Annotated in this window: 45 protein-coding genes and 1 pseudogene (2 of these 46 cut by a window edge); 21 read left to right on the top strand and 25 right to left on the bottom strand. The window is 38.9% G+C overall.

All coding sequences use genetic code 11. The features are described 5' to 3' along the window. A protein-coding gene (locus tag BN6556_RS02740; protein ID WP_066186879.1) for a helix-turn-helix domain-containing protein crosses the window boundary here: on the bottom strand, nt 1-1,654 show its 5' portion. It extends 572 nt beyond the left edge of the window; the window shows 1,654 of its 2,226 coding nt (coding positions 1-1,654); it begins with the start codon at nt 1,652-1,654; its stop codon lies off the left edge, out of view. 27 nt (nt 1,655-1,681) lie between these two features. After that, the gene (locus tag BN6556_RS02735; RefSeq protein WP_066186877.1) at nt 1,682-2,326 is read right to left on the bottom strand and encodes a YesL family protein; all 645 of its coding nucleotides are present in this window, start codon (nt 2,324-2,326) and stop codon (nt 1,682-1,684) included. A gap of 291 nt (nt 2,327-2,617) precedes the next feature. On the opposite strand from BN6556_RS02735, the gene BN6556_RS02730 reads away from it, so the two are divergent. The 4 genes from BN6556_RS02730 (at nt 2,618) to BN6556_RS02715 (ending at nt 6,476) form a co-directional block, all read left to right on the top strand. Then, nucleotides 2,618-3,640, top strand: a complete 1,023-nt coding sequence (locus BN6556_RS02730) for an ABC transporter permease (protein ID WP_066186875.1) — start codon at nt 2,618-2,620, stop codon at nt 3,638-3,640. 1 nt (nt 3,641) lies between these two features. Further along, nucleotides 3,642-4,316, top strand: coding sequence for an ABC transporter ATP-binding protein (locus BN6556_RS02725; RefSeq protein WP_066186870.1), 675 nt, complete (start codon nt 3,642-3,644; stop codon nt 4,314-4,316). An 85-nt stretch (nt 4,317-4,401) separates the two neighbouring features. Continuing rightward, the gene (locus tag BN6556_RS02720) at nt 4,402-5,082 is read left to right on the top strand and encodes a response regulator transcription factor (RefSeq protein WP_066186865.1); all 681 of its coding nucleotides are present in this window, start codon (nt 4,402-4,404) and stop codon (nt 5,080-5,082) included. Continuing rightward, nucleotides 5,079-6,476, top strand: coding sequence for a HAMP domain-containing sensor histidine kinase (locus BN6556_RS02715; RefSeq protein WP_066186862.1), 1,398 nt, complete (start codon nt 5,079-5,081; stop codon nt 6,474-6,476). The genes BN6556_RS02720 and BN6556_RS02715 overlap by 4 nt, the downstream gene beginning before the upstream one ends. Nucleotides 6,477-6,746: 270 nt before the next feature. Here the strand turns inward: BN6556_RS02715 and BN6556_RS02710 are convergent, their stop codons facing one another. The 4 genes from BN6556_RS02710 to BN6556_RS02695 form a co-directional block, all read right to left on the bottom strand. Continuing rightward, nucleotides 6,747-8,486, bottom strand: coding sequence for a glycoside hydrolase family 35 protein (locus tag BN6556_RS02710; RefSeq protein WP_066186856.1), 1,740 nt, complete (start codon nt 8,484-8,486; stop codon nt 6,747-6,749). 250 nt (nt 8,487-8,736) lie between these two features. Beyond that, a complete protein-coding gene (locus BN6556_RS02705) occupies nt 8,737-9,510 on the bottom strand; it encodes an acetoin reductase (protein ID WP_066186852.1) in 774 nt (257 codons plus the stop codon). Between the two features lie 131 nt (nt 9,511-9,641). Continuing rightward, nucleotides 9,642-10,418 carry an SDR family NAD(P)-dependent oxidoreductase gene (locus BN6556_RS02700; protein WP_066186849.1) on the bottom strand — a complete coding sequence of 259 codons (777 nt, stop codon included), beginning with the start codon at nt 10,416-10,418 and terminating at the stop codon, nt 9,642-9,644. Nucleotides 10,419-10,671: 253 nt separating this feature from the next. Beyond that, nucleotides 10,672-11,271 carry a TetR/AcrR family transcriptional regulator gene (locus BN6556_RS02695; RefSeq protein ID WP_066186846.1) on the bottom strand — a complete coding sequence of 200 codons (600 nt, stop codon included), beginning with the start codon at nt 11,269-11,271 and terminating at the stop codon, nt 10,672-10,674. 186 nt (nt 11,272-11,457) lie between these two features. On the opposite strand from BN6556_RS02695, the gene BN6556_RS02690 reads away from it, so the two are divergent. The 9 genes from BN6556_RS02690 (at nt 11,458) to BN6556_RS02650 (ending at nt 20,202) form a co-directional block, all read left to right on the top strand. Next, a complete protein-coding gene (locus BN6556_RS02690; protein ID WP_066186843.1) occupies nt 11,458-12,669 on the top strand; it encodes an MFS transporter in 1,212 nt (403 codons plus the stop codon). Between the two features lie 290 nt (nt 12,670-12,959). Continuing rightward, nucleotides 12,960-14,615 carry a collagen-like protein gene (locus BN6556_RS02685; protein ID WP_066186840.1) on the top strand — a complete coding sequence of 552 codons (1,656 nt, stop codon included), beginning with the start codon at nt 12,960-12,962 and terminating at the stop codon, nt 14,613-14,615. 189 nt (nt 14,616-14,804) lie between these two features. Beyond that, the gene (locus BN6556_RS02680; protein ID WP_066186838.1) at nt 14,805-15,104 is read left to right on the top strand and encodes a hypothetical protein; all 300 of its coding nucleotides are present in this window, start codon (nt 14,805-14,807) and stop codon (nt 15,102-15,104) included. A 144-nt stretch (nt 15,105-15,248) separates the two neighbouring features. Beyond that, nucleotides 15,249-15,650: a hypothetical protein gene (locus BN6556_RS02675; protein ID WP_235817440.1), complete on the top strand. Its 402-nt coding sequence runs from the start codon at nt 15,249-15,251 to the stop codon at nt 15,648-15,650. 25 nt (nt 15,651-15,675) lie between these two features. Further along, the gene (locus tag BN6556_RS02670) at nt 15,676-16,188 is read left to right on the top strand and encodes a hypothetical protein (RefSeq protein ID WP_066186836.1); all 513 of its coding nucleotides are present in this window, start codon (nt 15,676-15,678) and stop codon (nt 16,186-16,188) included. Further along, nucleotides 16,166-17,185, top strand: coding sequence for a glycosyltransferase family 2 protein (locus tag BN6556_RS02665; RefSeq protein ID WP_066186834.1), 1,020 nt, complete (start codon nt 16,166-16,168; stop codon nt 17,183-17,185). Before BN6556_RS02670 ends, BN6556_RS02665 begins: the two co-directional genes overlap by 23 nt. A gap of 17 nt (nt 17,186-17,202) precedes the next feature. Then, nucleotides 17,203-18,264, top strand: a complete 1,062-nt coding sequence (locus tag BN6556_RS02660) for a polysaccharide pyruvyl transferase family protein (RefSeq protein ID WP_066186831.1) — start codon at nt 17,203-17,205, stop codon at nt 18,262-18,264. An 18-nt stretch (nt 18,265-18,282) separates the two neighbouring features. Next, nucleotides 18,283-19,230, top strand: coding sequence for a glycosyltransferase (locus BN6556_RS02655; protein WP_066186828.1), 948 nt, complete (start codon nt 18,283-18,285; stop codon nt 19,228-19,230). A gap of 84 nt (nt 19,231-19,314) precedes the next feature. Further along, nucleotides 19,315-20,202 (top strand): CgeB family protein, encoded by an 888-nt coding sequence (locus BN6556_RS02650; protein ID WP_066186825.1) that lies wholly within the window; start codon nt 19,315-19,317, stop codon nt 20,200-20,202. Between the two features lie 99 nt (nt 20,203-20,301). Here the strand turns inward: BN6556_RS02650 and uppS are convergent. The 3 genes and pseudogenes from uppS to BN6556_RS02635 all read right to left on the bottom strand — a co-directional run. Beyond that, nucleotides 20,302-20,925, bottom strand: a pseudogene (uppS, locus tag BN6556_RS02645) (polyprenyl diphosphate synthase); the annotation flags it as partial. 235 nt (nt 20,926-21,160) lie between these two features. Continuing rightward, the gene (locus tag BN6556_RS02640) at nt 21,161-21,811 is read right to left on the bottom strand and encodes a hypothetical protein (RefSeq protein WP_066187385.1); all 651 of its coding nucleotides are present in this window, start codon (nt 21,809-21,811) and stop codon (nt 21,161-21,163) included. Nucleotides 21,812-21,849: 38 nt separating this feature from the next. After that, nucleotides 21,850-22,608 (bottom strand): NUDIX hydrolase, encoded by a 759-nt coding sequence (locus BN6556_RS02635; RefSeq protein ID WP_078059899.1) that lies wholly within the window; start codon nt 22,606-22,608, stop codon nt 21,850-21,852. A gap of 193 nt (nt 22,609-22,801) precedes the next feature. Here BN6556_RS02635 and BN6556_RS02630 point away from each other — a divergent pair, with 193 nt between their 5' ends. Continuing rightward, a complete protein-coding gene (locus tag BN6556_RS02630; RefSeq protein WP_066186822.1) occupies nt 22,802-24,652 on the top strand; it encodes a choice-of-anchor I family protein in 1,851 nt (616 codons plus the stop codon). Nucleotides 24,653-24,693: 41 nt separating this feature from the next. Here the strand turns inward: BN6556_RS02630 and BN6556_RS02625 are convergent, their stop codons facing one another. The 10 genes from BN6556_RS02625 to BN6556_RS02580 form a co-directional block, all read right to left on the bottom strand. Then, complete coding sequence (locus BN6556_RS02625) at nt 24,694-25,743, bottom strand: polysaccharide pyruvyl transferase family protein (RefSeq protein WP_066186817.1); 1,050 nt, start codon at nt 25,741-25,743, stop codon at nt 24,694-24,696. Nucleotides 25,744-25,819: 76 nt separating this feature from the next. After that, on the bottom strand, nt 25,820-26,911 hold the full coding sequence (locus BN6556_RS02620) for a glycosyltransferase (RefSeq protein ID WP_066186815.1): 1,092 nt from the start codon (nt 26,909-26,911) through the stop codon (nt 25,820-25,822). Between the two features lie 326 nt (nt 26,912-27,237). Beyond that, entirely contained in the window at nt 27,238-28,677 is a 1,440-nt protein-coding gene (locus tag BN6556_RS02615) for a sulfatase family protein (RefSeq protein ID WP_066186812.1), read from the bottom strand. A gap of 119 nt (nt 28,678-28,796) precedes the next feature. After that, on the bottom strand, nt 28,797-29,744 hold the full coding sequence (locus tag BN6556_RS02610; RefSeq protein WP_066187378.1) for a glycoside hydrolase family 43 protein: 948 nt from the start codon (nt 29,742-29,744) through the stop codon (nt 28,797-28,799). Nucleotides 29,745-29,805: 61 nt separating this feature from the next. Then, entirely contained in the window at nt 29,806-30,699 is an 894-nt protein-coding gene (locus tag BN6556_RS02605; protein ID WP_066186809.1) for a carbohydrate ABC transporter permease, read from the bottom strand. 39 nt (nt 30,700-30,738) lie between these two features. Beyond that, nucleotides 30,739-31,683 carry an ABC transporter permease gene (locus tag BN6556_RS02600; RefSeq protein WP_066187375.1) on the bottom strand — a complete coding sequence of 315 codons (945 nt, stop codon included), beginning with the start codon at nt 31,681-31,683 and terminating at the stop codon, nt 30,739-30,741. Nucleotides 31,684-31,780: 97 nt separating this feature from the next. After that, a complete protein-coding gene (locus BN6556_RS02595; RefSeq protein ID WP_066186807.1) occupies nt 31,781-33,355 on the bottom strand; it encodes an extracellular solute-binding protein in 1,575 nt (524 codons plus the stop codon). A 183-nt stretch (nt 33,356-33,538) separates the two neighbouring features. Then, on the bottom strand, nt 33,539-35,545 hold the full coding sequence (locus tag BN6556_RS02590) for a glutaminase family protein (RefSeq protein WP_066186804.1): 2,007 nt from the start codon (nt 35,543-35,545) through the stop codon (nt 33,539-33,541). Between the two features lie 503 nt (nt 35,546-36,048). Beyond that, complete coding sequence (locus BN6556_RS02585; protein WP_066186802.1) at nt 36,049-36,699, bottom strand: YesL family protein; 651 nt, start codon at nt 36,697-36,699, stop codon at nt 36,049-36,051. Between the two features lie 70 nt (nt 36,700-36,769). Further along, complete coding sequence (locus tag BN6556_RS02580; protein ID WP_066186799.1) at nt 36,770-38,284, bottom strand: sulfatase family protein; 1,515 nt, start codon at nt 38,282-38,284, stop codon at nt 36,770-36,772. 417 nt (nt 38,285-38,701) lie between these two features. Between BN6556_RS02580 and BN6556_RS02575 the strand changes: the two genes are divergently transcribed. Next, nucleotides 38,702-39,559 carry an AraC family transcriptional regulator gene (locus BN6556_RS02575; protein ID WP_078059895.1) on the top strand — a complete coding sequence of 286 codons (858 nt, stop codon included), beginning with the start codon at nt 38,702-38,704 and terminating at the stop codon, nt 39,557-39,559. Between the two features lie 244 nt (nt 39,560-39,803). Here BN6556_RS02575 and BN6556_RS02570 read toward each other — a convergent pair whose 3' ends face one another. From BN6556_RS02570 to BN6556_RS02555, 4 genes are all read right to left on the bottom strand, one after another. Beyond that, the gene (locus tag BN6556_RS02570; protein ID WP_078059894.1) at nt 39,804-43,928 is read right to left on the bottom strand and encodes a carbohydrate-binding protein; all 4,125 of its coding nucleotides are present in this window, start codon (nt 43,926-43,928) and stop codon (nt 39,804-39,806) included. A 93-nt stretch (nt 43,929-44,021) separates the two neighbouring features. Further along, the gene (locus BN6556_RS02565; protein ID WP_066186796.1) at nt 44,022-45,557 is read right to left on the bottom strand and encodes an arylsulfatase; all 1,536 of its coding nucleotides are present in this window, start codon (nt 45,555-45,557) and stop codon (nt 44,022-44,024) included. A 502-nt stretch (nt 45,558-46,059) separates the two neighbouring features. Then, nucleotides 46,060-47,169 (bottom strand): GGDEF domain-containing protein, encoded by a 1,110-nt coding sequence (locus tag BN6556_RS02560; protein WP_066186794.1) that lies wholly within the window; start codon nt 47,167-47,169, stop codon nt 46,060-46,062. Nucleotides 47,170-47,381: 212 nt separating this feature from the next. After that, nucleotides 47,382-47,867, bottom strand: a complete 486-nt coding sequence (locus tag BN6556_RS02555; protein ID WP_066186792.1) for a DinB family protein — start codon at nt 47,865-47,867, stop codon at nt 47,382-47,384. A gap of 141 nt (nt 47,868-48,008) precedes the next feature. Here BN6556_RS02555 and BN6556_RS02550 point away from each other — a divergent pair, with 141 nt between their 5' ends. The 6 genes from BN6556_RS02550 to BN6556_RS02525 all read left to right on the top strand — a co-directional run bounded on the left by BN6556_RS02550 (nt 48,009) and on the right by BN6556_RS02525 (nt 55,928). Continuing rightward, a complete protein-coding gene (locus BN6556_RS02550) occupies nt 48,009-49,136 on the top strand; it encodes a CdaR family transcriptional regulator (RefSeq protein ID WP_066186788.1) in 1,128 nt (375 codons plus the stop codon). 80 nt (nt 49,137-49,216) lie between these two features. Further along, complete coding sequence (gene glcD / locus BN6556_RS02545) at nt 49,217-50,629, top strand: glycolate oxidase subunit GlcD (RefSeq protein ID WP_066186786.1); 1,413 nt, start codon at nt 49,217-49,219, stop codon at nt 50,627-50,629. Then, nucleotides 50,626-51,966 carry a (Fe-S)-binding protein gene (locus BN6556_RS02540; RefSeq protein WP_066186784.1) on the top strand — a complete coding sequence of 447 codons (1,341 nt, stop codon included), beginning with the start codon at nt 50,626-50,628 and terminating at the stop codon, nt 51,964-51,966. Before glcD ends, BN6556_RS02540 begins: the two co-directional genes overlap by 4 nt. Before the next feature lie 707 nt (nt 51,967-52,673). Next, nucleotides 52,674-53,636 carry an ABC transporter ATP-binding protein gene (locus tag BN6556_RS02535; protein ID WP_066186779.1) on the top strand — a complete coding sequence of 321 codons (963 nt, stop codon included), beginning with the start codon at nt 52,674-52,676 and terminating at the stop codon, nt 53,634-53,636. Beyond that, on the top strand, nt 53,629-55,146 hold the full coding sequence (locus BN6556_RS02530; RefSeq protein ID WP_066186776.1) for an ABC transporter permease/substrate-binding protein: 1,518 nt from the start codon (nt 53,629-53,631) through the stop codon (nt 55,144-55,146). Before BN6556_RS02535 ends, BN6556_RS02530 begins: the two co-directional genes overlap by 8 nt. Nucleotides 55,147-55,487: 341 nt before the next feature. Then, nucleotides 55,488-55,928, top strand: coding sequence for a hypothetical protein (locus BN6556_RS02525; protein WP_066186774.1), 441 nt, complete (start codon nt 55,488-55,490; stop codon nt 55,926-55,928). Between the two features lie 95 nt (nt 55,929-56,023). Here the strand turns inward: BN6556_RS02525 and BN6556_RS02520 are convergent, their stop codons facing one another. Next, nucleotides 56,024-56,770 carry an alpha/beta hydrolase gene (locus BN6556_RS02520; RefSeq protein ID WP_066186772.1) on the bottom strand — a complete coding sequence of 249 codons (747 nt, stop codon included), beginning with the start codon at nt 56,768-56,770 and terminating at the stop codon, nt 56,024-56,026. Nucleotides 56,771-57,232: 462 nt separating this feature from the next. After that, on the bottom strand, nt 57,233-57,671 hold the 3' portion of the coding sequence (locus BN6556_RS02515) for a pullulanase (RefSeq protein ID WP_078059893.1). It continues 1,712 nt past the right edge of the window; only the last 439 of its 2,151 coding nucleotides appear in the window; its start codon lies beyond the right edge, outside the window; it ends in the stop codon at nt 57,233-57,235.

Here is a 57,671-nt window from a genome sequence, read left to right as displayed (position 1 = left end):
GTGCAACCTCTTTATCACCTTGTTTAATACTTTGAATAATTTTCAATAAATCTTCCCTTGGATACCCTACAGCAAATTCATGCTCTTTCATCTCTTCAAAATAAAGGTTACTTCCCTCACTGTATAAATATTTATAATCCAAGGCGGCTAGTGCTTCAATATACGATCGGTTAATCATTGTTTTACGATCGTAAATCTTTCCCACTCCCACCATCGGTTTGAATCCTAAAACATCTTTGACCTCATCATTCATTTTTTGTACAAATTCTTTACGTTTTTTTTCAGCAGTTTGCAAATTACCTTTAAATTTGACAATTAGTGCAACAGCATCCATATTCAATAAGTCAATACCGTAAGCTGTTATATCCTTGGTGGAGACATTGGTAAATAATTCATAAATGGTTTCACGTTCTATAATTTCCTCGTTAGATAGTTTTTCTTCTAACGATACAATTAAAGAACAATAATAATCCCCATCAATATCCAGATATAGTGTTTCGTTATAGTTATCAATCTCTTCTTCTGTAGAAAAATCACCTTTAATGATCTTCGTTAAAAACTGGTCCTTGGCAAAGGTTTGATGTTTATAGATCGTTTCACTCAACATTTCATGATCTTCAAATACGGATGTCACCGTTCGTTTAATGGTTTCTAATTCATTAATGCCTTTTGAGTCTGTTTTTCGATTCTTATTAATAGAGTTAAAGAGCGATCGAATCGGCTGATATTGCCTTCTAGCCAAGAATAAAGTTAATACACTTCCGATGATAAACAGACTCACACATAATAATACCATGACAATAACCGTATTGGATAATCGCTCAAAAAACTGGGAACTCTTCATCATGATAACAAATTTCCAGCCTGTCTCTTCTGATTCTACAACAGCCATCGAGTAACTCTCTCCATCTAGCTTTATGCTGTTAACTTCACCAAAGGTCCGTTCTTCCAAACTTATATTTGATATGTCAATCTCTTCCTCATTAGCCGTTTCCGCAATAACTTGATCATGCTCTGACAGAATATAGGCATTACCTCGCATATCATTCATCGTATTGGCAATAAGCTCATTCATTGTTCTTTCACGAATAACATAAGCAACTGTGCCATAACTATTATTATTATCTAATGTTATCGGTACAAAATAATTAATATACTGAAATTTTCCACTCTGTCCCTCTTCCTCATCCACAATGGAGGTGACAGGTACATTTGCCTCTATCGCCTCATCAATCATCTCCGCATCCCAATTATATTGTTCAAAAGCAGGCTGCAAGGAAGAAGAACCCTTTGATGAATAAATAGCATCCGTTCCATGATAGTAAATCATCAGCTCATCAATAATAGAACTGTTTGCCTTATATTTTCTTAATTCATTGATTGCCTCAGAACTATAGTATTGATGTCGGACCATATAAGGAGTTAGTCTCGGGTCATAGGCAATTCGATTAGCGATCATATCCAACTCTTGCATTCGTTCATCTGTAATTGTGGCCACTTGTTCTAATTTACCAATATTCGATTGCTCGATCTCCTCTTTCAAATCCGAAACAGAGTTCAAATAAATAATTGAACACATGACAACAAAAGGTATAAAAAACATAATAAAATAGGAAAATATATATTGTTTAAATAATTTTGACTTTATCACCATGTCCCCTCCTGCACATGCACCTGTTGTTTAATTTTCTTCCGGTTCTGGGTCTGACTCTTGCATTGCTGCACTCTTCTCTTCAACAGCAACACAAGCTCGATAAGAGAACCATAACAGAGGATAAAGGGTTAATGGTACACCCATAAATATCACTAGAACAGGTAAGAAATTGTATAAGTAATATAATGGAAACAAAGCAATTAACATCGCTAATGACTCAAATGGACGAATAAGCCCAATCAGAACGGTCTGCTTAAAATAACGGAAAAAGGTGAGCTCATATCGATTATAGACAACGAAGAAATGAAATACAGTGATCGTATATAACACCATAATAACAACAATAAATATATGAAAATAAAAAGATTGAATCATATCTCTGGAAATTACATAATCAGCATAAAAAAATATACCGATAACAAACCAGATCAGACCTAATCCATTCCCTTTCAAAAACGCTTTCTTATATGTTTGCCAAAACACTTTATAAACCGAGATATCGCTACCTTCTTTAAACCATTTATGTATGACGGCAGCCGTAGCCAGTGTGGCGGGCACTATTCCGAATATTCCTAAACCAATCGCTGTAAAACCATACCACAATACTTGTAAATACATCATATTAAACAACCAATTACCAAACTGATAAAAAAAACGCATGAAGCCGTTCATTTGCGATCCCCCTACTATCTAAAACTCTCTCATTACGATGGAATGTATGACGTAGATTGCCATTTTAATATGTTGCACCTATTTTTCCAATTTACGACAAAAAACGCCCTTGCCAACTTATTCTTCTATTTTAACACTATTTATCAACCATTACACTAACAAAAATAATTTAGACCATGCCTCCAACCCGGCTTTTATACATAATAGCTTTATTCTTGATTGTAACGTTTTGTTCATCTTTCATTCATAAAGCGATCGTATACTTGAAAGGAAGGTATTGGAGGTATGAAAATGAAAATAGGATGGAAAGAAATCAAAAAGAATAAAATACGTTTTTTAATATTGGGATCCATCGTCTTTTTGGTTAGTTTATTAACATTTATGATATCAGGTCTGGCAAATGGGCTTTCCCAAGACAATGCCGCCTTAATTAAAAATTTACCAGATGGCACCATCTATATGTCAGCAGACGCCGAGGATAATTATAACCTATCAAGTATCGATAACCAACAAATAACCACTGATAATCAGGCAACAGCTTTTTCGATTCAAATGGGGTTCTTACATGATCAAACAGATAAACAACACAGCGTAGCATTTGTTACGTCAACCAATTCGGATGATTTTGTTCAAGTAGACGATGGAGATGTAATCTTGGATCAAACCTTGCACGAAGAAGGTATACAAATAGGTGATACACTTACGAGCCAGCAAACTGATCAAAACTTTACCGTGACTGGATTTGTTGATGAAAGTAAATTCAGTCATGCACCGGTAGCTTACCTGCATGTAGAAGACTACCAGCAAATGTATCAGACCGATCAGATGCAATTAATCTTCTCACCAGATAATCAAGCGGCGATTGATGACGAAAATTTGCAAGCGTACTCCCTGTCAGAATTTCTCAACACCATTCCCAGTTACCAGGCAGAACAGTTGTCACTCACGATGATTATTTGGTTTTTGATTGTTATAAGCGGGTTGTTATTCGGAATTTTCTTTTATATGATGAATGTCCAAAAGATGGGACTATATGGGATTCTAAAAGCGATTGGTGTAAAGACAACGACCTTGTTTGCTATGATCTGGGGCCAAATGCTATTCATTACGATCATCGCACTGATTTTTTCTACCATTTTCAGCCAATTGTTTAATCTGTTTGCTCCAAAGGGTATGCCATTTCATTTAACCGGTGCTACCACTTTGCAGCTTTCAATCATCTTTTTGATCATAGGTTTCTTAGGGGCTACCATTTCTGGTCTTCAAATTCGAAAAGCCGCCCCCTTACAAGCTATTCAACAAGGAGAGAATTAACATGTCGATTTTAACATTATCAAATATCCATAAGACATTTAAAACAGGAGAGATAGAAGAAGAAATCATCAAAGGAATTGACCTTGCTCTGCCACGAGGAGGTATCACAGCACTTACCGGGGCTTCCGGATCTGGAAAAAGCACACTGCTTACCATTGCTGCAGGTCTGCAGCCAGCTACTAGCGGTCATATTTATTTTGACTCTATAGATTTGACCAGCTTAAACCCTGATCAAGTGCGGAAAATTCGGGCTGAACAATTTGGATTTGTGTTTCAATTTGCCCACCTTGTCCCTTTCTTAACAGTAGCAGAGCAGCTGACTTTTATGTTAGAGGTAGCGATTACGAAACAAAACAAAAAACAACAAGCTCAAGCAGTCGAACAGCTACTTGAACGTGTAGACATGCAACATCGTTCTTCCGCTTATCCCTCCTCCCTATCCGGCGGAGAAAAACAGCGGGTAGCGATTGCCCGTGCCGTTATTCATCAACCACAGGTATTATTCGCTGATGAACCAACGGCAAGCCTTGATTCCAAACGATCTACCGAAGCTATGAACTTAATTCGTGATATAACGAAACAATTGGACATCACCACCTTGATGGTTACCCATGATTCCGATACGTTATCTTATGCAGATCACGTCATGGAGATGCAAGACGGGAAATTATGTTAATATGATAAGAACAGATGTGATAATGTATCAGCTTAAAATCCCTAGATCGCTGACCTAAAATAAACAAACATAGGAGTTATGAAACATGACCAATATTCTAATTGTAGATGATGACCAACATATGTTGAAGTTTGTCGAGCATCATTTAACTACGCAAGGTTATATCGTCCATCAGGCACAAGATGGTGTACAAGCGCTATCTGTATTAAAAAAACAAGCATGTCAACTAGCGGTAGTGGATATCATGATGCCATTTATGAATGGTTATGAATTAACCAGAGAAATTCGCAGTCATTATGATATTCCCATTATACTACTGACGGCAAAGAATCAGATTGAGGATAAGGAGCAAGGCTTTTTTGCTGGAACGGATGATTATTTGGTCAAACCATTTGAACCAAAAGAATTAGTGTATCGCATCAAGGCACTGCTCAGGCGTTACACTCCTACCAATGAAACGTCCTGTATTCAAATGGGACAAATCAAAATCGACAAAAAAAGTTATGAAGTGTTCACGCTTAATCGTACGCTGCTTTTACCACTAAAAGAATTTGAATTGTTATATTTACTAATGTCCCACCCTTCGCAAGTTTTCTCCAGAGAACAACTAATCGAGCAGATTTGGGGAATCGATTTTCAAGGAGATGATCGAACGGTGGATGTGCATATCAAACGATTACGAGAAAGGTTTCGTGATGTAACCGATGACTTCCAGATAAAAACAGTGCGAGGAATCGGATACTCATTGGTGGAAAAGCAATCATGAAATCTTTTTATATCAAATATGTCGCAATGACGGTTTGTATTATGATTATCAGCAGCGTAATTGCTTTCCTTGTATGTAACATTTATTATCACCATGCCTTAAAACCGGACAACGATCAAAAAAATACAGAAATCGCTCAATCGATTACTGCCTATATTGATAACCATCCAGATGTTCATCTCGAGGATTATTTAGAAAACATCGCCCAAGTCGGCTATCAATTATATCTCGTTGATGCCCAGGGAGAGGATACATTTTTCGGTTCCTCCTTTCGTGAAACTGCACTGCCTGGTCAAACCAAAAAACGCGTACTATCTGGTTCTACCTATCACGGTATCGCCGAATTCCCTAACCAAACCTTTGTCACTGGTTTTTTTGCGAATGAATTGCAGAATACGATCGGCGTTCCTATCACTCACCAAGGAGAAAGCTATGCCTTGTTTATCCGACCTGATATCAAGCTGTTATTCAATGAAATGCACTGGCTGTTTGCTTGGCTATTATTATTAACGATTACCTTAAGTGTTTTGCTGGTGTTGTTCAGCACGAAGTACTTAGTTAAACCGATCAGTAAACTAACCAAGGCAACAAAAAAAATAGCCGATGGTACATTTGATGTGTCACTTCATAGCAAACGAAAAGATGAGTTAGGAGAGCTCACTAATAGTTTTGCTTCGATGGCGAATAAACTAGGACAAATGGAAGATGTACGAAAAGAATTTATTTCCAATATCTCACATGACATTCAATCACCATTAGCCAACATCAAGGGTTATACCAATATATTGGAAGATCATTCGTTAGATGAACGAGATCGAAAGGAATATATCGACATCATTAATGGAGAAATTACAAGATTATCCTCCCTAACAAAACAATTACTACTGCTAGCGTCCTTGGATCGTGATCAGGATATCCTCAAAAAGAAATCGTTCCAACTTGATCAACAATTAAAGGAATTAATTCGTCATTATCAGTGGCTGATCAATGAAAAAGGCATGATGCTCAGTTATTCCCTTCCAGATATCGTTTTTTATGGAGACCCATCCTTGCTCCATACAGTCTGGGACAACCTGCTATCGAATGCTATTAAATATAACAAAGAGAATGGCAGTATTATGATGGAAGCGAGAGAAACGGAAGAAGCAGTGACGATTATATTTGAAGATAGTGGCATTGGCATATCATCAGAGGAAATAAAGAGAATTTTTGATCGTTTTTATCGAGTCGACGCTTCCCGCACAAGAGCGATAGAGGGTTCTGGTTTGGGGTTGTCGATTGCTGCCAACGTGGTCCAGTTACATGAAGGAGAAATCACTGTTAAGAGTACAGTCGAGACAGGAACTGTATTTACGGTGCAACTTCCGAAGAAACGGCATGTTAGTGAAACTTAGAATAATATCAAGAGCAATTCCAGAACGATGTGACAGTTCTTTACTTCACAATGATTGCTTAGTTTCTTTCGCTCGTATACTGAACCGTGTACCATTCATTGCTACGATCAATATGCTTGCGGACGGTTCTGTACGTATTCCGGACGTTTTGGGATTCTTTCCGGACAGTTCCACTCGGATTCCAGACGGTTTCGTATTATGTCAACTAGACTCCCACTTAACAAGCTTCGTTTCTACTGAACGAAGCTTGTTAGTGGGAACGATCACTATTTAGCCTAGGGCTGGAGTGTCTCTCAAGCTAATTTTATCCGATTCCCTGCGATGTAACTCAAAGATAATGATTTCATTTTCTCCTTCTCTCAGCAGTGGTCCAGGCAGATACAATGTTTGTTGCGGCCCCTTATGCCAATATCTCCCCAGGTTGAATCCATTAATAAAGACAACACCTTTTGTCCAACCTTCAAGAGAAACAAAGGTATCGGCTGCTTCTTTTACATGAAAATTGCCCCTGTAAAAAGCTGGACTTTGCTCATCTGCGCCAGTATCATAAGCCAGTCCCGTTAAATCAGTTAGCGATAATGGATAGATCGTCCAGTCGTAAAGAAATTGATTACCAATCCGTATACCCTCGGTAATGCCTTTCTCATCCCATAAGTGTGGGCCATAATTAACCCTGCCCATATTCTCTACCAAAATAGCGAGCTCCAACCCCTGTTCTGGAATCGTTAACGGTACGCCTCTGGGATCCCAGCGTTCGACCACGTCTAGCAGCACGCCATCAGCAAAAACTAATGCCCGATCATGTACCTCCTGTAAAGTCAAATCACCGGACTCCCTAGGACCCGGGATAAACGTTTGATACAGAATAAAGCCATAATCCTGACCGATTTGTTCCATCGTATTTGGATGCTTAGATAGAATGGCTTTACTGATATTTTTCAAGTTAGCAAACAAAGAAGCTTGCTCTGCTAATCTAATTTCTCCATAATCCTGTTTAGATATCGGCTCAGGTAATACCAAATCGGGCAATTCAAAGTGCCGTTCAAGCACGTTTCTTATTTGATAGAATTTTTCGGTTGGTTCCCCTGCTTCATTCAGTGGCGCATCACTGTCATAGCTTGTAATCGTTGGTTCATACGTATCGAACAGATTCGCCCCGTTGTAAAAGCCAAAATTGGTACCCCCATGAAACATATAAAAATTCACGGAGCCACCCTCTTGTAATATACCATCTAATACATCAGCCACTTCTTTTGCATCCCTGGTATGATGCTCTTCCCCCCAATGGTCGAACCAGCCATTCCAGAATTCCATACACATCACCGGCTGATGACACTGGTATTCTCTTAATTTAGTAAACGATCCCACTGGATTTGAACCAAAATTAACGGTTTCAAGCACATCAGGAATCATCCCACCTTGAAGCATCGAATCCTCCGCGCCATCAGAGGTAAATAACAATACATCCATCCCACGGGTGCGCATGCTGTCTCTTAGATATTCTAGGTATGCGGTATCATTTCCAAAACTACCATATTCATTTTCGATCTGCATCGCTATGACTGGACCACCATTTGTTGATAAATATGGTTGAAGGAGTGGTAATAAACGATCAAAGTAAGCGTCTACCTTTTCTAAAAATGGCTGGAATGAGGAGCGCAGCCTCATATTCCTATCTGCTAATAACCATGACGGAAGTCCACCAAATTCCCATTCTGCACATATGTAAGGGGTAGGTCTTAAGATCACAAATAATCCTTGTTTTTCCGCCAATTCAATAAAAGCAGTCAAATCTGCCATACCTTCAAAATAAAATTGACCTTCTTGGGGTTCATGAAGATTCCAAGGGATATATGTCTCCACACTATTAAACCCACAGGCCTTCAGTTTAGCCAGACGATCCTGCCAATATTCCGGCACCACCCGAAAATAATGAATAGCTCCAGATACGATGGTTATCGGTTTGTCTTGATAGATAAATTGTGCTTGATTCGTTGTTAAATTTGTCATAGGTTCTCCTTTCTTCTGTCCTTTTTAGATTGCTTCTATTATTTTATCATTAGTAGCACACGGAGTATAACATGAAATATCGCACAAATACCCAAGCTTCACCAGTTGATTAGCTTGGGTATTTGTGCGCTCCATAGAGGTTGTTCAATAAAAATGGTGCCTCGAACTCCTCTTAGTGTCGGTGTTGGCATTGTTGCCGCAAAATTACCGACGGATCCTTTTCATCAAACGATTTGAATCATACTTATGTTTACCTAAATACGATCCCGCCATCGGTAAGGATGGATTGACCTGTAATATAGTCAGAATCATCTGAAGCCAAAAAGGAGACTAAATTAGCCACATCTTCTGGCTCCTGCGGCCGACCTAGCAAAATACCCTCAGAGAATTTTTTAAAGGCATCGCCGGGTTCCATATTATCGTAATATTTCACCATTTCCTTATCGATACGATCCCACATTGAGGTTCCAGCAACACCTGGACAATAAGCATTCACGCGAATATTATCTGCAGCCAATTCCTTTGCCGCTGTCTGTGTAAAAGAACGTACCGCATGTTTCGTTGCTGAATAAGTACCTAACATTTCATAGGATTCATGTCCAGCAATACTACAAGCATTGATGATCTTGCCTTTTGATTGCTGTTTTTTGAATTGCTCTGCAGCTGCCTGGGTCCCAAATACCGTTCCATTTACATTAATCGCAAATGACTTAGACAGCTCATCTTCATCAATATCTAAGAAAGGCGATACGGCATCAATCCCCGCATTATTCACAAACACATCTAATTGTCCAAACTCTTTGACTGCCTGTTCAACCAAGTTAAATTGGTCATCTCTTTTAGAAACATCGCCTTTTACCGCGATGGTCTCGATTCCCACCTCGTCAAATTCCTTTAATGTTTCTTCTAACATGTCTTTATTTATATCATTTAAGACAATGCGAAAACCGTCTCTCCCCAACCTTTTTGCGATTCCTTTGCCTAATCCTCCTGCTGATCCGGTAACTATCGCAACTTTTGCCACAATAAAACCTCCTTAGTAAAAATTCGTGTTGTGTTGTCACATTATTACTATTCCTTATTATTGTGGTTTTAAACAACGCAAGTTTTATTTGCCAAATGCCTCATCAGAAGAAGACAAGAAAGTCTGCGATATCATAATGCAGTATAACCCCCATCAATCGTAAAAACGGAACCTGTTGCAAAAGAAGAAGCTTCAGACGCTAAGTACAGTGCAATACCGCCTAGTTCTTCAGGCTGTCCTGGTCTGCCCATCGGCGTCATTCCCATCCATGTTTCCGTTATTCCTCCTTGCTCAAAAAATTTCTTCGTTAATTCTGTTTCCATGTATCCTGGAGCAATCGTGTTTACTCGGATATTATACTTAGCCCACTCCATTGCCAGACTTTTCGTCAACATAATAACCCCGGCCTTAGACGTGTTATAAGAGGCTTGATACTGTGGTGTGTTTACGACCAAGCCAGACATAGAAGAAATATTGATAATAGATCCTTTTTGCTGCTTGATCATTTGTTTACCCACTAATTTTGCCGTAATAAAAACACCATTTACATTGATATTCATTACTTTTTGCCAATTTTCAAGCGAGGTTTCTTCCGCTTCTTCATTCATAACAATACCAGCATTATTAATCAACACATCAATCTGACCGAAGCGTTCGACCACTTGATCGACCATCTGCTGTACCTGTTCTTCATTAGTTACATCTGTTTGTATGGCTAATGATTCAACACCTTCTGCTTCACTGAACTGTTTCGCCGTTTCCTCTGCTTTCGGTACATCAATATCAGCAATCACAATCTTAGAACCCGCTTGTGCTAAAGCTTCGGCCATAGCTTTTCCTAAGCCGGTTGCTCCCCCTGTTATAATCGATACTTTGTTCGTTAAATCATACTTGTCTAAAATTTTCATTTTCTTCCCTCCATGAAATGAATCGCTTGTCCGATAATGTCAGCTGGATGCATGAACCATTAAATGCATTCCACAAAGACCGCCTAGTTTGATGTAGTCTTTTTATGTAACGCATTTATAATCGTAAGTGCTTACATTGTAGCATAATTAATTACTAAATAGCATTATTTCAACCTGAAAGTGACCTAGTTGATGTTGTGGAACAAACATGATCGTGGGACCACATCATCTGAGTGTAGCCCCTCTTCATAAACTAACTGTCAGTAACAGGGTGCATAATATTATTCCAAAACATCTCCCACACCTGTTCCATATGGCATGTAATATCTTCCTCCGCATAAAGCATTGTTTCATTATATAGACCCTCTAATAGATAAAAAAAGGTATGTGTCATTTGTGAAGTTGTGTAATCTTTTCTAATTTGCTGCTGTTGCTTTCCTGTTTCAATAATTGTATGTATCCCTGATTTCACCACTTGATCACCTTCTATTACATAGCGCTTTACATTCTCTTCTAATCCTGTTGGAGGATAAATATAGAAACGATTATAGAAATTCATTCCTGCTTCATCTTTAGGTAATTCCAATATATAGGCCTGCAATATAGCATATAATTGGCTGGAAGCACCGGAATCTTTCTCCTTTTCAATAGCAGCTTGAATAAATGTTTCGTACTCGGCTGACATTTGATCAAGAACAGCCAAAAACAAGGCTTCTTTACTATTAAAATGGGCATATAAGGAAGGCTTTTTTATCCCTACTTCCTTGGCAATCATTGCTAGAGTAGTACCTTCATATCCATATAATGAAAATAATTCGACACTTACTTTGAGAATAACATCTTTTGTTTTCATTCATAATCTCCTTTGACTTTTATTTTTCATTGATATATAATTTTTGAATAACAAACTAACGGTAGGTAGGTTATTATTTGGAACAATTATTTCCCTTTTATTATAACGCAAATGACTACCTAATTTAACATAAACAAACAACAAGGTCATGCAGGCAATGGAAACTAGGATAAAGGAGAAAAATAAATGGAACATTCTACAACACCATTAATGCGCAATCGTACCTTTGTATTGTTGCTAGTAGCAGGAATTTTTGCTGTCGTTGGCTTCAGCATGTTTTTAACCACAACGACATGGTACGTTGTCACGGACATTGGCAGCAGCAGTTCACTAGGAATCGTACTAATCGTGGCAACCGTACCCAGGCTCGTCATGATGATCTATGGGGGTGTACTTGCAGATAAATATAAGAAAACAACGATTATGTTTGCGACCAACTTATCGCAGGCTTTTTTACTTTTGGTCATTTACCTTCTTGTAAATAATGGATCTATGACTTTTGTTATTTTATTAGTGATTGCTGGTGTATTTGGTATGCTGGATGCCTTCTTTGGTCCTGCTAGTTCTTCCATGATCCCTAAGATAGTACCAAAACACCAACTTCAGCGAGCGAATGCTTTTTTTCAAGGGGTAGATCAGATTTCTTTTGTTATTGGTCCTATATTAGCAGGAGCTGCCATGGAATATGCCGGCGTAGCCACCAGTTATCTTATAGCTACTATACTTGTATCATTATCGGCAGTTATTATTTTTCCACCTTTTATTAAAGAAGCTGCTGTAGAAAACGAGGTTGAACAAAATCCACTGCAGGATTTCAAAGAAGGATTGGCCTATGTGCTAAGGTCACAGTTCTTATTGGTAGGACTACTCGTATTAATAACACTAAACTTTTTTGTGTTTGGCACCTTGCATATCGCCATTCCATTACTAGTTGACCTTCATGGTGGCAGTCCGTTGAATTTAAGTTATATGGAAGTGAGCTTGGGAGTAGGCATGATCCTGGGAACCACCATATTAGGCTCTGTGATGATTAAACGTAAGGGACTCGTTTCTTTGATAGGCTTACTGACATCTTTAGTCATCTTCATAGTCTTCAGTCAGGTGCCTAACTTATTTTTGCTTACTGCCTTGGTTTTCTTTATTGGCTTTGCTATGTCCTTTGTGTTTATTCCATTCTTTACAGCCGTTCAAGAGATTACTGAAAATCGCTTAATGGGAAGGGTGATGAGTATTGTTTTTCTTGCTATGAACGGGTTTGACCCTATTTCATACGGCGTAGTTACTGGGCTTATTGCTATAGATGTTTCGATTCAAGTGATTTTACTCTGTTTTGGAGTGGTTGGATTTATTATTGCGATGAGTCTTTTTGTTAAAGCACATGGCTATAAGACAATGTAATATTTACCTTAGTCCACCAAATAATTATCGCAAATATAATTTTCTTATTATTTTTAAACAGTCGAATATACAACCGGCTGTTTTTATTTTCCTCATTAATTAGCCTCTTTAAGCGCAACTAGCTAGAATGCCTGTTTTTACAAGAAAGTATCGAATAATAGCAATCAGTCTATACCGATGATTGTCTTCAGAATATATTGAAGAAGAGCATAACATTTAGGTGGATAATCGTACGTTTGCTTAAACGGTCATGTTTCTTAAAGCTTATTTTTTATGAAAGGAGAATGATAATGTCTCTACCTAATATTCCCGATCTTACTCCCAATATTACCGTTTCAAGAGATGATGTTATCAATTTATTACTTGCTTCCATTGCCATGGAAGAGCTAGGTATTTCTCATATTATTAATGCAGAAGGAGAAAAAATTCAATATGCCTTGGGTACGATACCTGGTTTAACCATGCCAGCCTCATTGGATGAGATTATGGAGGTAAACGAGAGTGTCCAAGATATGCTTTCTACTGCAATGAAAAAAGAATTAATTCTTGATGACAAACTAAAACGTGTGACAAGGATTATGCCTAATGGAGATATTGGACCTACGGGGCCTACGGGACCTACTGGTGATCCAGGACCTACTGGACCTACGGGGGCTACCGGTGATCCGGGAGCTACTGGACCTACTGGCGCTACGGGACCTACTGGGGCCACTGGACCTACTGGCGCTACTGGACCTACCGGCGCTACTGGACCGGCTGGAGCCACTGGACCTACCGGCGCTACCGGACCGGCTGGGGCCACTGGACCTACCGGCGCTACGGGACCTACTGGGGCCACTGGACCTACTGGCGCTACGGGACCTACCGGCGCTACTGGACCGGCTGGAGCCACTGGACCTACCGGCGCTACCGGACCGGCTGGAGCCACGGGACCTACCGGCGCTACTGGACCGGCTGGAGCTACGGGACCTACCGGGGCCACTGGACCTACCGGCGCTACTGGAGCTGTCGGGGCTACGGGACCTACCGGCGCTACGGGACCGATCGGCGCTACTGGAGCCGACGGGGCTACGGGACCTACCGGCGCTACCGGACCGGCTGGGGCTACTGGACCTACCGGCGCTACTGGACCGGCTGGGGCCACTGGACCTACTGGCGCTACTGGACCGGCTGGAGCTACTGGACCTACCGGGGCCACTGGAGCTGTCGGCGCTACGGGACCGGCTGGGGCTACTGGACCTACCGGCGCTACCGGATCCGACGGGGCTACTGGACCTACCGGCGCTACCGGACCGGCTGGGGCCACTGGACCTACCGGCGCTACGGGACCTACTGGCGCTACCGGACCGATCGGCGCTACTGGACCTACCGGCGCTACGGGACCTACTGGCGCTACCGGACCGATCGGCGCTACTGGACCTACCGGCGCTACTGGACCTACCGGCGCTACCGGACCTGCGTTTGCAGAAAATGGATTCTCTGCACGAGTTGGAACCTTATCAATAGATGAATCTATACAAATACAAGGCTTTACTACGGCAGATCCAGGATACCCTAACGCTAGCTTCAACGCACCAGATGGTATATTCACAGTACCTGAAACAGGTCGCTATTCCATCAGTGCAACGATAAACTATCAAACAACTGCCGCAATTACCGTTGACCTTGGAGCGGGAGTAAATCCAGCTTTTGAAGTTCGTCGAATTACACCAACAACTACAACTTTGGTAACCGGGTTATTCCCTGTATTGAACGTAAACGTAGCCTTAGTCCTCAGCTTAAGAGCTGTATTAGGAAACGGAACCGTAACCCTAGCAGGAGAAGCTCAGCTTAGCGCTGGGGATGAGATTGGACTGTTCTATGTAGCAGATGGTTTAACCATCGCCTTAGACATAGGCGGTACAGATCAACAAGGAATTTATTGGTCTATCAATCAAATCGCATAATTCATCGGGCTGGAGCAACATTTTGCTCCAGCCTCTTGTTTTGATTAAATAACCATTTTATCGATCGTTGTTTTATCACCTTTTGCGATCCCAACAACTAGACTCCTGCCCATTTAAGGAACAGCCCGCCTATCTCATACATACAATGGTACCGCAATAACAAATCCATAAAGAAATGAGGAAAACCACTTGTCACAAGCGAATATTCCTAATATTACACCCGAGATTTCCATTGACCGAGATGATGTGATTAATCTCTTGTTAGCTTCGATCGCCTTAGAAGAACTAGGCTTAGCACATATTATTAATGCCGAAGGAGAAAAAATCCAGTATGTACTAGGCACGCTAACAACCCCGCCTAATACAATGGTCGAATTAGATGATTTACTAAGCATTAATGATAATGTCCAGTCCACCTTAGAGGTGGTCCTAAAGAAAGAATTATTACTACAAACCAAGTTAAAAAACATTATCGATATCTTGGAATAACCTGGACTTTTATTCAAGAAAAATTTTCTCGATAAACTGTTCACTAAATCAACGTAAGAGACGTAAGATAAATCAAATGCAGATAAGAGCCTACTTTTTCTAACAAAAGAAAGTAGTGTTTGATAAAGCAAGGAGGAAAAAAAGATGTCAATGCCAAATATCCCTAACATTACACCAACCGTATCCTTAACCCGTTGTGAAACCATTGACTTACTATTATCATCTATTGCACTTGAAGAAATTGGCTTATCCCATATATTAAATGCCGAAGGAGAAAAACTTCAAGCTTTCTTAAAAAACCATGATCATTGCCTGCAAGACTACGTAAAAATAAATCATAGTGTAAACCAAACATTGCGAACGGTGGTTAAATCGCAAATGTTACTCCAGTTTAAGCTCGAAGATGTTGCAGATCTAGACGACTGCGGTTGTGACGAAGGTAAACAAAAACCGAAAAAGCCGGACTGCAATAATTTCCATGAACAACTCCGTTCTAAAGACAGACCTGCTAAACACAAGGGTCATGATCATCATCCCAAAAAATAACGATAATCAAAGGAGGAAATGTAAGATGAGCTCTGTCCGATCAACCATCCAACAAGACTTTTGCAGAAGTGAGGCCAACTATACCGCATACACCTTAGCCTTCTTACATTTTTTATTCCGCTATTTGCAAGAGTTAACCAACGATAACCTTTCCACACAAGAAAAAAAGCAAATAGAAAAACAATTAGTGTGTTCTCTCCACGTGATTGGAGAGCTCCACCACCACCTCTTGAAAAGAAAAAATCTGTTAGATTCACAACTAAATCTTCTTCCTAATACACCCGATCCTGATCCATCCGATAATGAAGCATTACAGCAGCAATTGCTGCGTTTTAAAAAACTACTTACTGTTCATCGTTTTCAATTGGCTCCAGACAAACAACAATGTCTAACGATTGTCAATCATTTACTAAACCACTATCAGGTCATACCTATTATTAATCAATCCCCCTCTTACGTACCATGGGTTGATCAAAATGTATCAGGTTCACTTTGGAAGAAGGAGAGTGGCAAGCATGACACAGCCAGTATCGATTAGTTTGTGTATGATCGTTAAAAACGAGGAAGCGTTTATAAAAAAATGCTTGGAAAGTGTTCAGTCATTAGTCGATGAAATGATTATTGTCGATACAGGATCAACCGATCAAACCCTTTCTATTTGCGATACCTTTGAGGCAAAAGTTTTCCCTTATACCTGGGATGACCATTTTGCCAATGCGAGAAATTATGGTTTGCAGCAAGCAACAGGGGACTGGATTCTGTGGTTAGATGCGGACGAACAATTAGATCACAGCAAGACAACTAATTTAACGGAAACCTTACAAACTACCAAGGCACTAGCTCTCTCTCTTCCTGTCATTAATTACATCGGAGATCAATTAGAAGATATGAATCAGCAGGCTTATTTATACTACCAGCCTCGCCTTTTTCGTAATCATCAGGCGATTCGTTTTGTCGATCGCATTCATGAGACACTTCAAATTCCTAGTGAAACCATCATTACTTATCCAGATCTCTCCATCCATCATTTTGGCTATATTCAAGAAATACAACAACGCAAAAACAAGGCAAAACGCAATAAACAATTATTAAAGAAGGAATATGTCAATGACCAGCACAACCCTTGGACGGAATATCATTTGGCGAGTGAATATTATCGCGAGCAAGATTATCAAGAGGCATTTGACTACATTAATCAATCCTTATTACAGTTTCTCTTATCTGGTAAAAAACCACCAGCCCTTTTATATAAAATGAAATATGACATCCTGTTGCGTACCAATAGTTTAGATCAGGCATTAACCGGTATTGAGAAGGCACTGCAATTATATCCTGATTATGTCGACTTACATTATTACAAAGGTTGTATCTTATTCGAACAAGAAGCGTATGCCAGCGCCTTAACAAGCTTTGATCAATGCTTAACACTAGGCGAAGATCATCCGGACTATCTCGTTTTAAAAGGAGTGGGAAGCGATATGGCACAACAATGGAAGGATGCCTGCTTAGCTAAACTCAAGGAAAAAGATCAATAATATCAGGAGGTTGTCCTATGAAACATGTGTTATATATTGGCTGGATTGGTTATCACAATTTAGGTGACGAACTCATGTTTGATTTATTTAAACAGCAATTTTCTCAATTAGGAGAGGACTATAAGCTAGATACCGTGAATAATGAAAAAAGATACCTCGATAATGCACGTATTGCGGACTATGATTTAATCGTACTTGGCGGTGGCTCGATTATCAGCGGGCCAGATCAATTGATTCAGCCCTATATTATAGAAACCCTCTATCGGGCCTTGCAACTAAATAAGAAGGTGATGATCTGGGGCTCAGGAATAGATTGGGTGCCACAATCTTATATCGCCCTCGATGCCCCAATCACATGGCAAGCATCGAAAGAGTTAAAACAAAAAACGTCCACTGTTTTCAAGGAAAGTGTCTGGACTGGCGTAAGAGGTCCACTTACCCATCAAGTATTGCAACAATGTGGTATTAACGATTCGATTGAGGTCAGCGGTGATTCTGCCTTTTTATTGGAAAAGGGGGCTACTAAAGAACAGAAAGAGAATATAATTGGTGTTAACTGGGGAACTTCCTATCAGAATATCTATGGTTATGATGAAATCACACTGGAGAATCGTCTAGCTTCTGCCTTAAATCAATTAATTGCCAAAGGTTATAAGATTTATTTCTATCTCGTATGGCAGGCTGATCTAGATGTAACGAAACGTCTCTGTCAAAAAATATCCAACCAACAGGCGATTACCTTAGATGAAAAAATCTACTATCAAGATGATTTAATAGCATTAATGGATCGCTTCTCCTTCACCATTAATTTTAAATTACATGCTAATTATTTATCATTAGCTGCACAGGTTCCATTTATCGCTCTAGGCTATCGTTTTAAAATATATGACTTTGCTGCTTCGATTGATTTAAGTGATATGGTCATTGCAACAGACGACAACCAGCTTGCTGATAAAATTCTTTCACTTGAACAGCAAATCACCACGAATCAAGAGAATATTGTTGACACGATGCGACAGTACCAGCAAATGTATCAAAAAAAGCTTGTTGCACCTTTCCAACAGGGACTTTATCTTTAAGAGTAAGGAAGCGTGATCATGAAGAAATTAAAAATTTTATTTGTTACTCGAAATGATCGTGAATACATCGTGCCCGCCTCCCATTACTTTATCGAGGAACTGGGCAAGTTAACCAATCTACATGTCACACACCAGTCAGGGGATATCAACAAACTGGTTGCAGAAATGGAGGAAAAACCAGACTTTATTTACATTAACGATTACCTGGAAAATGGCTCTCCTGTTGTAAAAAACCTAAAACAACTGAAGCTACCATTCGCTGTAGGCCTTCATGATCTCCACTATCAGAAACCTTACCGAAAGGCGATGCTGAAAAAAGAGGAAGTTCAGCATATTTTCACCTATTATCGTGATAAGTTTCTGCAATGGTATCCTGAATTCTCAGAACAGATGCACTGGTTGCCTCACCACGCCCATCGTGATATTTATTGTGACTATCACCAGAATAAGGACATCGATGTATTAATGATGGGATCTTTATTAGAAGACTATTATCCGCTTCGGGTCTTAATGCAAAAACGTCTGGACAGGCGCCCTGGATTTGTCTATCACTCTCATCCAGGTTATCGTAATGTCCAACAGCAAGAGAATAACGTCTATGTGGGTACTAGCTATGCCAAAGAATTAAACCGAGCCAAAATCAGCCTCACTTGTGACTCTGTTTTCAAATATCCATTAATGAAATACTTTGAAATTACGGCGTGTAACACGCTTCTGTTAGCACCTTATTCCAAGGAATTAGGTGATTTAGGTTTTATACCAGGTGTAAACTTTGTCTCCATTAATGAACAAGATTTTGAAGAGAAAATGGATTATTACTTAGAAAATGAAGCAGAAAGGCAAATGATTGCGCACAATGGCATGTATTTATCACAACATCGCCATTCCACCAAGCAGCGAGCGCAAGACTTTTTAGATGAAGTGGTGACTATTTTAACAGAAAAACCCCCATCTTCTCTGATCTAAAGACAGATAAACATACGCTTTTCCACTTGAACCATACACTAAACAAGATAACAGCTTTTATGCAGAAAGGACTGTATCGACAAAGTGGAAAAACGTAAAATACTCATGTGTTACGGCAAGACAAATTTCACGCCTGGTCGATATCTAGAGGAAGGGTTGCGCGCAATCGGAATCCATGTCGATGTATTTCAAGATAGTATTGACTTTAATCAAGTTGACTGGAGACAATACCTCGCAGTATTATTTGTAGAAAGTCCTTCCAAACCACCTGTACGCGTCAAACATATCAATCAGGTAACCATTCCGAAACTCTTCTGGGTTCACCACGGTGAAAATCGTTTAGTCACCAATAGACAATTAGCGGCACAATATAAGCCTGACCTTATCTTAATGGCACATTCCTTACATTTGGCAAAGCATTTTGTAGTGCCCGTACATTTCTTTCCATTTGCCATGGCCAAAGACGTCTTTAATAACAGCAAAGCCTTAATGGATCGACCTACTGACATTTCCTCTGTAGGTACGTTAGATCCTGTCTATTATCAACGGCGCAAGCGGGCAATTGCTCGTCTAAAGGAACAATTCCAGTCTACCTACCAAACGTCTTTTCATAAACGTGTTTTCTTAGACGAATTAGCGGCGACTTACCGTGACAGCAAACTAGTTGTTAACCATACCGCTGATCATATCAAAAGCCTTAATATGCGACTTTTTGAAGGGGTTGGCTGTGGCGCCCTTGTCCTTAGTGATTACGTGCCAAAAATGGAGGAAATATTTACGCCGGACAAACATCTCGTGCTTTTCGATAACCATAACGATCTATTGGAAAAGGCAGATTATTATTTAAACCATCTCGATGAGGCACAAACGATTGCTTCCTCTGGGTATCGCCATCTTTTAACCAAACACACATACGAACACAGAGCGCAGGAGTTGTTAGATAAAATAGAGGAAGTGAAGGAAAAGCAATAAGCAAGATACAAAACGTGAATAGCCCTAAAAGAAGCCATTGTTTGATGACAATTGATTCTATTAGGGCTATTGTTTTTTAGCATAGAAGAGACTTTGAAGCTATTTTGCTTTACGAATATCATACTCTTCCATTGCCTTCATCAATAACTTTGCATTAAAACTGGGCCAATACTTTTTTGTAAACCAAATCTCAGAACTAGAAATCTGCCAGAGCAGAAAATTGCTTATTCTCAAATCCCCACCCGTTCTTATGATTAATTCAGGGTCTTCCACCCCTTTGGTATACAAATAATTTGTAAATGTCTCTTCTGATATATTAAGGATGGTTTCCTTTGATTCATTGATTAGTATCTGTTTAGCCGCTTGAAGAATATCTTTTCTTCCGCCATAGTTTAATGCAAAATGAACATGCATACCATTATTTTTAGATGTTTTCTTTTCTGCTACTTTTAATAATTCCACGGTTTGAGGTGGCAGGCTGTTTATATCTCCAATGAAATTTATCTTTATATTCTTTTTATGATAAACCTTCAATATTTCACTTTTGAAAATTTCCGATGGTAAATCCTTGATTAAATAATCTACCTCTCCTCCGGGACGTTTCCAATTTTCTGAGGAAAAAGCATACAGCGTTAAATGTTTAAGTCCCATTTTATGACAGTCTTCTATGATATTTCTTAATGCCAGCATCCCTGCATAATGTCCAATGGATCTTGGAAAACCTCTATTCTTTGCTCACCTTCCATTCCCATCCATGATGATTGCAATATGTTTAGGAATGGTCATATCTAATTTATTGATGGTATGAAACGATGAAAACATCGAGAAAAAAAGCCATACTATTTTTTTATATGCTTGAAATATTAATTGGTGAAACATCATATTCGCCTCCTTAAGGAAACTTTACATTCAAATAATATATGACTGTACATGCTGTAGACGTACTAGGATTGATTTCTTATTTGCCAATTTTAATAACTTCATTTATTTCTAAATCAATCAATCTGGTACTAGTATCTGACTTAGAAATAAAAAGTGCTTCCCCATTTTTATTTATACAATAAGCAATTGGTATGGAAATCCCACAGTTTCTAAATGAACCGTCGGCATGACTGGTTCCAATTATGTAACAATTATGCTTAATAGCCGTTTTCTTTGCATAATCAATCCAGTCATTAAATTGATTTTCACTAAACATCCCCGTTCCGATAGGATGAGCAATAAAATCAATGAAACAATCCCCAGCAAACCCTTCCACTCCTTTTAATATTTCCATACAAAGAATATAACCGATAGTACCCTTACTTGTCTGCACTACTATAGGTTCTAAAAGATTATTCTTATGTATTGGTGTTTTAGCTCGATCAAGTACTTTTTCCCCATTGTTGTCAATAATCAAACCACGGTCTTTATTTTGATTATCTTTATATCCCGTAATAATTATCGTTTCTGTTCTTACCGCAAGATTACTGATCTCTTCTAATAAATCTTTATCCTGAAGGTAACCTTCTGGAAATAACAAAATATCTACATTTGGTAAGGTATCCAGTTCTTCCTTCAATTGATTCAGACTATTTTCTTGTTTTGGTTGTCCTACAAGTATTTTCAATTTCATTTATCTCCTTAGTCATTTTCACCTATAAAAGCTTATTCCACTCTACTTATAACTGTATATGGTCTTACTGTAAAATGTTCTAAAGGAATAGAAGAAGAGGACATCGCATCCAACATTCTACTCTGGAAATTGCCTCTTGTTACATACTGACACATATTGTTTTTACTGATTGTGAAGAATCCACAATCTTGTATCTCATTTGATTGAGTACTTAATTGTCCATCTAGATATTGGCCCGCAAAAACAAATACTATATGCCTTTTGGTTTCATTAGTATAGACACCAGTAATCCCACTTAACGTTACCTCAACACCTGTTTCTTCTTTTATTTTCCTCTTACAGGCTTCGTCTATACTTTCCCCCTCCTCTACTATACCGCCTGGCATTTCATACGTATCCGATCTCCATTCCGTTTTTACTAGTAATACTTCCCCTTGTTTATTTTCAATCCATCCACAGGCTGCAAGAGAATACTTACTATCAAAATAATCACCTGTAGAATGTAAAAATTCTTCCTTTTTTTCTAGTATGACTTGATCAATGGAATGCTTGTTTTTCTGAGCTAGTTGAAAAAGAGGATCGTCTTTTACCTTTTGTTGAATAGCATAATAATCATCCATATCTTTATATTCCCACATCGCTTCTACTTTATTTTTTTCAATATTTGTCCATCTGCCAGCTAATTTCGCTCCATTTTTCATCTGATTAGGTAACAAATAGGAATGAAAATAATTATTAAAAGATTCATATTTATCAGCGTTTATTTTATAGGTCCTTTTGCGATAAATCACAGCTCTCTACTCCTTTTCATGATAAAACATTTATCCTTTTTTAGTTTTCTTTATATCATATAATTGTAAGCGTTTTACAAAATAATCGCAATCCTTTGATTAACCTTTACAAAAAATTAACCCAGATTTTACAGCCATTTATTATTCCAATGCTATGATTAGTGTAGCAATTAACAAAGAGGTGAAAACGGAAATGAAAAAAACATTATTCTATTTATTCATCACCATCACTACCCTAGCAGTTTCACCACTAACTTCAATAGCGAGTGATAATTCTTCAAACGAAGCATTGACCGATCTCTCACTTTACAATGGAGCAACGAAAGAAAGTTTACCCATCGAACTAACCGGACGATACATAAGTGGCGCCGAGTATGGAGCTGGAGGAGCAGAAATTGTGGCTTACGATGAAAGAAGCCATCAAATATTTTCTGTTAATGGCGATGAACAATCCATCGATATTTTAGATGGAGAATCATTAACAGACGATCAGCCTTTTACGGATATTCCTCTTAAAGAACGATTACTAATGGAAGATTTGGATCCTTCTTTGTCGAATGTTTCTGATTTAACAAGTATTGCGGTCCATCCAAACGAAGATATCATTGCAGTAGCTATCGTAGCCGATCCGAAAACAGATCCTGGTCATGTCCTTTTTCTAACAAGTGCTGGTGATCATCTTGCAACAGTTGAAGTTGGCGCCCTGCCAGACATGGTTACATTTACACCAGATGGAGAGCAATTACTGGTTGCCAATGAAGGGGAACCAAACGAAGACTATAGTGTAAACCCGGAAGGATCGGTTTCGATTATTAATATTAGCCAAGGTATAGAGGAGACAGATATCGCTACGGCTGGATTTTCGGATAAAATCATTGATGCTGACGTACGCAAAGTCCACCCTGAGGCAAGCTATCCAGAAGATCTGGAACCAGAATATATTGCTATAAAAGAAGACAGCTCCCTAGCTTATGTGGTCTTGCAGGAAAATAATGCAATAGCAACTCTTGATTTAGAGGATAATACTTTTACAAGTGTACAATCGCTTGGTTATAAGGATCATTCAGAACACGGAAATGGAATGGACGCTTCTAATGAAGACGGTAAAATAAATATCCAGAACTGGCCCGTATTAGGAATCCACCAGCCAGATGCGATAACACTCTATGAAACGAATGGAAAAACATATATTATTACCCCGAATGAAGGGGACGCACAAGACTATGATCGTTTTTCAGAAGAAGCGCGTGCAGCCGAGCTTGAAGATAATGTAACCTTTCATGCAGATTTATTTTCAGGATACACGCAAGAAGAATTAGATCAACTCGTTGCAGACGATCTATTCGCTGATGAAAACCTGGGACGTTTGAACGTAACCACTTCTGCACCAACGAATGAGGAAGGCCACTATGAAGCTCTTTACGCGTTTGGCGGACGTTCCTTTTCGATTTTCGATGCCGATACGATGGAACTTGTTTTTGATAGTGGTGATGCATTCGAACAAAAAATAGCGGAAATCAACCCGGATTTATTTAATAGTGACCACGAGGAAGACGCATTCGATGACCGCAGTGATAACAAAGGTCCCGAACCAGAAACCATCGAACTTGTGGAAGTAGATGGGAAAACGTATGCTTTTATTGCGCTTGAACGGGATGGTGGTCTGTTTGTCTATGATATTACCAATCCAGCAAATGCCAGCTATGAAGCGTATTTCTCCACACGTGATATAGATGGTACGGGTAAAACAAGTGATATTGCACCTGAAGGACTAACATTTGTTCCAGCAGACAGAAGCCCTAACGGCGAAGCAACGCTCCTAGTCAGCTATGAAGTCACGGGAACGGTCGCCTCATTTACTGTAGGGAGTGATGTTGCAAATACGGAGCCTGCTGCCGATGACTTAGTTCATACCGTCAAACCAGGCGAAACCCTGTTTGAAATTGGATTACGTTACAATTATTTATGGACGACACTCGAACAAACGAATGATTTGAAAAACCCTGATTTGATTTATCCAGGTGAACAGCTGATGATCAAATAAAAAAGAAGCCTTCCTAGGCTTCTTTTTTATTTATTTAGCGATTATATCATTTTCTCCTTAAATACCTGTTCAATCTTTGGTTGATAGTAAGCTTGTTTATCTTGATAAGTCTTGATATATGTCTCCCGCCGTTGTGTGACTTTCGTGACTAATGGAATAAGATCTTGAGCGATATTGGCATTAGCAGTAGAAAGAACTAAGTTTTCTAAACCAAATGAGGCATACATATCAAAGACTTTAAAGCGATAGCCTAGTGCAATAGCCGGTGTACCTGCAGCAAAAGATAGTAGATTCGGATGCAATTTAAAATTAATCGTTAGCTGACAACCGGATAGTTCGCTCATTAATTCTTGTTCACTATACCGTTTCTTTTCAAAAAAAACGGCATCTTCTCGGTCGATTTTCTTCTGCAAACGTCGGCAGGCTGCAAAGTCTTGATCCCATACCGCATAAATAAAAATCTGATAGCCTGCAGCAATTAATTGTTGGGAAACAAGAACAAGCTGATCCTCTAATGCTTTTTCATTACCTCCATACAGCTGATTATTGGTCGTACCCCAATTAATCCCAATGGTTTTCGAATGGAGTTTCTTAGGATTCTCTACTTGCAATAAAACACCAGGATCACCAATTACAGGAATCGTCTCTATACCCGTTAACGTCTTCAATACCTTTTTGGTATAGGGACCTCTGACTCCTGCAAATGTGGCGGCATGCAATACCTCCTTCAGCATGGGAACCTCTTCTCCACGAAAACGCGAAATAGACGGTATGTTTTCTCCTTTTCGAAGCTGGTCGAGCTGCGTTTCCGTAATACGATCGATACCACTTCCCCATATGATAACGTTTTTTCCCTGTTTCACTGCCTTATATAAAACAGATATATAGCTTGGTGCAATCAAGGAGCCTCCACCTAAAACGACTGTGTCATACGGTTCCAACTGATTAATATTAACCGTTGGGAAAGCCGGTACAACGGTCATTTTTTCTGGTGCCAGATACTTCTCTTGCAATGTTTGAAAGGCATGCCACAAGAGATCGTCACCTAAGTTGTGATAACCGATCCAGCCAATATACAATACCTTCCTCATGCCATCACCACCTTTTTTATAATATGATCATCCACAGAAAGGAACCCTTTTCTGCTATAGCGAAAAGGGCTGCGGCCTATTGATTCTTCTTCGCATATTCTTTGAAAAATTTTTCATTATATAGCACTTGTGTATCATGGGGCCGATACGTTTTCGCCTTGCTATTATGCTCTATGGCACGATCCTGATCACCAATTTGCCAATAACACACGCATAATTGCAGGTGTGGATACCATGTTGCATAACTTTGTTGGTAAAACCCTTGACTGTCGCTGATATCAACATCTACGGCTAATCGATACCAAATAATCGCCTTTTCAAATTTGTTTTTTTCTTTATACAAATCTCCAATACGGCAAGAGACCTCTGGCCGCGGCACATCATAGGTGATCGACATCACTAATGACTCAATCTCTTTTTCTGGATTACCTAGACTCCGGTAACAGGCGGCCATGTTAATACAGGCGCGGATCTCATCCTCGATCCATCCCTTTTTCGTTGCCAGGAATTCACGATAATAGATGGCAGCCTTTTGAAATAAACGATGATCCTTCAGTTCATTTGCGTAATAAAATAAATCGCGCGGACTAAATTTCTCTCCTTGCTTTAGTCGTTTTTCATATATCTTTAAATTACGATCTTTTGGCACAGAATTTTTCGTTTTATCGGACTTACGGTGAGCAACAGCAATATCGGATGAAATAATATGTCCATATACCTCGAGATATTCATGGACCGGGCCTATCCATTGAAAATTCTTTTCTCGTTTGACCAGTCTGTTTCTACGATAACTAAAGGTTGGGGTGTTGTATTCATCAAAAGCAATATGATATAGCATCGAAACAGCATCTTCTGTCCCATCTAGTTCTGCTTTTAATTGTCTTAATTTTTCTTGATCTTCCTTTTCTAACATATCATCAGCATCAAGCCAAAGAATATAATCACCATGAGCCTGGCTGAATGCAAAGTTTCTTGCCGCTGAAAAATCATCGATCCATTCAAAATCAATAACCTGCTTGGTGAAATCCTGCGCAATTTCCTTTGTTTTGTCCGTAGAACCGGTATCCACGATAATCACTTCATCACAAATTGGCGCCACACTGTCTAAGCATTGCCGCAATACTTCCTCTTCATTTTTTACAATCATACATAAACTAATCTGCATCATAAAAAGCACACCACCAATGATAAGATATAGTAATATATGATGGATAGGGAAATTGTGAAACCTTATGAAGAGAAAATAGGTTATAAGAAGTTGTTCAAAAAGCCCAATAAAAATGACGCATCGAATTTCTGCGTTGGCGATATAGGAACTTCTACTAAGACCGCCCACGTCCTGTAGGCAACGCAGCAGTCAACACATCCTGCGTGAGTCCGTTCCTCACGTATGAAAAGCATACGTTCCGGTACTCAAAACTGCACCGCCTTGAACTTCTTGGTCCTTTTCATCAGGCTTTTTGAACGCGCACTATAACGATAGAAGATATCCATTTACCACGGTGATTGTCTTAATGGTAGCGGATCGGCTGTTTCTGCCATTCGATCACATAAGCGTTGGAATAGCGTCATCTTTATTGTTTGATAAGCAGAGTGATCCCAAATGTTTTCCACTTCATTTGGATCATCCTTCAAATGATACAATTCACCTGTTTTGTCACCGTGATATAAGACCAGCTTATAATCTTCATTCCTTACCATGGTTGCATGAGTTATGTTTTTTTTATCTTTCAAATTTACGTTGTAGTATTCACAATAGACATCATTGCGATAGGAATAAGCTAGATCTTCTTTTACGAGCACAGGCCATAACGATTGTCCTTTCATACCCTCATATATTGGCTCACTTGCTGCTTCTAATAATGTAGGAGCAAGATCCACCAGTTCAATCAAATGATCGATTTTTTGACCTTCTCTTATTTTTGCAGGCCAGGAAACAATGAATGGAACTTTTACAGATCCTTCATAAAAATGAGGCCCTTTTAAATAGATACCATGATCGCCCAATAATTCACCGTGGTCAGACATAAAAATAATCATCGTGTTATCTATTTGTCCTGTCTCTTCTAATGCTGCTATCATTCGGCCTACCTGGTCATCAATTAAATCAATCATCGCCCAATAAGCAGCCCGAAGCATGCGATGATCATGCTCGTTCATTTCAGAATAAGCTAGATGCCCTTTCATTCCATAGGCACCTTCATGGTCAACTTGTTGATAGATGGGCTTATGGTCAAGCTCATTTTTCGTATAGTTTGGTAATGGAAGCTCCTGCAATCGATCAAGGTAACGCTGTAGATATTGTTTGGGTGGATTGAATGGGTGATGTGGATCAAAAAAATTAACAGAAAATAGCCATGGTTTATCAGCGTTTTTATTCGCTTCCATAAATTGAATAGCTTTTTCTGCACACCACGTGGTTTGATGATCCTCCACCTCAGGCCCATATTGAACATATGAACATGTTTCTAATGATTGCGGTTTAAATTCCTTTCCTTTTTCCTGAAGCCATTGTGTATATTCATTAGTAGGCCAATCTGGCTGTGGGTGATGCGACCAATGAAACTGCGAATACCCGTCATCAATCCTAGCTTCTTCCTCTGGTGCTACCGACGGATGACAAGGTGAAATATGCAGTTTCCCTGATAAACCACACTTATACCCTGCATCTGCTAGCAATTTCGTAACTAATACTTCATCATTTGAAATCGCTTGGCCATTTTGACGGCAGCGATTCGTTCGCGGATAACGACCAGTAAGAAAGCTGGCACGACTTGGCGTACATACAGTACTCTGACTATAGCAATTTTCAAATAGTACCCCCCTTTCAGCCAGTCGATCTATATGAGGGGTTTTGACAAATTCATTTCCGTAACACCCTAATGAATCAAAACGTTGTTGATCCGTACATATCCATAAAATATTTGGTTTCATTTCTACCACCTCTTTGACCTTTTTTCAGAATATTCCTTCATCATATATCCAGAAATAATTTATCGAATGGCGTGTGGAATAAGACGACGCTTACTATATTACCTCTATCTCAGGTTACCTCACTCCCCGGACGGTACAGTAATAGGAATTTCAGTGGCTACAGGAATTCCAAAATTAGGAGACCCATCTGCATTCCACGTGAATTTTTGGATACGAGTACTTCGTTTTTGAGCTCCACCATCTGATTCCGAGATAGCATGATAAATAATCCAATCCTCGGTTCCATCAGGAGACTGCGTAAAGCCATTATGTCCTGGAGCAAACACTTGATTTTCTTCACTTTTCTTAAATACAGGCTGGTCAGATTTTGACCATGAGTGTGGATTTAATAGATCTAATTCCATCGATGCAGTTAACATACCTAGACAATAATCATCAGACCAGGTAGTACTGGCAGAATATATCATAAATAATTGATTATTCCGCTTTAATAACACCGGTCCTTCGTTAATAGCCATTCCACCTTGTTTTTCCCAATCAAATTCTGGCTTTGATAGCAATACTTCTGCTCCCTTTAATGTCCAGGGATTTTCCATTTCAGAAATATATAATGCAGATCCGTAATCTGGAAAATTACCATACCCAGCATAAATAAAATACCATTTATGCTGATGTTCAAAAACAGTACCATCCAAACCGGGGTGATCAGTATTGACAAAGCCCTTTTCCCTCCATTCTCCAGTAAATGGATCAGAAGTATTCTCCAGAACAAACACTTTTCTTGTTTGGTCCCCACCTTCACCATCATTGGCAGTAAAATACACATACCAAACATCATTTATCTTATGAATCTCAGGTGCCCAAATATTGGCACAATTAATTCCTTTTTCCGGTGCAGTCCAAATCGTTTTATGATCTCCCTGTGCAATTCCACTTAATGTTGTTGATTTCCATAATTCAATCTTGGTTCTCCTTGTCACCATAAAATAATAGACATCCTTGTCCTTCCATACCCAAGGGTCCGCTCCTAAATGATCTAATAATGGGTTTTGAAATGTATTTTCCATCACAAACTCACACTCCTATAATAATTGTTTTTCAATGTACAAATCTGATACTACTCTCTACTTACCCCTTAATCGAGCCAATCATAACCCCTTTCACAAAATGCTTTTGAACAAAGGGATACATAATTAATACTGGTAAACTAGCAACGATGATTAAGGCATACTTTATACTTTCACCCAAAAGCAGCTTATCTCCTAAACCAAAACTATCAAGACCATCTGTCGCACTTGCTTGTGTCACCAAAAGAATCTCTCGTAAGACAAGCTGTAAAGGATAGAGCCCATCATCTCTAAGGTAGATGAGTGCATTAAAGAATGCATTCCAATGACCTACTGCATAAAATAGGATCATTACCGCCAATATTGGCTTAGATAATGGTAAAATGATTTTCCATAGCATATGAATATTGTTACAGCCATCTATCATAGCAGATTCCTGAATTTCCCACGGGATACTGGATTGGAAATAGGTTCGCATAACAATTAAATTATAGGTAGCTATAGCATTGGGAATCATCATCGCCCACATCGTATCCACCAGTCCCAATTCTTGTACGATTAAAAAGGTTGGAATTAATCCCCCACTAAAGAACATCGTAAATGTAATAATAAACATAAAGAGGTTTCTTCCTGGTAAATCGCGTCTTGAAAGTGGATAAGCTGCCAATGTTGTTAATACAATATTAATAAACGTTCCACCGACTGTGTAGATAATCGTATTTTTATACCCATTCCACACCTCTCCATTTTTCAGAATTTCCGTATACGCATCTAGTGAAAAATCCACAGGAAACAGCCACATCTCACCATTCATCACTTTTTCAGGATTGCTAAATGACGCACTGACAACAAAGATTAATGGATAAAGTACAATGATCAAAATAATGGCAGATATAATAACTACAGCTATATCAAACCATTTATCATCTGAAATTTTTCGGGAGTTTCCTCTCATCTCCCTTTCCCCCTTCCTGTCAAATAAAATTAAATCTCCTTACCAAAGACTAGTCTCAGCTTTTTTCTTTGCTACATGATTAATCAAGATTAACAGCGCAAAATTAATAATAGAATTAAATAAACCAATAGCTGCACTATAACTGTAATTACCATTAAGAATCCCGCTTCTATATACAAATGTCTGGATCACATCACTAGCTTCCATGTTCAAATTGTTCTGCATTAACAATATTTTTTCAAAGCCGACATTCATAAAATTACCGATATCCAAAATGAGTAAGATAACAATCACCGGTAATAATCCTGGCAAAGATACGTGTAGAATTCTTTGCAGCCTGCTAGCTCCATCTATTTTGGCCGCCTCATATAATTGAGGATCAATCCCACTTAAGGCAGCAATATAAATAATCGATTGCCAGCCTGCACTTTGCCAAATACCAGAACTGATTAGTACCGATTTAAACCACTCAGGTCTTTCCATAAATGCAATCGGTTCAATTCCCAGAGAATTAAGGATGGTATTGATAAAACCACCATTAGGATCAAGAAATAGATTTAGCATTCCTACAATAACTACTACAGATATAAAATGAGGGACATATGTAACATTTTGAACTACTTTTTTTAACTTATTACTACTAATTTCATTGACTAACAACGCAAGCATAATTGGAATGGGAAAAGCAAAAAGTAAGGATAATAAACTAATCGATATCGTATTCCAAATAATTCTGCCAAAGTAATAAGAATCAAAAAATCGAATAAAGTGTTCCAAACCGACCCATTCACTTCCCAAGAAACCAAAAGCAGGATTAAAATCTTTAAAGGCAATCTGTAAGCCGTACATTGGTACATATTGAAACACAATATACCATGTTAATGGCAGCAGGAGCATTAAATATAAATCGTACCGCTTAGCAATACCCATCCACGTTCTCTTTGCTTTGGATGCAGGTTTAACCTGATAATTAAGCCCTTCCATTTCCGTTTTTGTTTTACTCATACATAGCACGCCCTCTCCACTTCATCATTAAAAGGGAATCATTAGGCACAAATGAACATGTGCCTAACGACAAGAATTAATCTTTATATTGCGTATCATAAGCCTCTTGATAAATTTCAATTAATCGAGACAGACCCATATTTTCAATCGTTGATACATAATCATCCCACTGATCAAAACTCATATCACCATTAATAAACTTAGCAGTACTTTCATTATAGTAGGCATCCATATCTTGACGAATCTGTTCCACTTCTTCTGCCGTGTCTACATCAAACAACGGAGGTCCGTAGATAATCTCCGGCAAATAATCATCCAGTTGTTTCTGAGCTTCTTGTACAGCTGGCGGATTAATCCCGGAAGCATTGTATTCTGTAATATATTGAGGAGCGCCCCCGCCTGGATATGGAGTGAAATCACCAATAGCTACACCATAACCACGTGGGTCATCATAAATTTCATCACTATATTCAGGAAGACCTTCTTCATCGTAATAAAATGTTTCGTCCTCAATTCCATACCTAAACATAATCGAACCTTCTTCACTAAAGAAATAATCTAACCATCTAATAGTTGCAGCAGGATGCTCATTATTGGATGTAATGGCAAAGGTACCGAAATCTCTAGCAATTGGTCCAGAAGGCTGTATTTGGTCTCCGTGGGGTCCTTTCACTGGTGAAATCCCTATATACTCCCACTCTTTCGCTTGATCATTCAAATCATTTGCTTGTATATGAGACATACCAATTTTACCAGCAGCTACTTTCCCCATATAATCGGCTTGGTTATGCGTCAATACTTCCCGATCTAATAACCCTTCGCTGTATAGCTGATTTAAAAACTGTAGCAATTCTTTATATCTATCACTGGTTTTCCAAAATTGCACTTCATCGTTTTCAATATTAATCGTATTACCCATTTGATGTAACAATCCCCATGAACCGCCTATGGTGTTGATTAATGAATATAAATTTCTTTCCGTTAATGGTATTTCATCCTGCTCACCATTCCCATTCGGATCGTCATTTTTAAAAGCGGTGAGCACTTCAATCAGTTCATCAGCGGTGGTAGGTTCGTCCAGACCTAATGTATCTAACCAGTCTTTATTAACCCAAAATTTCTCATTACGGGCAGCATCCAATTCTATAATGGCAGGTAAGGCATAGATATGACCGTCTGGTGCAGTAATAGATGATTTGATTTCTGGATACTGTTCAAAAAGAGCGGTTAAATTTGGCGCATATTCATCGATTAAATCCTCCAGTGCGATGAATATCCCGGATGAACCATATTCCACTGCTTGCGTTTGGGAAAGACTTGCCTTATAGAAAACATCAGGTAGCTCACCAGAAGCTAACTCCAAGCTTTTTCTCTCATCAAAATTATCTTGCGGAACATCATCCCATTCCACCTTGATATTGGTCATATCTGCATACTCTTGAAAAACCAACATATCTTCATAAGGTCCATTCTGTGGGGAACGTCTCGCAAAAAACTCTAGACTGATCTCTTCATCGACAATGGGAAATCCTTCTTCATTAAGTGTTTCAGGGGTACTTTCACTTTGCTCTTCATTGGTTTGTTTCGAGCAGCCAATCATAATCAAAACGCCCAAAATAAACATACACATAAGTCCAATACTTTTTTTCATATTTTTTCCTCCATGGTATTTCTGTCTTTTTCGATAATAACTTCTCGACATTTAATAGAAACACTGATAAATAAAATTCTTAAAAGAAAATCACCCCCTAAATATTTCTAAATCACTATCAACTTTCTAATTTTTACATCTCATGCTGTATGCTCATACCTGTTACAAGGTATAAAGATCACTTCACTTCGGCTCATCCATACGGTCAGCCAACAACTTAATGAACAATCCCCCTACAACAGATCGATTTTTAAATCCAGCAATTCTGCCATCGATGGTATAGTACCAATCTGTGAACGGCACTCGTGAATCTGTTTCATTTAGAAAATCCCAAATAGGATTGATTAATTGTTGAAAATCTGTTTTTTCCTCGGCCAGTGTTGCTGCCCATATTAGCCAGTCCGCCTTGGTATATGTCTTTCGATTGTCTAATGGCGTTCCGTATGGATTACTTTTACGCAAATACCAAGCAACCTCTTTCTTTTTCAAGTCTTCTGAAAATAAATTTAATTGAAATAGGTTATCCCAAACCAAATTGTACTTCAAGCTCCATGTACCTGGTGTATCAAATGTAAGACGATAATGGTCGTCATCTCGGGCCATTGATTCCCATTGACTAGCCATTTCTTTTGCCTTTTGAAAATATTCCACTCCTTCCTCATTGCCCATCCAACCTGATAAGAATCCATAGCTGGCAATTCCAATAATGGCTTTAATGGAAAGGTTCGCATTATGTGCCAGATGTCCGCCAAAATCATCCGTACATAACTGATTACCAGGATCCATTCCATATTCTATTAAATAATTGGCCCATTGCTGCAATAACCCCCAGTAATCAGAAGCAAAACTCGTACTTTGTTCTGCCCAACATACTGCCGCAGTCATAATCAACATATTTCCACATTCTTCTATTGGCATTTGCCTTTTTAGTTCCATTCCATATGCCTGACCTTCTGCAACTGGATATCTGCCAATATCATGAGGGGCAAATTCATACGGCCAAGCTTTTGAATCTGCATATTGAAAAATTGGTCTTAACATCCCTCTGACTAATTCCGTATTGTATAGGAGAAATAGTGGCATTGATGGATAACTCACATCAACCGTCGCTAAACAGCCATTACTATTATTTTCTTTTGATAAAAATAGTATCTCTCCATTTTCATCTGCAACTAATTTGTGGGCCGCAATTGCTTGACGATAGGATAATGCTAGAATATCCGCATATTTCTCACCTCCTGCTTCTTTAGCATTAGCAATCATTTCATTATTAAAGCGATTACATTTTTCCGTAATTACTGAATATTCACGAATAGATGCGAGCACAACATCTTCAAAGCTTTGCCCATTTCTTGCCCAATAACCTGGCAAGTGTTTGTTAAAATACTCAATGGCATACACATCATCATAAGCCACTATCAAATAATTTGAGACTTCTTTAACCCCTACTTCCCCATAATCTAGTACACTAGCAAGTATAGGCATATCATGATCAACCGCTCGAGGAAAATGTTGGTCATCTGTTTCAGGTAATATTTTCCATTCGATAAATTGATCACGTATGTCTACGGATCCAATAGCAGTTGTAGCTGCTGTACCATCTGGTATAACAAGGGTTGCATATCCCCAATCCACACGAATCATATCACCCTTACGTTTTAAAACTTCTTGTTTTTCCGTACCTACTTGAAGAAGCTGACTTCCATCCTCCAGGCGATTTCTTGAAGTCACTACTTCCTGAATTGGAACATCTACTGCAAGTTCACTAGTAATGTCGTAATAAATATTCACATGATGATTTTCACCATCGTTTGAACAAGCCTTCACCGTAATATAAGAAGTAGGTCTGGCCATCACATCAAGGTCATCTAACAACAATGGTGTTGTAAAATTAACAGTGAGCGTGATTCCGCCTGCTTCAAATGTATAAATACTAGACAGCGGCTTAATCGTCAGATCCGTCTGCTGCATGGCCGGGGCATTCAGTGATTTAAAATCACTACGGCGATCATATCCACCCATAAATCGCCATACCTTTCCGTCAATTACAGCCAACCCTACCATGCCATGGGTTGCCCCGGTCCAATGAATTGTTTCTGCTGCATGTAATTGATTGGCGTTTGACCAAATACTAAAATATGGATCAATGGTTGCCAACGGTACTGCAGGTGGTCTTAATTTGTTTGCCATTCTGTTAACCTCATTTCCTCGATAATTATAGTGATTCCCATTTTATTGTTAGTATCCATTTAACTATTATTAATACCCGAGCTTATGATCCAGCTGTCCACCCACCCCCTTCACATTTATTTGTTCAACAACAAAGATATTGGATATCGCTTTCATTACTTTGAATAACGGTTTTCCATCTGCTTGTTCATATGACTAAATATAAGCTATTGAAAATTATTTTAAAATGTTAATTTGTTAGATCGTCAGTTACCATTTTGTTAGAATGAGTAAACTTTTGATGGTTGGTGAGTAAACAAAAGGGATTGCCTCTTATGTTACTTGTTTAAAAATGGACAAAAAAACATCCCGATATGACCTATAGTAAATGGATAGATTTCAAATACTATAGCTGGGATGTTCGTTCTAGAATACATATATGATATTCAATAATTAATGAAGTACAGTTAGAATCTTTCTTATTAAACCAAACTAGATAGTCATTTTCTGATGCCTTGATAAAGTTATGCTTCCTCTACCACCTGTCTTTGATTTTCTTTCCTAGCTTCCATTTTTCTAAATGACATATAGGCTAATCTCATTAAAAGATAACTAAATAGGCTTCCGCCAAAGAAAGGGATCAGACCAGGTAGAAATAGGAACATTTCATAAATAACATAACAGCCTAAAACCATCAATATGGTAACCAAGGGTTGCATAATCACAAATATGACAGCACTTCTAAAGTAATGAATAATCTTCATTTGATAGTGAACAAATAAGGGGAAAATAAATAATAAAACAAGAAAATATACGAGAAAAAGCCCTAGAATGAAATATCTTAGTAGATAAATAATAAATCCTTCTTGCAATTGAAAAAAACGATGGTCCATATATAATAATACACCCATGCTGACGATTATTAAAAATACAATATTAGACCTTTTAAAATCTTTTCGATAGGTATCCCAAAATATATGAAATACAGAAATTTCGTCTGCACCCATAACCATTTTTCTAGTCACCGCAAATAAGCCAGCAGTTGCAGGTCCCATCCCAAAAATAATGCCGCCTACAACGATAAACAACAACCATAATATGTTTACATATGCCAGCCTCATTATCCATTCACTCAGACGATAAAGACCTGCCATAAAACCATTTTCTATCATCATTGCACATTCCCCTCATCCACTTATATTGGCATGCTTTCATTCATCAATCCATGTTGGGTTTCTAAACTCTCTATGCAAAGCTTTGTCTGGGTGGAATCGGTTTTTCTAATTCACCATAAATATCTATTATTCTCATCAACATTTTCAGCTTCATATCTTTATATTGGGGATCATCAAAAAGATTTATAAATTCTCGTGGATCCTCCGTCAGATCATATAGCTCCCCATCCTCTCGTTCTAAATAATAATTTAGTTTATACTGATCCATAATCAATGTTTTTACATAAAAGTTAGGTTCTGCTCGATTTTCAACTAAACACCATTCTCGGCTTGACTCATCAGGGTGTCTCATCGTATGTAGCTGACTTACCCCTTGCATCGTGTCTGTCTTTTCCAGACCGGCCAGTTCTAAAAACGTTGGTGCCAAGTCTACTAGACTAATCAATGACGATGTTCGCTTTCCTGCTGGAACCTTGTTCTTCCATCTTACAAGAAAGGGGACACGTAGAATATCATCATAATGAATAGGACCTTTCAACCATAAACCATGATTTCCTGCGTAATCACCGTGATCTGAAGTAAAAACAACCATTGTATTATCTGCCATTCCGAGTTCATCTAATTTATCCAAAACTCTTCCAATATGGTAGTCTATTAAACTAATCATACCGTAATAAGAAGCTAACCATTTTCTAGCTCGTTCATATCCGATCTTCTTATTCGTATGACCCAAACATTGTAGACCACCTGTATCATGACCTGGGTCGGCAGTTACTTCAATATCCATTTCATCCATCCGATCTTCAGAGAGATATCGGTGAAGCATAGGCTTATCAAGCATCTCCCCCTCTTTCTCTATAAACAATGGTAGTTGTTCTGGATCATACATGCTGTTCCAAGGTTCGGGACATAGAAACGCATTATGTGGATCTTGGAAACTGCACCATGCCATAAAAGGCTGTATATTATCTTGTTTGTCGAGAAAGTCAATGGTTTTATCTGCAGTCCAACGTGTATAATGATATTCCTCTGGCAACTCCCATGATCCTTCACGATAACCGCCTCCAGGCCCAAAATATTGTTGGGGATCAATCCCCTGTTCCGCCAACCATGCCCCATAATGCATACCATGAGAAGAATCTTCATCTGCATGTCCATGAAGCATTGCCACTTGCTCAAAACCATAATAAGGTCCATCCCATTTTTTCCAAAATTCACGATCATGAATATGTGGTGGTGCTTCGAAACTTCCTTCTTTTAAAACTGGTTTGAAATGTGCTTTGCCAAATAGTCCAGTTGCATAACCACTTTTCTGCAGCTGATGACCAAAAGTAGACCGATTTTCATCTAATTCAACGCCGATATTCCAACACCCATGTCTGGATGGGTATTCGCCAGTGATGATGGAAGAACGGCTGGGAGAACATACCGGGTTGGATACATATGCCCTATCGAATGCCGTACCTTCTGCTGCCAATCGATCTAAATTAGGAGTGTGAATAGCTTCATTACCTAATGCCTGAATCGTATTCCAGTGTTGTTGATCTGTCGTTATCATCAAAATATTTGTTTTCTTATTCTCCATTCCTGTTCCCTCAACTTCTCTCATATCTTTCTGATTTTGAATCCTAAGATACTTATTTTCGTTTCTCTAATAATTCCATGTTTTAAAATACTTCACGCATTGAAAAGGCTTACTTTTTAGGTCCATCATTTCCACTCATATTTGGCGAGAAATGATTTGTTTATATCTTCTATTTTACACACAGATAAGAATTTAAAAATGTCCATTTGTTAGTTTTGATTTAACAAATTGTTACTTGTCATTTGTCTTTATTATTGCTCTCCCAAATCGTAAAAAGAAAACTATGTTGACGCACATTTTGCTATTGCCTCTTGCTTATCTATTTTCGCATTTGCTATAATCAGAAAGAATTATAGTTCGATAAGTAGTCACTGTGTTACCTTTAAAAATAAGAAATCAATATTGGTGGTGGAAAATTTGAAGGAATTTTCTCATGAATTTGCTGAACATTGGTATTATAACCCGACCCCCTTACTTAAATCAGGTGGACTTTGGCCAATTAGAGCCGGGCATAATATAGCTAAATCCAATTATAAAATGGGACCAAGATTGATTACCTATTTCAGTATTCATTTTGTTTTAGAGGGAGAAGGGACGTTCCAGCAGAATAATATAGAAACAACGATTAACAAAGGGGATTTATTTTGTCTTTTTCCTAATCAAACACATCATTACTCAACTAATCCTAAACATAAGTTAAAGATGTTTTGGTTAGCTTTTGATGGAAAACAAGCACTTCCCTTACTAAATAGAACGGGGTTGACACAATATTCTTCCTATTTGAACGGCATTTTAAATGACGCCATTGCCAGTACCATAGAAGAGCTGTCTGATTACTTCCAAGACACGGATGAACCCGATGATTTATTATTTATTAGTATTATCTATAAACTTTTCCACCAATTATATCAACAGTCCATTCGTTTAAATCTATCAACCTCTTCTCCTTCAAATTGGCTTGAAAAAGGGGAAGATTACATGAATATGCATTTTGCTGAGAACATTACCGTTGCCGATGTAGCAAAATATATTGATATTAACCGATCTTACTTTACTACTGCCTACGCCAAAAAAACAGGTATAACACCTAGTAAATATATTTATAAACTAAGAATGGAAAAAGCAATAGAATTAATAACGGATGATTCACATACGATAACGGAAATAGCGTTAACTCTAGGCTATTCGGACTTATATTCTTTTTCCAGAGCGTTTAAGAAATTTTATGGTATGTCTCCAAATCAATACAAAAAACATCAAACGTCAGAGGAATAACATGTCGAGGTATTCACTTGTCTTTTATAGTTTGTTCTTCATCTTATTTTAAGCAATTTCATGAATAGGATTAACGTTCCGTAAAACGTACTTTTACATTACATCATCCAACTTATCGGTATCGTGATTCATTCCAGATTAACATCATTCCAAGTCCTATTATTCCAAGGATTAGTAGACTTTCTTTACTTAAGAAAAAGGACTTATCGATCTGAACAGATAAGCCCTTCATTTATTTAGTAGATTATTTGTTTTCTATCATCTGACGTACACTATTGTGCATAATTGAATAGGCAAAGTCAGAGATTTTTCCGTTTTCCTTCTGTTTGGTTACGTGTTTGATCATATTCTTTAGCTGTTTTATCGCTTGCTTATCTTTTCCTTTATCTTGATGCTTTTCTGCTTGTTTGAGGTTATTTAGAAGTAATTTGTAAAGGGACTTATCGATGTCACCTTCATCATGGAACTTCTCCAATAATCCCTTTGTTGATTCGTAATCTGGGTAAGGCCTGACAAGAAAATTATCATATTTTGTATCACTATAAAAGCTGCGAACACCTACTTTTCCGTGAGTAAAGGCTGTGATACTGTGGTCAGTATAATCAATTTTGGGATTATTCATATCGCCAACATAAACCTTGATATTGGCTCCATTAATATCAACCTTTATATGTTGCCATTCATCAATAGGTTCTGTCAAATCAGCACCTTCCAAATAAGTCCAATCATAATTTAATTTGCCCAGATGTACACCATCATTATTTATATACGCTACATAGCCCTGTAACATATCCGCACTATTATGATTAAGCTCCGTGCCATGCCCTGGATTATTGGCCCTAAACAAAATCCCGCCATCGCCTTTTCCATCAACAATTTTCATATCTGTCTCCACGATATAATTGTTCCAACCATGCTCACCAGTTATCGACTTCGCAAATGTACCTGCTCCTGAACGATATACTCCCTCTGGTTCCTCTACTTCAAAATCATCACTATTGTGAAAACTAAAGCTATGAAAATCAAATTCACCGTTGACGGTTTCTACTTTAATCGTATGTTCACCAGCAGGTAATGATACCTTTTCCTTTATGACGCTTGTCCAATTATCTAATCCACCTGTTTGCGGGATATCGATAATGCCTGTGAGATCTACCTCGTCATCTAACCAAATTCTGGCTTGACTGCCTTGTACATCGTTAGCAACCTTTAAGTCTAATACATATTCATGAGCTTCTTCTACATCTACTTTGTATTGATACCATTCTCCTGTTTGATTCCAGCCAATGTTAAAGGTTCCATCAGGATGATTACGAATGTCTACCCCACCATACCGATATTCCCCGCCGACATTTTCAATTGTTTGATCATGGTAAGCAATACCTTCTCCACCTGTCATGTAATCCACCGCCATTACTTTTCCAGGTAAAGCGTGGGATTGATCAAAGGTATGAAAAATCATTTTTGAGAAAGCAAACGCACCAGAAATAACTTTTATTTTGACAGTATGCTTGCCTGCTGGTAATTCTAAGTCTTTAACAGATACCCGTTTCCAATTATCATTTTCCGTCACAGGAATCTCAACAGCACCGGTTAATGCTTTTTCGTCATTTAACAATACCTTTACTTGTGTATTTTCATTTGCGCTTTTAGTGATCAAATCCAAATCATATTTACCAGCTTCTGCAACATTCACGTTATAATTGATCCACTCGTCCTTTTCAAAATCAGTGATGGCAAATCCACCTTCAGGGTTTTTTTGGATGTCTACCCCTTCTTCTCTAAATTCTCCACCGGTATTGGTCTCGGTTTTATCATGATAGGCAATTCCCTCACCGCCTAAATTAAAATCAACCGCTTCAAGCAATCCAGGTAAAGGTTTGTGCACATCGAACGCTCGAAAAGTAAGTGTAGACATATCAAACTCTCCGGTAACAATCTCTAATTTCAAGGTATGTTCACCTTCTGGAAGCTCTATACCCTCCATGGTAAGTGTCTCCCAATTATTCCAATCACCAGTATTAGGAACATCTACTGCACCAGTTAAATCAGTCTCATCGTCTAACCATAATCTTACTTCAGCATCAGAAAATGTTGTAGCCAATTCCAGCTCCACATTATATAATCCACTCTCTTGCACGTCTACATTATACGTTAACCATTCATCCGTTTGATTCCACCCTACAGCATAACCTCCTTGTGGTTTTTCCCTAATATCTACTGCATCCGCTCTGAGTTCACCACCAATATTTTCTGTTGTTCGATCATGATATGCTACGCCTTCGCCACCAGTCCGGTAATGTACCGCTTCTATCGATCCAGGAATCGGCTTGTAGACATCGAAACCACTGTCAGAATCTTTATTGGTATCAACCCTCCAGGAACCTTCATACCTATCCCAGCCAGTATCTACGCCATCATTAAAATCATCGAACAGCATAGATACAGGTTCATGTTTGTCTACATCAAAGCTGGCTAGATTTACTTCACCTTCCATTACTTCTATTTTAATAGAATGTTCTCCATCAGGTAGTGAGAGTGTATCCAACATCATGTTTTGCCACTGTTCTCCTCCGCCGGTATGTGGGATAGTTATCACACCAGTTAAATCGATATCATCATCTAACCACAACCTTACTTTTGCATCCTTTTCAGGCGTTGCCACTCTCATCGTAAAATCGTAAGTAGCTTCTTCAGTGATATTAACATTATACTTAAGCCACTCTTCTTGTCTAAGAGAATGCACACTTAGACCACCTTCAGGGTTAGTGACAATGTTAACAGCATCTTGTCGATAGGTATCCAACACTTGATTACTTGTGATATGATATCCCTTCCCTTCACCACCGGTGTTATAATGAACGGCCTCAATGGAGCCTGGCAAAGGTTTGTGTACATCAAATATATTACTACCATTCACCTGATTACTCGTTGCTATATAACCAAAAGCGGCGTGAACATCCACTGTTGTGTATCCTATTTTTCCACCAGCTAAGTCTTGAACCTCTCTCGTTTGTTTATGCATATCATCTACATAGATCTTAAATTCTTCATTTTCTTTTTCTACTCTTATATTGTGTAGTGCGGTATAATCAAAGTCTTCAGGTAGTGAGGAAGACTCCCATTCTATATCTACACCATCGATACGAAACATGGTTTCCAAACGATTTTCATCCGGATTTAACACCGCAACGCCATAATTATCTTCATCTTGATATGAGAATACTGCGCCAAAACGGGATGTAGTGTTATCTCCTTCTTCCACCATGTGGACATTGAATTCAGCTGTATAATTCGCTGCTGTCTCATGCGTTGTGACCTGACGAGACCATGAATCACCATCAATTGCAGTTTGTTCCATTGCATATGAGCCACCCTCATTGACAATCGACCATTCTCCATTATTAATTGCCGTCCATTCGGAACCTATATCATCTCGTTCAAAACGGTCACTAAAATCAGGTAATTGCGGATTAGGTTGTTCTGAGGTAGTTGGCCCTAGCGCAACCATTTTATCGCCATTCCAGCCAAGCCGGTCGATATTAATAAATCTCCCTGGTTTGGCATGACTATGGTAGACGATAAACTCCGAGTCAAGATTTGGGCCCCTTATGATGGAATTATGACCTAGCCCAACATTTGAGCCTTCCGAATTAATTAATAATGGATTCTGAATGCTCCCTTCAAATTGATTGGTTGGTGAATTACTAGTAGCATAGTTAATTCGATAGGCATTGCTCCAGACATGATTACCAGTGTATGTCATATAATATTTTCCATGTCTTTTGAATACCGTTGCTCCTTCCGTCCAGCCATTCATTTCTGCACCCGTATTTATTGCTGGTCCAAATGTATAAGGATCTTCCATTTCATGGGCAGTAATATAACCTTGGCCAGTACCGTAAAAATACCACTGGCCATCGTCATCAATAAATATATGACCATCAATACCCATACCGAGATTTTCTGTCTGTAACTCAAAAGGACCTAACGGACTGTCACTCTTATAAACATAATGACCATTTCCACCTGGTGACGTATACATATAGAATGCGCCATTCCAATAAGTAACTTCCGGTGCATATGCCGCCAACGTACTTGGCTCTTCTGTAACGAGGCCAGCATGTTCCCAATTCACCAAATCTTGTGAGGTCCAAGCCTTCACACCACTTTTATCATCAACTGTACTTGCATAAAGATAGTACGTCCCATTATGCTTTAAAATATATGGGTCACCTTCACCATAGAAATCTCCGTTATCCCATTCCCAAGAATCGGGCATATCTTCAAATGGGTTACTATAAGCAAATGATATACTTGGAAACATCAATATTCCGCCAAAAATAAGCAACATGCGTAATAACTTCAATAGTTCATTCTCCTTTTTTATTAAGTTGTCCAAAACTAAAAATAGAAAATCCTGAATTTTTGGTTCCAGTGATGATGGAACATATACCTGTTTCTATTTATTTCGCGGAAAAACATCCGTTCTTTCTGCCCATTTGTTCCAGATCTCAATCATTTCCTCTGTTAATTCTGGATATTGCTCTTTTAGATTATGAATTTCTGTACGGTCGTTATCTATGTCGTATAGTTCCCAATCTTTTTCTTTAACCTTTGACAGCTTCCATTTCCCTTTTCGCACACCACAATGCTGCTCATGTTCAAAGCAAAAGATACGCTCTTTTTGATCCTTACCGAGGAATGCAGGTACTAGACTCTCCCCTTCCATTGGCAAAATAGGGTGATCATTGTATTGTTCAGGATATGTTGTCCCCGATATATCCACAAACGTAGCCATAAAATCAATAAAGTGTCCTGGATGATGATCTATTTCCCCATGTCGCTCTATTCCTTGAGGCCAGTGCGCTATTAATGGTGTACTGATCCCACCTTCGTGACTGTAGTGCTTATATAATTGGAGCGGCGTACTACTGGCATTCGCCCAACCTGAACCGTAACTATGATAGGAGGCCGGTCCTCCCATCGTATCGAGGTCTTCTTGTCGATGTAATCGATTAGAGGTCGTTTTCCAATTATCAAATCCCCACGGATCCCATTCACCACATGCACCATTATCAGAACAAAATAAGATTAATGTATTATCCAGTTCGTCCTTTTCTCGAAGATTGTCTATCACTCTACCAATATTTTGATCCATTCGATCTACCATTGCTGCATAGATTGCCATACGCTTTGCTAGATCCTTTTGACGATCAGAATCGATTGAATCCCATGCAGGGTTCCTTCCTGAGATATCACGATCTCGAGACCAATATTCTGCTCGTTCCGGTAATTGACTGTCCTTAGAAACAATACCTAGCTCTTTCATTTTTTCTAGACGTTCTTCTCTAAGACGATCCCAACCTTTGTTATATACTTTTTCATATTTGTTTATCTCTTCTTGAGGTGCCTGTAATGGAAAATGGGGAGCATTGTAGGATAAATAAAGAAAAAAAGGATCATCATCTTTCCGAGAATCTTCAAGAAAATCCAAGGCATGATCTGTAATAGCATCTGTTGCGTAGAATTCCGCCTCACTATATGATCGCTCTGTCCGTCCCTCCGGCAAACGAACATAATGACGTTGCTCAAAAAAGCTATTAAATCCGCCAAGCAACCCATAATAATCATCGAAACCTCGCTTAATAGGACCTTGCCTACCAACATGCCATTTTCCTGATAGATAAGTGTGATAGCCTCCACTACCTAACACTTCAGCAAGTGTTACACATTGATCTTTCAAATAACCACGGTATCCTGGTGTTTCTAAATCATGATCCATTTTCCCAACACCTGCTTGATGCGGGTACAACCCTGTCAACAAAGAAGCACGACTAGGACAACAACGTGCCGAATTATAGAATTGAGTAAATCGAACACCATCTCCTGCAATTTGATCTAAGTTTGGTGTTTCTATTTCACCTCCATAGCACCCTAAGTCTGAGAATCCTAAATCATCAGCTAATATCAACAAAATATTTGGTTTTTTTGACATTATTATTCCTCCAAATGATATACTTTTGTGAACCTATAATGCTCGTCCATTGCCTGAATCTTATTTGCCTACATACCATAAATATTATCAACTACTTATGTTTTTATAATAATCACTCCTTTGTTAATGCTTTATTAATACAATAATTATATTTACTTACGAATTATATGTATTAATAGAAAAAAGTATACGCTTTCAGAAATGTTTAGTCAAACTTCATTGTATTATTTCTATTTTTTAATCATTAAACAAGCATTTTTTTAATAATATATAGCTTTTTTTATACCTTGTAACACCTTTTATTTCGAGGTTTTTGTTTTTATATAATTTATTACAACTTTGATGAATTAATAAAAGTGATAACCAAAAGTTCGGATAAATAAGCCGGTTAAAGTCATTTCATACAATTACGATCTATTTATAAGTTCAACTTATATCGTTCATGATAATAGTCCAGTAAGAGGAATCCTGTAAAATAGAATTTCTCTTACTGGACCATTATTCAAATAATATCTGATCTATTTTTAAATGCATACATCTTCTTATCTACCAATGTATACATTTCATCCGCAGTTATTGCCTCGGAATAACGTTGATACCCATAACTAAATGTTAATCCATTAACATGGTTCATCTCACTTTTCCTTAATAAGGCTTGTACCTCTTCAATATAGTTGTCAATGTTCTCCTCTTCTGTTCGCAATACTACGACAAATTCATCTCCGCCCATTCGTGACACTAGCGCGTTTGCAGCAAACACCTTTTGCAAGACTTGGGCAAAAGCGACCAACACCTGATCTCCGGTATCATGCCCGAATCGGTCATTGATTCCCTTAAATCGATCCAAATCAAATAAGATAACACCAAAGGGTTTCCGGTCTTCCATTAAATAACGGACATATAATTCATAACTATGGCGATTGTATACCTTAGTCAGATTATCTTCTTCTGCAGATATGGTTTCTAAGAAAATGTAAGCTGCCAATATACCTAGCACAATCGAAGTCCATGAAAAATACAACTTCGAATCAAACAATTGGACTACCATCCCTAAAATCGGAAGGATGAAAAAAATGAAGAAGATATTGATCACATAAGGTCTCGTTCTTCGTCGATGCCGCCATACAAACAACGCCATATAGAGGTATACACTTGCTAACAGAAGATAATGTAATGGCTTCCACATTTCGCTGTGAAAGATATTGTGAACAGGTTCAACAGAGAAATAAATAGGGTAAAAGAGATTAATAAGTAAAATAATAAATGTTAACAAACTAATATGCTGATAAAAAAAACGCCGATAAATACGTTTTGGTGCGGTGAATAAATGATAGTCTACATAAGCTAGCATTAATCCAGCCAGCACTGGCCCTAGCATAAACAATAGAAAATTAGTACCGTACTCCAAAAGAAAAGCACCATAAAAGGTTTTTCGATCAAATATCCAGGTTAACGGCTCCACAATAATAGCGACAGCCGTGCCAATTAGTACGAGTTTCAACAGCCTCTTACCAAACGTCTCCACCCTAGACTTTAACTTTATAATCAGGTAGAGAACAATCAACACCATAATGGCATAAATATTAATCTGGAATTGAACGATATAATCCATGTCTCTCCCCCCAATATTTTTCTCAAAAAACAACTTTGAAGTTGAGATAATTGTTTATTCTTTGAAACAATGGATGGTCTGCCATCAGCGGAGGATCTCAGGTGGTTAGCAAGCTTATCAAGATGTATTACGTCCATTATTCCCGCCTAAACTACTTGGACATTTTCTTATATCTGGAATGAGAACCTTATTCGTCGATTGACTTAAGGCGATCAGCTTGCTAAAAAAGCATCAATTTGCTGCTTATGATGATTATCATGCCAGACGAATGAGCTGATATAGTTAAATAGTGAGTGAGGATAGCCGGAATATACGTCGATTTCCTCCCCATTCAAATGAAACGTAGCCAAGAAATCTTCTTCCGGTTTTTCATGTAGATACGCAATCAATAATCGCCTTGTCTCCAGCTGCTCATGAATCAGTTGTGTTTTCGATACACCAGATAGGGCATAAGCGGCGGCAGGCTGATTAATCACTTCAAATGCTGGATTTGTCAGTTTGGCATCTTGTTTCATTTGCGGTATTAATTCTTCCAACAAATAGCGGTCCCAATAAGTAAAATGGCTGATAATTTCCGCCGTTGACCACTTTCCCTGCTGAATCGGCTGAAAGAAGGCCTCATCACTCCATTGTTCCAACTCACTTACCCAATCATTACAGGCCTCGAATCTTTGGATTAGCTTCGTTACCTCATTCATTAGGTAATTCTCCCCTTCTTTTTTTCTTTTACCATACCATAATTTCGATCTGATTGATATACTAGCTTGCGAGCAAATTCACTTTTCCGATACAATAGAAAGAAAACGGATTCTTCCCAATTATAACGGAGGTGATAGACCATGATTCGTTCTACCTTAGCCAATAATATTTTGAACAAAGTGCGTGATTTATTAGACGAAGACTTGATTATTGTGGATACTGACGGTGTGATTATGGCAAGCACAGAAGCTGAGCGAATTGGCAATTTTCATGAAGGAGCAAGCATAACCTGTCAACACAAATCGACACTCACTATCACAAAAGCAGATGAAAAAAAACTGCAAGGTGTAAAGGCAGGGATTAACCTTCCTATCTTTTTTAACGACCAAATTGTCGGCGTAATTGGTATCACTGGAGATCCTGCTAAGGTCTCTGCCTATGGCGAACTGTTACGCCAAATGACCGAATTAATCGTAAAAGAAAACTATTATGTAGAACAGGCAGAATGGCAAGCACGATCACTTGAAATATTTGTATTTGATTGGATCAATCAAACAACATGGTCTCCTTCTTTTATCCAACAGGCGGACATCTTATTAGTGAACCTCAGCTGTGATAGACAGGTTATTATGGGGCGTTACCAACGAAAAGAGAACGAATGGCTTCCCTATAAAAGCTGGTCTGAATTAATTAGCCAATTTTTCCAAGACACACAAGATGTCATCGTGCGCTGGGGTAATGAACGATTCCTGATTTTATCAGCTGGCAATAAAAACACAGCACAGATCAAACAAAAACTGACAGATATTCAGGCTTATTTTTATAAAAATTACAAGCAAGAAATTGTATTTGGGGTCGGCCAGTCACTTGCTGCTCATCAACTATATCAGTCCTTTCATCAGGCAGAGCGTGCCCTCGGCATTACCAATCCAGCTCAACCGATTATTTTCGAGGAAACCATGCAGTTGGAGATGTGTTTACAAGATGTTACACAAGCAAGTCGCATAGAATTAGTTAGACGCACACTTGAGCCAATTATTGCGGATCAGACATTACTCGATTGTTTACAAACCTTTATTGATCACGGACAATCATTGAAACAAACAGCTGCATCTTTACATATACACATCAATACCCTGCACTATCGCTTTAAAAAAATGGAACAGCTAACTGGGTTGAATCCACGTGACTTTCATGACCTAATCACACTTTCAATCGCTTTATATTTTTTGGAGGATTATCTAAAATTCACTCATAAAAACGCTTAATTTTTGGTTATTTCACCATAGATTCTGTGAGAATTTTCTTTATAATAAAAAAGAAAGCCTTCAAATAGGAGTGGATGAAATTGATAACCTCTGAGATCAAAGACAAATTGATCCACATCGTAGGCAGCGAAAACTATCAAGATTCTGCCGCGAGTAAGCTGGCCTACTCGTATGACGCCACACCGCAGTATCAATCGATGCCTGCTGCGATAGTGGCACCTCGTAACAAGCAGGAAATCACTGCGATTGTGCAGTTATGTAACGAACACGTTATTCCCATCGTGCCAAGAGGCTCTGGTACCAATCTATGCGCCGGTACTTGTCCAACAGAAGGCGGCATTGTCTTACTATTTAAACACTTGAATCGCATGTTGGAGATCGACGAAGACAATCTAACCATCACCGTCCAGCCTGGTGTTATTACGCAGGAAATCATTCAAGCGGCTGAAGCAAAAGGATTATTCTATCCCCCTGATCCTAGTTCCATGAAGATTTCGACCATTGGTGGCAATATCAATGAAAATTCCGGTGGACTGCGCGGACTCAAATATGGAGTCACCAAAGATTATGTACTGGGATTAGAAGTGGTACTTCCAAACGGTGACATCATGCGAACGGGTGGCAAATTAGCAAAAGACGTGGCTGGCTATGATTTTACCCATTTACTCGTTGGTTCAGAAGGTACATTAGGCATTATTACGGAAGCAATCCTAAAGCTTGTGCCTATGCCAGCTAGCAAGAAAACGATGTTGGCCCTTTATCAGGATATGGAAGCAGCTGCTGCAAGTGTATCTGAGATTATCCGACAACAAATGATCCCTGTCACGATGGAATTCCTAGACCAGCCTACGTTACAAGTCGTAGAGGACTATGCACAAATTGGTTTACCAACCGATGTAGAAGCTGTTTTACTAATAGAGCAAGATGGACCAAACGAGATTGTAGAACAAGATATCAAAAAAATGGCTGCCATTTGTGAACAAAAACAAGCCGTTTCGGTGCGCATCGCTGAATCAGCAGAAGAAGCAGACAAACTTCGAACAGCGAGAAGATCGGCTCTTTCCGCTTTAGCACGTCTGCACCCCACGACTATTTTAGAAGATGCGACCGTCCCCCGGTCTGCCATCGCACCAATGGTAAAGGCGATTAATCATATTGCAGAGAAATATGAAGTAACGATATGTACCTTTGGCCACGCTGGCGACGGAAACCTGCATCCTACTTGTCTAACGGATAGCCGCAACCAAGAAGAAATGGAACGAGTGGAACAGGCCTTTGAGGAGATTTTTATGAAAGCCGTGGAACTTGGCGGAACCATAACTGGTGAACATGGAGTCGGTATGATGAAAGCTCCTTACCTTCATTTAAAACTTGGAAAGACTGGCATTGAGGCTATGCGTGCAGTAAAACAAGCGCTTGATCCCAATCAGATTATGAATCCCGGGAAGATATTTGCCAATGATATGAGAAAAAGAGTGGTGATGAACAAATGACAACGGCAAAGGAACGGACAGCTATCCAACAGCAATTTCAGGAGCGCATGGATCAAGATGAATTAATGAATTGTATGCGCTGCGGCTTTTGTTTACCAGCCTGCCCTACTTACATCGAGTCAGGCTATCAGGAGGAACATTCCCCACGCGGTCGTTTGGCCTTGATGAAGGCGGTTGCCGATGGGGAAATAGAACCCGATGAAGATGTAGAACGTTCCTTAGATATGTGTTTAGGCTGTCGAGCTTGTGAACCCGTTTGTCCTGCTGGCGTCAATTACGGACACCTATTAGAAGAATCACGGGATATTATTCAGCAAAATAAACAGCATAGTCTGCCAATAAGAACGTTACGGAAAACGGCCTTTCAAGGGCTTTTTCCACACCAAAACCGCATGCAATCATTAACGGGGTTTCTAAGTTTCTATCAACGTTCCGGATTGCAGTCCCTGTTTCAACGTACCAGAATGAATCAGCTTTTACCAAATAGTCTAGCTGCTATCGAACAAATTTTACCAAAAGCTCCTACAAAAAAAGAAATGAAACAACGCCCAACGTTTATCGAAGCGACCATTCCTTCTGTCACACGTGTGGCCTTTTTTTCTGGTTGTTTGATGGATACGATGTTTATGGAGACAAACGATGCCACTCTGCAATTGTTAAAACGGGCTGGCTGTGAGATCGTTATTCCACAGGAGCAAGGCTGTTGTGGGGCGTTACATGGACATAGTGGAGAAAAAGAAGCTGCTAAAGCATTGGCCAGACGAAATATCGAAGCATTTGAGCAAACAGAAGCGGACTATATTATTTCTAACGCGGGTGGCTGCGGGGCCTTCCTGATTGACTATGACCACTTACTAAAAGATGATCCTGAATGGGCAGAACGAGCACAGCGCTTTACTAGTAAAGTTAAGGATATCACTAGTATATTAGTTGATTTACATTTTCACCTTATGCAGCCGCTCTCTTTGCCAGCACAAACGATCACTTATCAAGATTCCTGTCATTTACGCAATGTGATGAAAACGGAACAAGCTCCTCGTACTTTGTTAGGTGCCATTGATGGTATTCATTTTCAAGAGATGGAAAAGGCTGATAGCTGCTGTGGATCGGCTGGCATATATAATATCGTGGAAACAGAGATGTCCATGCAGATTTTAGATACGAAAATGGCCTATACCAAGGCCAGCAATGCTTCCACCATTGTCACGGCAAACCCTGGCTGTTTATTGCAGATGAAGCTAGGCATTGAACGCGAAGGATTGGCCGACCAAGTACGGGCGGTTCATATTGTCGATTTACTATTAGAAGCGGTTAACCATGAAACATCCAATCTCTAGTCATACTGGATTAGGCAAGCGATGTGCTCTTTATATAAAGGAGCATATCGTTTTTTATGTTAGGCAAAACGCTCTGGGAATAGGTTACGTTAGATCATCGTACCTTGAATTAATCAGAGTACCGATAAGACGGATTATGTTAGCCCTTCTATTTATTCCATGTAGTAAAGTGGATTGTTTGTCAGTGCTAATAGGCGTTGCGGAAATAAGTTCCGCTAGGTAGTATAGTACGACAATCGAATGGACTGCGAGGATGAAGGGATCTAGGCACCATAACCATGCCAGAATATTTTGTTGAGAACGATTCGATCATACATTATGATTTTTATAAATGAAAGAACTACCTTGTAGCATGGAGCCTTTATGAGGCCGAAAAATCAGTGGACGGTTTGTTTCTTTTTGTTGCCATACTATCTAGGTACTTAGAACGCTTCATCCTTGCAGTGATAATCACTGTTAAACCGCTAGCGGAGAGAAATGCGGAGACTCGCAAACACGGTTCACAGGCTAAATCCGTGCCTTCCTGGAACTGCGATTACTCGCCCCACCGAAACCCATTGTCACAACGCCTGCACTTGCACGTCCTGTGCATCGCAGAACGTGCTGAAGCCGACTCCACCGCCTCATCGTTTACCACGTTTGAAATCAAGCCAGAAGGGAATCAATATATATTGTAGATAAACTGTAAAGGAGGGGTTTTCGGCTCGATGATTACCTTTAAAGATGTTAGTAAGCAATTTCCCGATGGCACAGTTGCCGTTGATTCTATTGATCTCACCATCAACCAAGGCGAATTCTTCGTACTGATTGGTCCGAGTGGCTGTGGTAAAACAACCACCTTAAAAATGATTAATCGCTTAATCCCGATTTCTGATGGTACCCTTTTTATCAATGAGCAAAAAATCAGTGAATATCAATTGGAGGAGCTGCGTTGGAACATCGGCTACGTCCTGCAGCAAATCGCCTTGTTTCCTCATATGACGATTGCAGAAAATATCTCCATTGTACCAGAATTAAAACGTTGGGATAGTCATGAAATCAAGGATCGAGTCGATGAATTACTAGAGATGGTGGGGCTTGAACCTGATACTTATCGCAACCGCAAACCAAACGAGTTATCCGGTGGTGAACAACAAAGGGTTGGAGTGGTCAGGGCATTAGCTGCCGATCCAGATATTATCCTGATGGATGAACCCTTCAGTGCATTAGATCCCATCAGCCGAGAAAAATTACAAGATGATATCATCCATCTCCAACAAACCATTCAAAAAACGATTGTATTCGTCACCCATGATATGCAAGAAGCGCTAAAATTGGCGGATCGAATTTGTTTAATGAACAATGGCAAGATTGTACAGGTCGGTAAGCCTGATCAGATTATCCACCAGCCGGCCAATGACTTTGTTAAAGATTTTGTCGGATCAGCTGGGAAAGCCACTGTCCCTTTTCAGCTAGAAACATTTGTTGAAAAGACCTATAGCCAAGATAAAACCGCTGACGACTTTCAGCTCAACAGCACTGCCACATTACCAGAAACATTAGCGGCATTATCCAAGCATGAGCAGATATTAGTTGAAAAAGAGGGAAAGATCATAGGTCAAGTTAATCGGCAAATGATGATTGCCCATTTTTCTAAGCATTTAGAGGAAGGTGAGGCGTCCGATGCATAATCTCCTTCAAGAATTTCAAAGCAGACAGAGCAATCTATGGCAGGCACTTATTGAACATATTCAATTATCCTTCGTCGCGCTATTCTTTGCTGTCGTTATCGCAATCCCGCTTGGCATTTATTTAACGAGGAAAGAAAAGATAGCAGAAGGTATTATCGGGATAGCGGCTGTATTACAAACAATCCCATCACTGGCTTTATTAGGTCTATTTATTCCTTTATTCGGAATCGGTTATCAGCCTGCCGTTATTGCATTAGTGATCTATGCCTTACTGCCTATCCTGCGAAATACGTATACAGGCATTAAAGAAATTGATCCATCATTGGTCGAGGCCGCAATGGCAATGGGAATGAATCAATACAAAAGGTTGCAAAAGGTGGAACTGCCACTTGCCATGCCTGTAATTATGGCAGGTATTCGAACAGCAATGGTGCTTATTATTGGAACAGCAACCTTGGCTGCCTTAATTGGTGCAGGGGGATTAGGGGATTTAATCTTATTAGGCATTGATCGAAATAATTCTGCACTCATTGTATTAGGAGCTATTCCCGCTGCTCTGTTGGCCGTTATTTTTGATTTTTTGCTAAGAAAGATGGAGAAGTTATCCTATAAAAAAACGCTAATTACTGTTGCTATCATTGTGGTGGTCACCTTTAGTTTCTCTATTGTTCCTAGTTTGATCAAAAATAATCAAGACACCTTAACCATCGGCGGTAAGTTAGGTGCAGAACCAGAAATTCTGATAAATATGTATCAATTACTCATCGAAGAAGAGACGGATATCCAGGTTGAATTGGAACCTAGTCTTGGAAAAACAACCTTTTTATACAACGCCTTGCAAAATGGAGATATTGATATTTATCCTGAATTTACCGGGACAATTATTTCTGAATTCCTCAATGAAACAGCTAATAGCAAGGAAGAGGAAGAAGTCTACCAGCAGGCAAGAGATGGCATTTTAGCAGAAGCTGATTTAACACTATTAGAACCAATGGCTTATAACAATACCTATTCCTTAGCGGTATCGGAAGCATTTGCGGAAGAACATAATCTTGAATCCATTTCAGATTTACATGGTTTAGAGGAGCAAATAAATGCTGGATTCACCTTGGAATTTTCTGATCGCGAGGATGGTTACATTGGCATTCAGGATATATATAACCTTACCTTTCCAAACCTTGATACGATGGAACCAAAGTTGCGTTATACGGCCGTGGAACAGGGGGACATTAATCTGTTAGATGCCTATTCAACTGATAGTGAAATCAAAAGATATAACTTACAGGTGCTAGTGGATGATCAATCCTTATTCCCACCATATCAGGGGGCTCCGCTACTCCGGACCGATACGTTAGAAGACTACCCTGAATTGGAAGAGATTCTCAACCAATTGGCCGGCAAGATAACCGATGAGGAAATGCGAGAGATGAATTATCGAGTAGACGTCGATGGAGAAAGCCCGAAAGCAGTAGCGGAAAACTATTTACAGCAAGAAGGGCTGCTCGAATAATCATTGCCGTTCTACTTTTGTGATCATCAAATCGATGAGAACAAAAAGCTCAAAAAGATGGATCTTTTGCAGACTAAATAAACAGCTACCATATAAACTGGCTGTTGGATCTCCTGCTTCCTATTTTCAAACTTTTCTCTTCTTGAAGTGGGCTCTTACCACCAGTTTCCATATGATAAATTTCTAGAATATCCAAACATGAATGGATATAATGAAAAGGCACTTGATCATCCTACTATGATGTTATCATTGTAGGAATGACAGGTGTTTTTCTATGATATCACTCATACTTTATCTATTTTCAGATTCAAGCCACAAAACGGTTTCACTGGGGTAGGAAAATGTTTTTTAGAAGAAAACCGAAAATAAACGAGCAAACAATCCAAAAACTAGTGCAAAATCTGGAAACAGCGTATATCAATAAGGATATCAAGCAATTGACAGACATGTTTCATCCGTATCATCGTGATATCTCGTTTCTCGATCACTCTTCTCTTTCGATGAATTTTCAAATCTACGATGTAACATCTACAGAGCATACCAAAGAATTCATTGAGGGAAATCCAGTAGAATACAGTGATATTATTGCACAGGAAGAAGATTACTCGATCATTGAAATAAAAATACAAGGTCGTTCTGGATTACAGCATGAATTAGTTTTGAACATTGTTGCGTCGGATGGTTTTTTTATGATCCGTTTTCTACAAAGCTGGAATACCTTGATTGACGAAGAATTGCGCCAGCACTTGATCGAACAAATGAAAAAAGCTGCTGCGATATAGGAATAGTATTTTCAATTGCCAAATATAGGTGATAAATATTGTTGATAAAATAGTTACAGCCTCTTCCCAAGAATGAAAAGAGGCTGTTCTACATTTTATTGCTGAAGCGATCGTACAAACTCCTTAATGGAATCAGTAATTAAATCCTGGTCATAATCCAAGCTGGCTACGTGGTAGGAATTGGGTAGCAACTGCTTCTGCTTATACGTTGAATTCACTCGTTCCAAAATAAAATCCGTATTTTCAACCGGTACTACGTGATCCTGATAGGAAACCATACATAATAACGGACAAGAAATAGTATTCAACTTTGGACGAACCTCATCCATGATGCCCAATAATTGTTGATAGCCATTTATCGGCGTTTCAGTGTAGGTAATCTCGTAGGCATTAGGTCGCTTAATATCTGGTTCACCTTCTGCAATATATCTGTATTTATCTTCCAATCGATAATGTTGGAATGCTGGGATATCCATAGCAGGATTAATCAACATAATACCATCAATATTTGGAATGAATGTTGCCAAGTGTAACGTCAAGGTGCCTCCCATCGATTGCCCAACCACATAGACAGTCTCGCATACCTCTTTTAAACCGTGGTAAGCCTTCACTATATTATTCATCCAATCTGTATACGACGAAAAAGCCAATTCTTCTGGGCTTGTTCCATGCCCATCCAATCTCAAACCACTGACTGTATAACCAGCTTCATGCAATGACTGACCAAGGTATTCCATACTCTGAGGGGTACCAATAAAACCATGACATAATAAAATCCCAATTTCTCCACCTTGATAGTAAAAAGGTTCCGCTCCTTTGATTATTTTATCTGCAACAAGCATGATAAAACCTCCTTGTTTATGCGCTTTATCAAATTATACCTATAGATAAAGTTGGAATTAATCCAACCGATAATATTTCTACTTTCGTCTTTGTTATCTTACATCATATACCGATTAAACACTCCTGTCAATCATTAAATATATAATTCCTATAAAAATACTTGGTTATACAAAAAACATCCACAGATATAAGATGAATTAAATAATTTCGCATTGATCGGATAAATGCTCTGTATCCATTTACGCGGTATGGTGAGATAACCAAGGAATAAATAAATGTATTCTCTGGGTTATCTCACCATACCGCTACCTTTCAACAGAGCTGAAAGGCAGGTGAATGACTATTCACACGAATGGATCAAACGAGGTATTATCAGGAAATCATGCGAGCAAAGACATACTTGTAACACATTTTTGTTACATTTATAAGTTCAACTTATAGAGGTTGTTCACTTTATACTATCAGTTATCGATAGTGACACGAATCACGACTGCAGTCAGCGCCTCTATTTCAATAGAATCTTTCCATAATTGAACACCAATAGGCTTATGGATAACATCTATACCCGCATGCTGCTGGTCAACAATTATTTTTCCACCTTGTAAATCTTCCGATAAGCTCAACTTTCTTGAGGTATTATCCGCATTGATGAACACATAATAGGCGGTCTTTCCATCACTATTTTCCGTGCGAAAAGCAAGTACAAGGTCTTCCTCTGCTATTTCAACTATACCCAGCAACGAAACCTTTTCATGGATCATCTCGATCGTAGCATGACGAAAGGCATCCGCAGAACGCCGTAAGGTAACCAAACCTTTGGTAAACTCTCTTGTAGCGGTCTCCGTAGGATAGACTTTCGTATTGGTTGCCTTTTCCCAGTCGAATTGATTGACCCTATCA

Origin of the sequence: Gracilibacillus timonensis (genome assembly GCF_900086715.1) — a bacterium.
Taxonomy (GTDB): domain Bacteria; phylum Bacillota; class Bacilli; order Bacillales; family Amphibacillaceae; genus Gracilibacillus; species Gracilibacillus timonensis.
The sequence above is the reverse complement of the archived record's forward strand: the minus strand, read 5'-3'. Positions and strand labels throughout refer to the sequence as shown.

Coding starts and splice junctions, on each gene's coding strand:
- BN6556_RS02565 (WP_066186796.1), bottom strand. CDS start 45,557: ATGTCAAAAAAACCAAATATTTTGTTGATATTAGCTGATGATTTAGGA.
- BN6556_RS02595 (WP_066186807.1), bottom strand. CDS start 33,355: ATGAAAAAAAGTATTGGACTTATGTGTATGTTTATTTTGGGCGTTTTG.
- BN6556_RS02540 (WP_066186784.1), top strand. CDS start 50,626: ATGACAACGGCAAAGGAACGGACAGCTATCCAACAGCAATTTCAGGAG.
- BN6556_RS02630 (WP_066186822.1), top strand. CDS start 22,802: ATGAAAAAAACATTATTCTATTTATTCATCACCATCACTACCCTAGCA.
- BN6556_RS02580 (WP_066186799.1), bottom strand. CDS start 38,284: ATGGAGAATAAGAAAACAAATATTTTGATGATAACGACAGATCAACAA.
- BN6556_RS02610 (WP_066187378.1), bottom strand. CDS start 29,744: ATGGAAAATACATTTCAAAACCCATTATTAGATCATTTAGGAGCGGAC.
- BN6556_RS02720 (WP_066186865.1), top strand. CDS start 4,402: ATGACCAATATTCTAATTGTAGATGATGACCAACATATGTTGAAGTTT.
- BN6556_RS02625 (WP_066186817.1), bottom strand. CDS start 25,743: ATGAGGAAGGTATTGTATATTGGCTGGATCGGTTATCACAACTTAGGT.
- BN6556_RS02525 (WP_066186774.1), top strand. CDS start 55,488: ATGTTTTTTAGAAGAAAACCGAAAATAAACGAGCAAACAATCCAAAAA.
- BN6556_RS02600 (WP_066187375.1), bottom strand. CDS start 31,683: ATGGAAGGGCTTAATTATCAGGTTAAACCTGCATCCAAAGCAAAGAGA.
- BN6556_RS02700 (WP_066186849.1), bottom strand. CDS start 10,418: ATGAAAATTTTAGACAAGTATGATTTAACGAACAAAGTATCGATTATA.
- BN6556_RS02725 (WP_066186870.1), top strand. CDS start 3,642: ATGTCGATTTTAACATTATCAAATATCCATAAGACATTTAAAACAGGA.
- BN6556_RS02590 (WP_066186804.1), bottom strand. CDS start 35,545: ATGGCAAACAAATTAAGACCACCTGCAGTACCGTTGGCAACCATTGAT.
- BN6556_RS02655 (WP_066186828.1), top strand. CDS start 18,283: ATGAAGAAATTAAAAATTTTATTTGTTACTCGAAATGATCGTGAATAC.
- BN6556_RS02660 (WP_066186831.1), top strand. CDS start 17,203: ATGAAACATGTGTTATATATTGGCTGGATTGGTTATCACAATTTAGGT.
- BN6556_RS02605 (WP_066186809.1), bottom strand. CDS start 30,699: ATGAGAGGAAACTCCCGAAAAATTTCAGATGATAAATGGTTTGATATA.
- BN6556_RS02675 (WP_235817440.1), top strand. CDS start 15,249: ATGTCAATGCCAAATATCCCTAACATTACACCAACCGTATCCTTAACC.
- BN6556_RS02710 (WP_066186856.1), bottom strand. CDS start 8,486: ATGACAAATTTAACAACGAATCAAGCACAATTTATCTATCAAGACAAA.
- BN6556_RS02715 (WP_066186862.1), top strand. CDS start 5,079: ATGAAATCTTTTTATATCAAATATGTCGCAATGACGGTTTGTATTATG.
- BN6556_RS02585 (WP_066186802.1), bottom strand. CDS start 36,699: ATGATGATAGAAAATGGTTTTATGGCAGGTCTTTATCGTCTGAGTGAA.
- BN6556_RS02665 (WP_066186834.1), top strand. CDS start 16,166: ATGACACAGCCAGTATCGATTAGTTTGTGTATGATCGTTAAAAACGAG.
- BN6556_RS02555 (WP_066186792.1), bottom strand. CDS start 47,867: ATGAATGAGGTAACGAAGCTAATCCAAAGATTCGAGGCCTGTAATGAT.
- BN6556_RS02535 (WP_066186779.1), top strand. CDS start 52,674: ATGATTACCTTTAAAGATGTTAGTAAGCAATTTCCCGATGGCACAGTT.
- BN6556_RS02560 (WP_066186794.1), bottom strand. CDS start 47,169: ATGGATTATATCGTTCAATTCCAGATTAATATTTATGCCATTATGGTG.
- BN6556_RS02735 (WP_066186877.1), bottom strand. CDS start 2,326: ATGAACGGCTTCATGCGTTTTTTTTATCAGTTTGGTAATTGGTTGTTT.
- BN6556_RS02615 (WP_066186812.1), bottom strand. CDS start 28,677: ATGAAACCAAATATTTTATGGATATGTACGGATCAACAACGTTTTGAT.
- BN6556_RS02690 (WP_066186843.1), top strand. CDS start 11,458: ATGGAACATTCTACAACACCATTAATGCGCAATCGTACCTTTGTATTG.
- BN6556_RS02620 (WP_066186815.1), bottom strand. CDS start 26,911: ATGATGCAGATTAGTTTATGTATGATTGTAAAAAATGAAGAGGAAGTA.
- BN6556_RS02520 (WP_066186772.1), bottom strand. CDS start 56,770: ATGCTTGTTGCAGATAAAATAATCAAAGGAGCGGAACCTTTTTACTAT.
- BN6556_RS02670 (WP_066186836.1), top strand. CDS start 15,676: ATGAGCTCTGTCCGATCAACCATCCAACAAGACTTTTGCAGAAGTGAG.
- BN6556_RS02530 (WP_066186776.1), top strand. CDS start 53,629: ATGCATAATCTCCTTCAAGAATTTCAAAGCAGACAGAGCAATCTATGG.
- BN6556_RS02695 (WP_066186846.1), bottom strand. CDS start 11,271: ATGAAAACAAAAGATGTTATTCTCAAAGTAAGTGTCGAATTATTTTCA.
- BN6556_RS02550 (WP_066186788.1), top strand. CDS start 48,009: ATGATTCGTTCTACCTTAGCCAATAATATTTTGAACAAAGTGCGTGAT.
- BN6556_RS02730 (WP_066186875.1), top strand. CDS start 2,618: ATGAAAATAGGATGGAAAGAAATCAAAAAGAATAAAATACGTTTTTTA.
- BN6556_RS02685 (WP_066186840.1), top strand. CDS start 12,960: ATGTCTCTACCTAATATTCCCGATCTTACTCCCAATATTACCGTTTCA.